Genomic DNA, 40,589 nt, shown 5'->3' on the forward strand with positions numbered 1-40,589 from the left:
GGGAGTGATCAGGGGGAAAATTCAGGTACTTTTTCCCTGAAAATTAGGTAGTTGACCACCTGAAAATCGGTAAAACCCATCCCCCATCCCCCATCCCCCAACCCCCAACCCCCACCGAAAAACTTTTTCAGCAGACCCTAAGTAGCTAGACACAATTAATTACATATATCTAGGGGTTGCTGAATAAATCTAAAAACCTTGTTGGATAATATTTTTAGGCTTTTTTGAAATCAAAAAGTACCAGGCATGGGAGTGATCAGGGGGAAAATTCAGGTACTTTTTCCCTGAAAATTAGGTAGTTGACCCCCGCAAAATCGGTAAAACCCTACACCCCACACCCCACACCCTGTCCCCACGAAAAACTTTTTGCCGCAAACCCTAATTATGACGATTGCCATCATAATGAATTCTCGCCCCGGCCCATTGCAATTTTTCCTGTAGAGTCTGATAAAAAGAATAGCTTTCCCGCAGGATAATAAATTGGGCGAATTTTTCAGCTTTGGTAACTCCCACCCATTGCCCAGGCCAAATGGAAGTGGCTAAAGCACCATCCATCCAGAGTTTAGTGTTTAATTCGTAGTCTCCCAGAGGCCAAATACTGACCAGAGATGCCGGGGGAATGACAATCGGCCGACTGGAAAGACTCAAGGGACAAATCGGGGTGACAGCGATCGCTTCCATGCCGGGGTGTATAATCGGGCCATTAGCGGAAGCGGTGTAACAGGTGGACCCCGTGGGAGTAGCCACTAATAAACCATCTCCTTGGTACTGATCTACTACTTCCCCGTCCACTTCGATTTCGAGGATCGAGGTGGGCATCCTATCGATACTAGCGGGTTTCACACACATCTCATTCAGGGCATAAAATGCCTCGCTCACTGCCTGCGGGTTTCTTTTATCCCCTTCATAGATTCTGGCAGTTAACATCATCCGTTGTTGTACCGCATAGTGATCGGATTGTAAACGCTCCCAGACCGTCTCCGTATCTTGGAAAATCTCAAAAGGTTCCGTTAAAAATCCCAGATGGCCGCCGACATTCACCGCTAAAATTGGAATGTCTTCCTGAGCTAAATAGCGAGCGGCGGCTAAAATGGTTCCATCTCCCCCCAAAACGATGGCGAGGTCGATTTTTTCCGATGCTGAGGCTAAAAATACTGGATAGGGATTATCTTTAAAGCCACTGGGTCCCATTAAAACTTTACACTGACGGGCTTCTAACTGTTTAGCGCATTTTTCTGCCCATGCTTTACTTTGGGGATGGTTGGCCTTATGGGCAATGATTACTTGTTTTAACTGCACGGAGTTGAGACCTTGTTCGGAGGTTCTATATTTTTAACAATACCAAGACCGGGCAGATCGGGTGAAAAGTAAAAAGTAAAAAGTGGGTTGGGAGATGGGGAAGTGGGGAAGTGGGGAAGCTGTCTCATCACCCTGTCACCCTATCTCCTCTTGCCTCATCTCAACTGGCAATTTAAATACTTAACAGCTTATAATTGTATTAAGATGTGTAACAATTCTCTGGCAAACTCTTGACAAAGGATAACAAATCTGCTCTCCCAAAAAACAGGAAAGGTTTTATTTCTATGACATTAATTCAAACCGCCCAATTATCGCTGGAAACCTCGGCTTTAGCCTTTTTTAAGCAGACAGAAGGACGCTGGCAATCCCAGAGACGTTATTACACCCTCACCCAAGAAACGGAACCCCAAGAAGTTATCAGCGCCATCGAGATTAAATATTTACCCCAAGGCAGCGAACCATTAATTCAACTTGCCCGTTTACATAATCTGGAAGATACAACTTTATTAGGTGGTACGGAAGTCACTTGGCAAAGTAATTATCTCCGTCCCCAGAGTAAAAAACCCTCCAACGGTTCGACTATATTCGGTATTTTAGATAATATTCTCTATCGCGATCGGGGATTTGCGACGGATAAACCCGTTAGCGCTATTTATACCTTTCCTAATCCCTCTACTCTCTGTCTGAGAACAGAATACGCCGGTTCTGTCTTTGAAGAAGAAATTAAACTCATCGGTCAACAATATCGTACTCGACAAACGATTATCTCTCGCGCCGGTCAAGAATTGATGATCGGTCAATATCTAGAAAAACGGGTCAATTAGTCAAAAAATCGGCGGCTATTCCCATAATTTTGACTTCTATCCTAGTAAGAGGGCTGAAATCAAGTCAGCCCTCTTACTAACTCCCCTTTAAACTGGGGTTAGATTTTCTTGATTCTGACTAGCGAGAAACTTCTCTAATTCCGTAATCGCATCGGCATCGACCTTAGTTTGCATAGGACAGAATTTCGGTCCACACATCGAACAAAACTCCGCAGTCTTATAGATATCTGCGGGTAAAGTCTCATCGTGGTATTCCTTAGCGCGATCGGGATCCAAGGATAACTGAAATTGACGATTCCAATCGAAATTATAACGAGCAATTGAGAGTTCATCGTCACGATCGCGCGCTCCGGGACGATGACGGGCGATATCTGCCGCATGAGCCGCTATTTTGTAGGCAATTAAGCCATTTCGCACATCTTCAGCGTTGGGTAAACCGAGATGTTCTTTCGGGGTGACATAACATAACATCGCCGTCCCGTACCAACCCGCCAGAGCCGCCCCGATCGCCGAAGTGATATGATCGTACCCTGGAGCAATATCGGTGACAAGAGGACCAAGAACATAGAAAGGTGCTTCGCTACACTCCTCCATTTGTTTTTTCACATTAAATTCAATTTGATCCATGGGAACATGGCCAGGTCCTTCCACCATCACCTGTACATCGTGTTCCCAAGCGCGGCGCGTCAGTTGGCCGAGGGTTTTCAATTCCGCTAATTGGGCTGCATCGGAAGCATCGTGGGTACAACCGGGACGCAGGGAGTCACCGAGACTAAAAGAAACGTCATAACGCTTGAAAATCTCGATAATTTCGTCGAAATGGGTGTAGAGAGGATTTTGCTTGTGGTGGTGTAGCATCCACTTAGCAATAATACCACCACCCCGGGAGACAATCCCGGTCAGACGAGTTTTGACTAAAGGCAGGTGTTCGATGAGGATTCCCGCATGAATCGTCATGTAATCCACCCCTTGCTCGGCGTGTTTTTCGATAATATGGAGGAAATCTTCGGGGGTGAGTTTTTCAATATTGCCGTGAACGCTTTCCACCGCTTGATAGATGGGTACAGTACCGATGGGGACAGGAGAAGCATTGATAATCGCAGTGCGAATTTCGTCCAAATTACCGCCACCGGTGGAAAGATCCATCACCGTATCCGCGCCGTATTTGACCGCTAGGTGTAATTTTTCCAGTTCTTCGTTAATATTCGAGGAGTTAGGGGAAGCTCCGATATTAGCATTAACTTTACACTTAGAAGCAATACCGATCGCCATAGGTTCCAGATTGAGGTGATTGATATTAGCCGGAATAATCAGTCTTCCTCGGGCGATTTCGCTGCGAATCAATTCGGGAGAGAGATTTTCCCGTTTTGCCACATAAGCCATCTCTTCGGTAATTATCCCCTGACGGGCGTAGTGCATTTGCGATACATTTGCTTGTCCGCGCCGGGGGGCAACCCATTCTTGTCTCATAATTTTATTTCCTCTGTAAACAGCTTCCCTACGCTGGAATTACCCAGTCTCAGGTTCTAAGGGTCTTTCTCAGCCTGATTGCCTCAGACACCCCTAGCTATGACGGCAATTGTATCACTGTTGAGGACTGAGGAGATAAAGCTTAAGATTGTTGTTTGATTAGGCAGTTAAGCTAAAACACACTTAGACCACCTAAAATAGAAATAGTAATTTTAGAAAAATCGGTGGTGATTTAGAAGTAGTTCCGGATAAGCAATAGCATATTGTCGAGCAAAGAATGGTAAACTTTTCCATAATTTTTTACCCGATTTATGGCTTCTATTTTTTAGATAAAAACCAATAACTTTTCTGGTAAGTAGGTGGGTGGAATTAAATATAAGATGAACGTAGAACGTAGGTTGGGTTGAAGCATGAAACCCAACACCCGCATGGGTTACGCTACCGCTAACCCATCCTACAAATAATTGTGCCTCCCTACTTACTTGTATCAATAGCCAACCAAATATATATAGCGGTTCTCACACCTGTGTGGCACACTTAAACCTTTGCTAATTAAGCTTTTCAACATCGATAATGTACCTAGTGCGAACAGGAAACGCTATAGCTTGATTTTTTGAGAAAATATCAAGAACCACATCTCATACTAAATCCGTTGAGTATAGGTAACATATAAGGATAGGCACTCAGGCAATAGGCAATAAGCAAAAGGGGGAATACATAGGGTTTGCAGCAAAAATTTTGTTGGTGGGGTTAGGAGTCAGTAGCCGGTCGTCAGTAGCCGGTCGTCGGGAGTTTCAGGCTTTGTTGCCCTCTCTTTTTTGTACCAACTTATGTACTATCATAAGGATAATGCCAGGTTTTTGATGGTCCCAATCCGATTTTCGCAGCATGAATATCGGATTTTAACAGGTCAAAAGCCTTATTTTAAAAGGGTTTTACCATTATTCAGCAAACCCTACATAATCAGTTTTTAATAACCGGATTTAGTATCACTACCCCTCTCCCAGGCCTTCCATAAGAAAAATCCAGCTAAATTATCTCTAGCCGGACAGGGTAGTAAATTTTCAGCAGTGGGAAAACACTTCTAGGCTATGTGAGCAACTCACCATTAGTTACCGATTAAAATCAGAGCAATCAGTGATTCAAATCACAACCAATTCTAGGCTTCCACTAAACGAAAAGCCGCACCCAAACCGACAGCGATCTCATCGGGAGAAATTTTACCATCATGGTTAATATCGATCGCATCGAATACCGCATCGGTTCCCGCCCATTCTTCCCGGGTGATGAAACCATCCCCATCATGATCATAAACTCGAAAAATATCTTCGGCGGCGTGTTCTAGGGTTGACTGACCTTCCAACTGGGTTAAACGTTGAATCAGCAGTTGTTCTAATAACTCTAAAGCTTTGGTAAAACCTTGAATACCTTCCGCTAGTTTTTCGGAAGCCATGGCATCTTCGGCGTGCATTTTCTCAAAATTCGCTTTATCCATGGGAATTTTGACAATATCAAGGGTTGTAGCCAGTGCTGGATCGAGCTTACGGGGTAAATCGGCTTCTGTCTCTTGCAATTGTTCGAGAAGTTTCGGGGAAATGGTTAAAAGATCACAGCCAGCTAACTCGCGAATTTCACTGATATTGCGGAAACTTGCCCCCATAACTTCGGTTTTATAACCGAACTTTTTATAGTAGTTATAGATCTGGGTGACGGATTGGACTCCGGGATCTTCAGCACCAACGTAGTCTTTACCAGTTTCTTTTTTATACCAATCGAGAATCCGACCGACAAAGGGAGAAATTAAGGTTACTCCCGCCTCCGCACAGGCGATCGCCTGATGAAAACCGAATAATAGGGTTAAATTACAGTGAATTCCCTCTTTTTCGAGGACTTCTGCGGCTTTAATCCCTTCCCAAGTCGAGGCAATTTTAATTAAGACTCTTTCTCTAGAGATACCCGCTTGTTCATACTGGGAAATGAGATAACGGGCCTTGTCGATGGTAGCTTGGGTATCGTAGGAAAGACGAGCATCCACTTCGGTGGAGACGCGGCCGGGGACGATTTGCAGGATTTGTAGGCCAAAACCGATGGCTAGGCGATCGAAAGCTAATTTGGCCACATCTTCCGGGGTGGCCTGCTCTCCTAATTCTTCTCTGGCCGCTTGCAGGGTTTGATCGACAATCGGCTGATATTGGGGCATTTGGGCCGCGGCCGTAATCAGGGAGGGGTTAGTGGTGGTATCTTGGGGGGTAAAAGCTTCGATCGCTTGGATATCGCCGGTATCGGCAACAACCACTGTAAATTGGCGTAATTGTTCTAGTAGGGTTTTAGCCATGACTTCTCCAGATGCGTGTTAACACGAGACTTCATCCACATCTTAGCGATTCGATCGAGAGGAAGGGGAAAATTCCCGATTGATTTAATTCCCAAGCACAGACCCGGCCAAAGTAAGGACGAGCCGGGGAATCTTTTGGCCACTCCTTGCCTAAAGTCCTCTATTTGTGATAGTATTAGTGATTGTGTCGATTTAATAAAACGGAGTTTATGCCCAAGCTAAAAACGCGAAAGGCGGCGGCCAAACGATTCGAGGCCACGGGAAGCGGCAAAAAAATCAAACGTCGCAAAGCCTTCAAAAATCACCTACTCGATCATAAAAGTGCCGAACGCAAGCGCCGTCGTTTGTCCCAGATTACCTTGGTACACGAGCGCGACGAGAAGGAAGTGCGCTTAATGTTGCCCTATTTGTAAGTTTTCCAGAAAAATCGTCTAAAGGATTATCATGTCTAGAGTAAAACGGGGGAATGTCGCCCGCAAGCGACGCAAAAAAGTTCTCAAATTAGCCAAAGGTTTTCGCGGTTCTCACTCGCGTTTATTCCGTACCGCTAACCAACAGGTAATGAAGGCCTTGCGGAATGCCTATAGAGACCGTCGCAAACGTAAACGCGATTTTCGTCGTCTTTGGATTACCCGCATTAACGCGGCTGCCCGTCAACAGGGCATCAGTTACAGCCAACTGACCGGACAATTAAAGAAAGCTAATATCCTCCTGAATCGGAAAATGTTGGCCCAATTAGCTGTCCTCGATCCCGTCGCTTTTGCTAAAGTGGTAGAACTAGCCAAAGGATAATTTAGCCCCAAGCATGACGGAAACTTGGCAAACGATTCAATTCCCCAGTTCAGAAAGTGCGATCGCTTTAGCTGGTCATCAAGAAGCTAACCTCAAATTGATAGCCAGGCAAACTGGGGCGAATTTAGTCCTCAGAGGGATGGAATTGCGGATTGCGGGGCAACCGACCCCCGTGGAGCGTGCCACAGCGATTGTACGCTCCTTAAGTATTTTATGGCAAGAGGCCAAGTTAATCGCCGAAGCCGATATTATGACCGCTATCCATGCCCTCGATACGGGGCGTTCTAGCGAGTATAAAGAACTACAGCAGGATATTCTCGCTCGTACCCGTCGCGGGGAGCTAATTCGGGCGAAAACCTTCCGTCAGCGTGAATATATCCAAGCGATTCAAAGTCACGATATCACCTTTTGTATTGGACCTGCCGGCACGGGTAAAACCTTTTTAGCCGCCGTTTTAGCCGTACAAGCTTTATTAGAAGATAAAGTAGAACGGATTATCCTCACCCGGCCGGCCGTGGAAGCAGGGGAAAAATTAGGCTTTCTCCCGGGGGATTTACAGCAAAAAGTCGATCCTTTTTTGCGTCCCCTCTACGATGCTTTATACGAATTTATCGAAGCGGCCAAAATTCCCGACCTGATGGAACGGGGTAAAATCGAAATCGCTCCCTTAGCTTATATGCGGGGACGAACCCTAGCTAATGCTTTTGTTATTGTTGATGAGGCCCAAAATACCACCCCAGCACAGTTAAAAATGGTCTTAACTCGCTTGGGATTCGGTTCGCGCATGGTAGTAACTGGAGATGTCACCCAGACCGATTTACCGCAACAACAAGAATCAGGGTTAATTGCCGCTCAAAAAATCCTAAAATCAGTAGAAGGGATCGCTTTTTGTTACCTATCCCGGGCCGATGTGGTGCGTCATCCTTTAGTACAAAAAATCGTCTCAGCCTACGAACAGCACGAAAAATAACAGATTGTTGAGATAGTCGCTCTTGTACTCTTGCGAGAGAGTATAGAATTAGGTTAATTTAACGCGATGTGCAACTAAAAAGGACAGAATCAGGGTTCTAGAGGATACTTTATCTCTGCTGATTTCTGAAAGCCTTGTTGTAAATCAAGACTAAAAATATAGTTGCACACCGAGTTTAATTTAGCTTTTTCCCCTTAAACTAAAACCGACAAAGACGTAGTTTAATGCGTTTCGGTATCCCCAAACCTCAAGGAATTGATAACGCTGCCATCCTTTCATTGAGCCAGTCTGAAAAGCTCTTAGGGTATATAGTTGGTTAGCCCAGTTGTGATCGTTTGGTGTAGCATGATGAACACAGTGCGCCCCTAGGCTAACTGGAAGGATGATTAGCCGAATAAAGACTGCTCCCACTAATTCCGTGGACCACTTTAACCACTCTAACCAGTGGTCTGAGCGCGGGGGGTAAGCACCCAGATATAGAGCAAAAGATTTACCAATTACCTGAGATTTAGCTGCCTCATTATCATCGGCTTCATAGGCCCAATTATGCTCCGGTAGCTGTTGCAAGAGTGCGGCTGCATAGGTTCCGAGTTGGGTAAATAGCGCCCAGAGTAAGCAGATTAAACAAGAATGGGTTAAACCCGCACAAACAGAGGCCAAGAAAAGCACAATCAGGGTAGCTATTTGATAGTTAATGGGAGCTTTAAGGAGATTAGTCAGACGAGAAAGGAAGGTTTCTCCGTAAAACTTGGGAGAGAGTAATAACTTGCCGAGATTTTGCCAATAGAAGGCCTCTTCTTCCCCAAATTCAAAACCTAACTCTTCTACTAGGTAGGGGGTATTCCCCTTGTCATTCATGGTAGCTAGGTTTTTCGGGGGGTGGTGAATTAGTAGGTGATCTTTTTTGAACAATGGAAAGGGCTTTTTCCCGGTAATTAAGGTGAGCAAACAACCTAAAAGATGGTTATAAGTGGGATATTGAGGGAAAAAAGCATTATGGGCGCAAAAGTGGGCTATTTCCTGCAATTGAGCCGCCCCAGCTACGGATAACACACATCCTAGTGGGATTAATTGCCAGTGGCTAAGAGCGATCGCTAATCCCCCTATATACTGGAGTATGCCATAGATTAGCTCTAAGGAGGGGGTGCTTTTCCAGAGAGGGGTAGCAAGGTAGTAGCCTGTTAGCCAGTCAAAGAAAGCTTGTACGAGACGATTATCGCTGATTTGGAGCATCCCTAGGCGTGGATTATCCCTTAAAGCCGATGCTTGTGTTGGGGTGGTTTTTTTGAGTATCATAGTCAGTAGAAAATAAGTTGTACTGTCCTGAAAATGGTTAAATAACCAAATTCAGGCGGTTTTATTAGCTGTGCAGCCGTTCAATTTTTCGATAGTGCTGGACTAATTGCCCATCACTAAAAAACGGCTTTGGAGAGATTTCTATCTCGAAGGCAAGATTAATTACCCAAGCTTCTTTGGGTAGATACCCCAAGAGATTTTTTAGCCTCTCGGTTAGTGATTTTATCTGGTAGTTTGAGATGTACATAAGCTCTGAATTAGACTACACTTTTAGCTTATTTCTAGCCCTTTTAATTGTCGAGGTGGTTTTTGTAGCATTTAGTAGTCAACTTGCCAAAGTATCATTAAGTAGCTAAAAGTAGCATTTTGTGAATTGTATTCTTAAAAGGAGAACCACAAGTACAAATGGGAGATAGAAAATCTAAGCCAGAAATTCCAAGTTCTTTAGGCAAAGAACTGTTTTTAAGCTGTGTGGAAAAAGTGATTCAATTGATAGAGCCTAATGGTATTACATCTATTCAAAAATGTTTAATCGAAGGGTTCGCACAGGGTTGGACTTATGAACACATAGAAAGAGAGTCTGGCTACGACGTGCAGTCGCTAAAAACGCACGCATATAAAATTTTTTTTCCATTACTTGCCCAGGCATTTAACAAGGGATTAGAAAGAGATATAGAAAAAGTTAACAAGGCCAATGTCATCTCATTGGTTGAAGAGTATAATAGAAAAATAAGTGATAATGGGACTTTTTTACAGGATAAACTTAAAGAAAATAAGACAAAAATTAATATATTTACAGAACTTAAAAATAAATTGTCTGGACAACAACAATCAGAACTGAATCGGATCATAAAGTCTTACTTGCCAGATAATGACAATGCTAATTTTGAAGAAATCATCGATAAAATCATAAATCTTCCAGATGATAAAGATTTATTAAGAATACTTTTTAGACTTACTCAAGATAGCAGAATTAATAGCTACAATCGCTCATACATTGAACAAACAATACAGGAGTTAAAGAAACCATTAAATATTACTGACACAGATTACAATGCTTGGATAGCAGAGATACCAGCAATTAATCCGGAACCTGACAATCGAGAAAATATTAACAACTATCTAATTATCAAAATAGAGGAGAGTAAAAGTCAAGCAAATACTTCCCATGAATATAAATTTGCTGCGTGTTTTCTACAGTTAAATACATCTCAAAGTCAAGGAAATAATTATATACCTCTTCCTGTAGATAGTAGCGTTAGCAAAGATGTTTATACTCAAAAAGATATAACGAACATTTTAACAAAAATTATTGAAGATTGTCATGAGCGAGGAGGTGCAAACTTAAATATTGAATTTTTCACCAATGGTAAGCTACTATATACTAACTTTGAATCTTGGGAATACAATTGCTTTGATAGCCTAACTCAACTTAAGAGAGTATATTTTGTTAATGTTCGCTCTCTTATGAGATTGGAGAATAGATATCGGAATCAACCAGTTTATAAAAATTGGAAAAGTAGATGGGAGAGATTAACAACAAATTCTATAGATACACAAACAGTTAATAACAGCGAGTCCTATTTGTGCCAAGAAACAACTCTATGGAGCAATCTTTGCGCTTCAACTCAAGAGGATTTAGAGCAATTCTTTAAAAGAAGCTTAAAATATGGCATACCTTTAGCCGTTGGGTCGCGCTGTCATGCTCAGGAAGCAATTCACAGAACAGAAATTAATACACTCTTACAGGGTATTCAAATCAATCAATTGTCCACAAAAGTTCAAGAGGTGAGGCGACAATCACCAGATAATTTAGAAGATAAACCCGAACATCTAGGACATCATCTATTATGCTTTTTAGAAGACCCTAATCGGATGCCCCCCTTCCACTACTTAACATCTCAGCACCTAGGTTAACTAACTATGAGTTCATGGAAAATCTTTCAAGGCAATCATCAAAAACGCTCAAGGGATGAGATTCCCTGGCCAGAAATCCCACCTTGGCGAAGCTTCGCCACCGACAAGTCCGAGGAGCGGGGAAAACAACTCATAGTTGACGATAAAACCAGGGAAACCGTAAACGCAGCCATTCACCTACGCCGGCCTATTTTAGTCACAGGGAAACCGGGTACAGGGAAAACCTCCCTAGCCTACGCAATCGCCTACGAATTAGACTTAGGAGAAGTATTAGTCTGGCCAATTAATACCCGCACCACCCTACAAGAGGGATTATACTACTACGATGCGATCGCACGTTTGCAAGATTACCAACTAGAAGAAAAAAAAGACATCGGGCAGTATATCCGCTTGGGTCCCTTGGGGACAGCCCTCTGTCCGAGAAATTATCCCCGGGTACTGCTTATCGATGAAATAGATAAAAGTGACATCGACCTACCCAACGACCTCTTAAACCTTTTTGAAGAGGGAAAATTTGAAATCACCGAACTTTCCCGACTCGCTAAAGATACCGAAAACCAACCAATACCAGTACAAACCCATGACGGTGAATGGGAACCCATCCCCCAAGGCAAGGTAAGCTGCCAACAGTTCCCCATAGTGATTATGACGAGCAACGGCGAGAGGGATTTTCCCCTACCCTTTAAACGTAGATGTCTGCTCTTAGAAATCCCCGAACCCACCCCAGAGGTACTAAAAGACATAGTAAAAAGCCATTTTAATTATAAAGAAGCCAGTAGCGAAAGTAAAAAAATAGAAGCAGCGATCGCAGAATATGTTAAAAAACGAGAAAAAGGGGAACTAGCAACAGACCAGCTTTTAAACGCCGTCTTTATGAGCATGGGCGAAAATAAACTCACAGATGCAGAATTAAAGTCCCTTACCAACCTACTATTTACCTACCTCACCGACACAGGCAATAAATGACCCAAACCCCTCCCACACCAGAACTGATTGATAAATTTATCACCTTTGTCAAGGGCAGGGGATGGGACCTAGACAGTTACCAGATAGCTGATAGTTTATGGTGGTATGTTCTCACCCAAGAAGAGGAAGGAAAACCCCAACCCCCTCCAGAGCCTAGGGAAGAAAAGAAAGAAACCCCGACCACTAACAACCCCCCCCAGGAGAGTAAAAACGAAACCCAAGAGCCAGCAGCCCCATCCGATGAAGTTCCCTTAATACGGGGGACAGAAGCACAAAAACAGCCTGAGAAGATAGGCGCAGACACCCTACCCATTAGCCTCCCCGGCGCCAAATTCTGGCGAGAAACCCTAAAATTAGGGCGGGCAGTGCGTCCCCTCATCCAAAAGATAGACTCAGCCACCCAAAGACAAATAAACCTAAACAGCACCGTACAGAAATCGGCCGAGTATAGCATCGGCAAGAGAGATGGCAGTTTAGCCCTAATACCCGTTTACCAAGCCAAAAAAGTCCGTTCCCTAGAGGTAGTTTTACTGATTGAAGAATGGGCCTCCATGGTCTTTTGGAAAGAAATGGCTGGGGAAATCCGCGATTGGCTAGAACAAATCGGCGCATTTCGGGATGTCAAACTCTACCGCATCGGATGGGACGAAGACAAGCAAAAATTAGCCATCCGTACCTACTCTAACGATACTTGCTCAATTCACCCAAAAGATCTCATCCATCCTCGCGGCGAAAGACTTATCCTCTTCTACAGTGATTGTACTTCCCCAGACTGGTATCAAGGACGCTATAACCAAGCTCTTCAGGACTGGGGAAAACACCAAATTGTCACCCTGCTTTCTCCCTTCCCGGAAGCAATGTGGGAAAGAACCGCCCTTAGTCGAGGTTGGTTCGTCTCCCTAGTCAACCAAACCCCCCGGAAACCTTCACAAAACTGGAGATTTACCTCTATCCCCCTGCTACTACAAATTGAGAAGGAAGAGGAAAATCAACATATTCTCAGAGAAACAATCCAAAAAACCTACTTTCCCCTACCCACCATCTCCCTAACCCCTTCATCTTTAAAAGCTTGGGCGCTCGTTCTCAGTGGTGACAGCAACGCCACCTGTGCGGGGGTACTACTAGAAAAATCTCCCCAAAACAGAGAAATACCCGCAACTATTTCTCCGGAGATGTCTGGGAAGCAAGCTCTAGAACTATTCGCTAGTACCGCCTCACCTCTAGCTTGGGAATTACTGAAAAAATTAGCCGCAGCCCCGGTAAATCTTCCCATCGTCCGTCTTATCCAAAGCAAACTTTTAAGCGCCTCTAACCCCCTAAACATAGCAGAAGTCATCCTCAGTGGTTTTCTCAAAGTCTATCTAGGAGGGGAACCGGTAAAGTGGGACAAAGGAGGTAAATTTAACTTTCATACTCCCCCCAACAGCCTAGATTTTGAATTTGATGATGAGGTGAGAGAGCTTCTGCTCACTGAACTAGGGAATAGCCGCGCCTTAGAGGTAATTTTTGTCCTCTCGGAATACATCGCCCAAAAACTCAACCTGAGTACCACCACCTTTTTTGGTCTTATTCTTACCAATCCCCAGGTTCTCCTCGGCAAAGAAGCTGCTAATCTAGTCCGCGCCTTTGCCAAGGTATCTGCTAAGGTTTTCCAAAAGCTAGGGGAAGCAAAGTACCAAGAAATTAGCCAAAAGCTGCAATCTATGGTTGACTCACCTTCACCCCCACCGGTTGAGGAAAAGTGGCTAAGGAAATATAAAACCGTAACCATAGCGAAGGTAAAAGAGCTTACGGGAGGAGAGGAAATATTGTTTCAACTGCTCAAGGATAGACTTAAGGATTTCAGCGTAGAAGATGGGGAACTGTATCAGCGCCTTCGTTTAACCCCTGAGCAGCTTAAAATTTTGGCAAGCGAAGAAATAACCGCCGAGACAATCCCAGTCAAGTTTAGGGAAGTCTTGGATAACACAGAAGAAGAAATCATCACCCAGAAATTTAACCTAACCCTGTTCAAATCTGAAACCGTTTTTGTGGATGAGAGGGGACAAATTACCGCCAAAGAACCCGTGAGAGCCTTCTACTTTGAAGAAAATCCCCCCAGCTTAAAAATGCTCTATATTCCTTCGGGGGAGTTTTGGATGGGAACCGAAGAGAGGGAAATAGCGCGGCTAGTGAAAAAATACGATAGGGATTGGTTCCAACGAGAATCCCCCAGACATTTAGTAAAAATCGCCCCGTTTTACCTAAGTCAAACTCCGATTACCCAAGCTCAATGGTTATATATTGCCCAAAGAAAAGATTTAAAAGTAGAGCGAGATTTAAAACCAGAGCCATCGCGGTTTAAAGGCAGCACAAACCCCGTTGAAAATGTATCTTGGTTAGATGCCGTAGAATTTTGCCAAAGGCTCTCTAAAATGACCAAGAAACAGTATCGGCTACCCAGTGAGGCGGAATGGGAGTATGCTTGTCGTGCTGGAACCACCACCCCCTTCCACTTCGGAGCAACCCTCACCTCAAATTTAGCTAACTACGATGCTACGAAACCCTTTGCTAAGGAACCAGCAGGAGAATATCGCAAGGAAACCACCCCCGTGGGGCAATTTCCCCCCAATGGTTTTGGTTTGTATGATATGCACGGAAATGTCTGGGAGTGGTGTCAGGATGACTTCCAAGAAAATTATCAAGGCGCATCTAGGGATGGTAGTCCTCGGCTAGAAAAGAGCAAAAAACAGCAAAATCAGGCAAATAAAGCTCTGCGGGGCGGTTCTTGGTGCTACTTTCCCTATTACTGCCGTTCCGCTTACCGCGGCAGCGACGACCGCCGCGACTACTTCCTCAACGGTTTTCGGGTGGTGTGCGGTGCCGGGAGGACTTTGTAACCCTTTTTCTCTTTTTTTCCTTTTTACCCTTTTTCGATTTTTTTGAACAAATGTACTATATATGAGTTGGCTGATAAGTAGCTGGTTATAATTAAATTGAAGACGGGTTTTGGGTTTCCCCCTTATCAAGGTAGGGTTGATTCATGAATCAACCCTACAATCAACCCTACAATCAACCCTACAATCAACCCTACAATCAATTAATACTAGGATTCATCATGTACCAAATCACTCTTTCCCTACCCGATGAAACCGCTCTCGCTTTACATCTCACCCCAGAACAACTAGCACAGGAAATCTCTCTTCTTGCTGCCATTAAACTTTATGAACTGGGAAAACTTTCCTCTGGCACTGCTGCCAACTTAGCAGGTATTCCGCGAGTTGTTTTTCTTTCTAAACTTGCAGACTATGGAGTTGATACCTTCCGACTCAAGGAAGCAGAATTAATCGAGAATCTGGCTAATGCCTAACGTCATTGCCGATACATCACCGATTCAATACCTCTATCAGACTAACTTACTTGACTGATTCCCTGTCACTGATTTAGGAAAAGGAGAAAAAGAAGTATTAGCTTTAGCAATAGAAATTCCCGATTTTCTCGCTTTACTTGATGATGGTTTGGCGAGACGATATGCAAATTTATTAGGAATAAAACTCACTAGAACAATGGGAATATTATTAAAGGCTAAACAAAATGGTTATCTACACCGTATTGAGCCAATTCTTAATCAACGTCTCGACTTCGCTCGATGTTGACCCTGAGCGAGGCCGAAGGGTCAACTAGAATTGCTGAAGTTTCGCTTAGATGCCACTACTCGTACTTCTGTGTTAAAATTAGCCGGTGAAGGATAGAGTATAAAATCAATTTTTAATTTAATCATAATCACTTACTTATGCCTACAATAATCATCCAAAAGACCCAAAAACGTCTTTTAATCTATAGAGAAAAACTCACCGATGACCTAGACATAGAATTAGTCAAAATACCATCGGGAACCTTTACAATGGGTTCTTCAGAACAAGAAAGTAGTAATAAAAGTGAAAAGCCTCAACACAACGTTACCCTGAAAAACTTCTTGATGGGTATTTATCCCATTACCCAAGCTCAATGGTTATATATTGCCCAAAGAGAAGATTTAAAAGTAGAGCAAGATTTAAAACCAGAGCCATCGGAGTTTAAAGGCAGCACAAACCCCGTTGAAATGGTAAGTTGGTTAGATGCTGTGGAATTTTGCCAAAGGCTCTCCAAATTAAGTAAAAGAAAATATAGGCTACCAACGGAAGCTGAGTGGGAGTACGCTTGTCGAGCGCAAACCAAACCCTTAAATCTCGACAAAGGAGAAACCTACCCCCCCTATCACTTTGGGGAAATTCTTACCCCAGATTTAGCCAACTATAATGGCAATCTCCAAAAAACCACCCCTCTTGGGCAATTCTACGCCAACGACTTTGGTTTATATGATATGCACGGAAATGTCTGGGAGTGGTGTCAAGATGATTGGTGCGAAAATTATGAGGAGATAAAAAAGAGCAAAAAACAGCAAAATCAGGCATATAAAGCTCTGCGGGGCGGTTCTTGGTACAGCAATCCGAATAACTGCCGTTCCGCTTACCGCTTCTACAACGTTAGGCGCGACTACTTCAGCTACTACTTCGGTTTTCGCGTGGTGTGCGGTGCTGGGAGGACTTTGTAACCCTTTTTCTCTTTTTTCTCTTTTTACCCTTTTTCGATTTTTTTGAGCAGATGTACTATATGCGTACTATAAAAGGATTGAGAGAATTATCATGAGTAGAAAACGGGTTACTCAACGGATTTAGGATAAATTGCTTGTTGAGACGAGACAAGAGGCAACATTAAAGGGATTGGGGGAAGTTCGGCTAATCTAAGAATAAGCGGTTTAAATGCGTCTTAGCTTACATCAACAGCTGCTCATGGCTCTCCTATTCTTTGTGTGATCAGCTTAACTTACATAGGACTGATCGATCTTTGTGTCCTCTGTGTCTCTGTGGTTCCTTCCACTCGCTCGCCAGCAGGACTGTATCAGCTAAAGTGGTAGAAATTGACCAACGATTCAATTCCCCAGTTGGGAAATTGCGATCGCATTGATGGTCTTAACTCGCTTGGGATTCGGTTCGCGCATGGTAGTAACCGGAGATGTCACCCAAACCGATTTACCGCAACCACAAGAATCGGGGTTAATTGCCGCTCAAAAAATCCTAAAATCAGTAGAAGGGATCGCTTTTTGTTACCTATCGCGGGCCGATGTGGTGCGTCATCCCTTAGTACAAAAAATCGTCTCAGCCTAGGAAAAGCACGAAAAATAACAGATTATGGATATTAAACATGGTTTCGTCGATGCGGTGGGTAATACTCCCCTAATTCGTCTCAATAGTTTTAGCGAGGAAACCGGCTGCGAGATTCTCGGTAAGGCCGAATTTCTTAACCCCGGTGGTTCGGTCAAGGATCGCGCCGCTTTATATATTATCCAAGAAGCGGAAAAAGCCGGTACTCTCCAACCGGGGGGAACCGTTGTCGAAGGAACTGCCGGCAATACTGGCATCGGTTTGGCCCATATCTGCAATGCTAAAGGTTATAAATGCCTGATTATCATTCCCGATACCCAATCCCAAGAGAAAATCGACCTCTTAAGAACCCTTGGCGCGGAAGTGCGTACTGTTCCCGCCGTTCCCTACCGAGATGCCAATAATTACGTTAAATTATCGGGGAGATTGGCCAGTGAGATGGAAAATGCTATCTGGGCCAATCAATTCGATAATCTGGCTAATCGTCGCGCTCACTACGAAACCACCGGCCGGGAAATCTGGGAACAAACCGACGGTAAAATTGATGCTTGGGTGGCTGCCACGGGAACTGGGGGAACCTACGCGGGGGTGGCGATGTTTTTAAAAGACCAAAATCCGCAGGTGCGTTGCCTGGTGGCGGATCCGATGGGTAGCGGTTTATATAGTTATGTGAAAACCGGGACAATTACCCTGGAAGGTAGTTCAATTACTGAAGGGATTGGTAATAGTCGTATTACGGCTAATATGGAAGGCGCACCTATAGATGATGCCATTCAAATTGATGATCCCACTGCCATCAAAGTTGTTTATCAACTATTACAAAAAGATGGTTTATTTATGGGGGGTTCTGTGGGTATTAATGTCGGTGCTGCCGTGGCTTTGGCTAAACAAATGGGGCCAGGCCACACCATCGTTACTGTTCTTTGTGATGGTGGGTCCCGTTATCAATCTCGTTTATATAATCCTCAATGGTTGGCTGAGAAAGGATTGGCTTAAATTCTTGTTAGGGTTAAGTCAGCTAGATTAAGGCGATGAAACCAGAATTTTACAGGAAAATCAGGAATTATCGGCTCGGAGATTAGTTGGGATAATGGTAGCGGTAGGGCAACAATTAGAGAAGGCAGCAGGGGAAAATGAGGCGCAATGTTTGGCAAACACTTGAGACAAGATAGACAATAATACTGATAACTATCATTATTAGGAGAATCATCAGATGTCAGTTACTATAGAACAGGACCTCAAAGAAATTTTAGGTTCAATTAATCAGAAGTTAGATAATCTGCAAAAAGATGTTATGGATATTAAAATAGTACAGGCGAGATTAGAGGAAAAAGTCGATAGTTTAGAAAAAGATATTGAAGGAGTAAAAGCAGATACAAAAGAATTAAAAGGCTCTCAGAAAGCCCAGATTTGGACGTTAATCGGCATCTTGGGAACAGCTTTACTAGGAACAGTCATTCGCTATATTATTCTCCCTTTTTCTCAATCATAATTAGGGTCTGCGGCAAAAAGTTTTTCGGTGGTGGCAGGGTGTGGGGTGTGAGGGGTGTGAGCTAAAATAGGTTAGTTGCGGTGCGTTACATTAACATTAACGCACCCTACGAGATCGGCAATCGCACTTGATTGGGTTTTAGTTGAATATTCATGATGACACTAAATTACATTTGTTCTTGAAAAAGATTTTGAAATGGCTCCGTATTTTTCCAACGATAGGTATTGAAATCTCGATAATCAACGGAAAGAATTTTACCTGAATCTAATTCTTCTGCCAAAATAACTAAGGATGCGTCGGCTAAATCCATTGGCAAATCTCTATATTTTTGCATCAGTTCTTCAAGGCGTTGGCAGTGTTTAGTTTTGAGGTTGAATACCTGTAGTTCTCCTGTGGATATTTTATGAATAAAGGTTTTTGGAACATTTATTCCTACTCGTTTTTGTAGTAAGTAGCAAGTTTCAGTGACAACGCACCAGGTTGTAATAAATTGTTGATTGATTAATTTTTGAAATTGTTTTTTTGCTAATGGGTGAAGTGAGTCGTTTTTATTGGCAAGGGCCAGCCAGAAACCAGTATCAACAATGATCATATTTTTGATTAAGTTCACTTGTTAAATAGGTTTTATAGTTTTGCGAAAGGTCTGGTTCAGCTTCTATACAACCGATAAAGTCAGACCAATCTTGTGTTCCCTGCTCTTTAATTTCCTGTTGGTTGGGAGAATATCGTTTTTTTAGAATATCTACAAGTTCAATAATAGTCTGTTGTGCGTCGAGGGGAAGGGACGCAATATCTTTTTGAATTGTTTCTAGGTTTACCATTGTCATTATCTTTTTATAGTTTATTCTATCAATTTTAAAATAAAATACGGGAGATTCACTATTGGTTTGCTTGTTATCTCGTTATCCCGTTCCCAGGTTCTACCTGGGAATGCTCCCTTCAGGTTCTACCTGAATATCGCTTTAAGGCAGAGCCTTATATATTGTATTCCAAGTTGGCGCTAAAGCGCAACTACGAACCTTAACTCAAACTACAGATTACTACCCCAATTTTCTCAAAAAAAAATCGACCCGCCTAGCGGCGGGAAAGAAAAAAAAAAGAAAAAAGTAAAAAAGAGGAAAAAGGGGAAAAAGAGAATAAGGGTTACAGAGTCCTCCCAGCACCGCACACCACCCGAAAACCGAAGTTGAAGTTGCTGTCGCGGCGGAAGTTGCTGCCGCGGTAAGCGGAACGGCAGTAATAAGGATTGCCGTACCAAGAACCGCCCCGCACTATTGGATAATCATTATCATTATCAAGCCACGCCGAGCCATCATCCGGCGCTCCAATATAGTTCCCGTGCCAATTGTCTTCGCACCACTCCCAAACATTGCCACTCATGTCATACAGTCCCCAACCATTGGGCTTTTTCTGTCCTACGGGATGAGTTGTGTCATTAGAATTTTCGTCATACCAAGCGTAATCTCCTAACTGATTATCATTATCACCAAAATAATAGCGAGTGGTTGTCCCGGCACGACAAGCATATTCCCATTCCGCTTCTGTGGGTAGGCGATAGGTTTTCCCTGTTATTTGACTCAATTTCTGACAAAAAGCTTGAGCATCGTCCCAACTAACCTGTTCTACCGGATTTTGGGGATTATTTTTAAAGTGAGAGGGATTGGTTCCCATCACCGCTTCATATTGTGCTTGAGTAATGGGATATTTGCCAATGGCAAAACTGTTGACTTGAACTTGGTGTGGAGGCTTTTCATTATCTCTTTCAGAAGAACCCATGAGAAATTTACCTGCTGGTAAGCCTACCATCTCTAGTGTTATTCCCTTGGGTAGGTTTTCGGTAAATAGAGTTAGCTTTGCTGGGGGAGGTGATGGCGAAGAGGGCGGTGGTGGCGCTACTTTAGGTAGGGGTGTAGGTGTCACAGTAGCGATACTTTTACCCGGAAAAATATCAAGATTTAAATTACTAGCTCGCTCACACCAATAACACTTTCCGTAACTTTTGCTGTAGTAATGACCATCAATTTTACCACAGCGTATAACCTCATTTAATGCAGCTTCCAAAGTACCACGCCATTCCTCAGCCGTCGGTCGTTTTTGGGGGAATTTATGTCCCTCATTGAAACAGCGCAAAAATAGGGCGTGTAAGTCGCGATGTAGGATATTTAATGGTATGGTAGTATTACTAGGTACAACCAATTTATCCCCAGAAAAAGGCCAGAGTCCCCGTCGAATTAGTTCCGACTGTTCCAGGGAATCTCCTGCTCCTTGCCACAATCCCCGAAACGGCGGCCCGCTAAATAGTAGATAATAAATAACAACTCCTAATCGAAAGCGATCATGCACTTCTGTTTGATCTACATCTGCTATATTCACTCCAATTAATTCCGCCGGTGTAAATCCTTCTGAGCCAACTAAACACCGATATATTTTACCGCTATAGGGATCTGATACTTGAAATGAATCTGTGTCAATAATTGTAGGCAACCCCCGATTATTCACTAAGATATTTTCTAGCTTGATGTCTCCCAAAACATAACCTTTAAGGTGAATTGCTTGGATAATAGCGGCTATATTCCGCGCTACTACATGAAGAAAATACCAATTAGTTTCTAACTTGTATTTTCTTCTCATTATGGGCGTACAAATCTTTAATAATGTTTCTGAACCCACCACTTTTGGCATTAAAAACCCGACAACTTCTCCCTGGTTATCTTCTAAGATAGAATAGGGCCAAGCGAAGGAAATATGGTTAAGATGAGCATTGGGATCACTAGGCCGATTTTTCACCATTAACTGTAATTTATCAACCCTTTCATTATGGGTTTTTTTGTAGATTTTCGCTAAGTAGCTATTAAAGTTAGTGTGCCATACTTTCGCCTCGCCACTGTCGGCAAGTTCTCGCGTTAGGGTAATCAGGCGATTCTGTAGTTGACAGCGATAAGTTAAAGACATCAAAAAATCTCCGAGTATTTGTGCTGTTAAGTCCCATCGTAGGTTGGGTTTCACTATCGTTCAACCCAACTTTTTTTAATAATTAAGTTGGGTTTCGTCAAATCAATTTCTGTAAAATAGCTTCGATTTGTCCTTTTAGAGGGGGAATGTCATTTTCAACAATATCCCAAATAATCTCTAGATTGATACGAAAATATTCATGAATAGTTAAGTTTCTTAGATCGCTGGCATCTCGCCAAGGAACTTCGGGATATCTTGCTTTAAATTCTTGAGAAGTTGCTCTAGCTGCTTCACCAATAATTTGTAAATGATAGACAATCCAAGTTTGAATTAATTCTTGTTGTTCAAACAGGGTTTTTCCCTGTCGAGCATACTTTTCTAAACGCTCAATTGCTTCTAAAATATCCCGCAAGCGTTCGCTATCATCTCTCATAGTGGTATTGCTTCTTTAAGTACCCGCTCTCTGATTCTATCTTTAAGTCCCTGTTCGGTAACAATATCAACTTTGCAGCCTAACAAGGCTTCAAGTTCTCGAATTAACGGCAAGGGAAACCAGGGACTCCGACGTTCGCTACAATAATCAATTAATAAATCAATATCGCTTTTTTCGTCAGCTTCTCCCCGTGCAATAGAACCAAAAATTCGCACGTTATTTGCGCCGTGTTTAGCCGCAATAGCAATAATTTTTTCTCGTTTGTTTTTGAGTAATTCGTCAATTTTCATGATTTACCACAGTCTTATCATAGGTTGGGTTGAACCAGATCCAGAAACCGGGTTTGTTTGACAAACCCGGTTTCTTAAACCCCTCAGTTTCTTAAACAAAAAGCTAGGAGTAGCGTTTTATCATCGGTTGTTAACTTATTTAAATCCTCCCGCTCTAAAAATTCTTTGAGGTCTTCCTTCGACGGAGTTTCTGTCTGTTGCAAATAATCTTCTAATGGCTGAAAAAAAGGCGGAAAAGGCTGCCAATTTTTATAATCGATCGATACCTTTTCCACTCCATCCGTCGCCACACAAATAAACGCAACTGGCTCAGTTAAAACTCCTATTTGCATATCCTCCAAAGCATTGCTAGAAGTAACAAAAGTGGTTTCATTGATGTATTCTCCCTTGTCAGGCCGGAACAATAACTGATAATTTCCTCCCACAGGTTTGAACACAATAAAACCGTCTCCTATCTGCATCGCCGCTAATCGTTTTGAAGTAACCAAAACCACCAGTAAAGTTGTCGCTAGATCATTAATGTCTAACTGTTCTTTTTCGGCTTCTTCTTGGAGAATTTGCTGAATATGAGCCAACAGTCGCCGGAATATTTCCTTTAATTCGGCTTCAGTTCCAGTTGCCGCAAATGCTGTTTTTTTGAGATTTTCCTCTAAAAATTGCAGCGCTGCTTCAACTGTTTTTTTCGCACCCAAATCCGAATGTTTGGCACTACCGGCCCCATCGGCCACGGCTCCAATCAAAACATCCTGACCCAATAATTTATAAGCACCGTAATCTTGACAGGGTAATCCCGTTTGCACATGAAAACTACCGACCACCGACTGACATAATGTTCTCCACATAATTAACTGTCCTCTAGGTGGTAATTTGTCCCCAATTCACTGGTGGTAACTCGATCGCCGCTCCAATTTTACCACTAGAAACTCGTTTCATTGAGTTACTTAACCACTGAAATAAGTCCCGAAAATCTAAACCATTGAGTAACACGGGGGGTTTATTAGAAATCTGTTTGAGCTTCTCCATATCAGCACCCTGAACACCTACAGAAATAAATAAAACCCGATTTTCTGCTTCGGCTTGTTTTACCCGTTGCGCCGCCAGATTCCATTGATCCGTAGGCGCACCATCAGTAATTAAAAATACCCAGGGGCGATAATATTGGATACCATGAGTTTTATAAATCGCTTTACGATCTTCGATTAAATCTAAGGCCAATTCAATCGCTTTTCCCATGGGGGTTAAGTCTCCTGCGGTTAAAGTAGGTGGCGTAAATTGATCAATTCCGACAAAATCTTGCACGGTTTTAACCCCTCCATTGCCAAAGGTGACAATGGCGGTTTGTACGCTCAACGTCGCTTGGATATCTCGCATCACATCCTGTTGAAAGGTTTTGATCCCATCATTGAGAGCCTTAATCGGTTCCCCTTGCATTGAACCAGAGGTATCTAGTAGTAGCACCACAGGACAGCGAGTTTCCTGGTTTTCGACAAATTCAGCCACACCAATCGGCATTTTTTTCAAGCCTCCTAAATTTTTGAACTGGGGGAACTATGGTAGTTTTAGGAATTGGGATTATCTACTTTTTGCCCTATTATATTATCTCTGCCAGTCCCATCAGAAAAGGTATGTTTCCCTTAAGCTGAACGCAGGATTTGATTTTTGGCCATTAGTCGCAGGGTTTGATGCAATTCCTCGCGACTGTGAATTTCCTCCAGACGATGAACGGGAACACCTTGATCGAAGAGAATTAACGTAGGTAAACTACGCAGACGAAAACTATTAGCTAATTGAAAATTCTCATCGGCATTGACACTGACTAATTGAATTGCGCCTTGACACTCATTTTGCCAAGAACAGAGGGTGGGTTGGATTAAACGACATAAACCACACCAAGGAGCCCAAAAATGCACGATAACCGGACGGGAAGACTCTAAAACTAGCTTATGGAAGCTCTTTTCGTTTACAGATAGTATCATGTCTAAACAGATTTTATGAAAACTTGATTTTGATATGGCAACCATTCTACACCAATCGGGATCAATAAGAAAGGGGTTGGGAGCAAAATCACCAATAAATTTTACTTGTTGCCTGCATTAGCCAAGGATGCGCCCACCAGAGGAGTAAAATAAACCCTGTTACTCCTAGATAGGCAGGACGAAGGAATTCTTGCCATTTTAGGCTTTGCCGACCATCGATAATCGCTAAAAAGGGAATCACCGAGGTGCGTTCTTTGACCTTTAAAAATGCCTCTCCGTAACGGTTCTCTAACCGGCGATCGCCATGCCAGACAGCAAAAAGATGATGGGCAATTAAACCTAGGGAAGTCAATAGGGTAAAGCTTGTCCCTAACCAGAGGGTGTGAGCAATACACCAGATCACCTGTCCTACCATCTGGGGGTGACGGGTAACGCGCAGGATGCCGGTTTCGTAGAGATGAACCTGCGGTTTTTGGATAGCGGCGATCTCCAGCAGGTTAAAGGTGGCAGGATAGAGAAAGAAAAAAGAAATGGCCGAAAGTATCCAAACTAGGGTTTTTACTCCGGTTACTCCCTGTACTTGCCAGAGAAGCAAACCATCATAACGATGATTGAAGAAATAAACTACTAAAATTACCGCTAGAGGGATACTAACAAGGGCAAATAATACCCGATACAGTCGCGCACCGATGATAGCTTCTCCCCCCATTCGTAAACTGGCTAATCCGCTATGCGCGACGGCAAAACCCAGTAATAAACCTAACATAATCCAATGACTAGCGAATGCCACTTTTGCCCTCTTGATTGACTAAATTTTTCTCCGAATTCTATTTTAAAGATTGATGGTTAATTTTTCGCCCCCTTTTTTTGTATTGCCAGTATCGGGGATTCGGGGCAAAATAAAACTATGCTTCCTCAAAGCCATTCCCAAGAATATACCCGGGGAACTATCTAATTTTGCAACTTTTTAGGTAGTATGCTAAGACGCATTTAAACCGCCTATACTTAGATTAGCCCCCCTTGCCCCTTGCAAGAGTGCCTCAACCCTCATCTCAACAAGAAATTTAAATACGCGAGCAGCTTATGTCTTATCCGCAAAAGCGATTTGTGATGGTCTGTCAGCATTCTTCCTGTTTGGTGCAGGGTGCGTCCGAGCTTCTTTTAGCATGGCAAACGGCAGCTCTCCCAGAAGATGTCATCGTTATGACCAGTGGTTGTCAAGGACAGTGTAGCACTAGCCCCACGGTGAGAATTATTCCCGAGGAAACTTGGTACTGTCGTGTTAAACCAGAGGATGTCAATCAGATTGTCGAAGAACATTTAAAAAACGGTCAACCGGTTGAGCGTTTACTCCATCCACGCATTCACGCTCAATGGCAGTAAACTTGATCATCAATTTTTAAGTGATGCTTCACAAGAGTCTTTTGCTCCTAGATTAAACCCTTTGAGTGCCTGTGATTTCAGCTTAGTCTATTGTCTATGAGCGACTTAAAAATTCCCACATCCAAGAGAGAAATAATTGCAGCGAGAATTGTCCCCAAAAGTAGCTGTTATGTCATTGAAATCGTCTATGAAAGACGGTCGGAAACCACAGATAAACAACAGATAGCTGTGGTAGATTTAGGAGTTAATAACTTAATGGCTGTAACTACGAATCAAACAGGTGTAGCACCTCTTTTGGTAAATGGCAGATACTTAAAAGCAATTAACACCTTCTACAATAAACAACGTTCCCGCTTACAATCTCAACTGAAAACCCAAAATAATCAACCCTCATCTAAGAGATTGATATTCCTAACCCATAAACGAAACTGTCGAGGAGAAAATTATCTCCACACAGCCAGCAAAAAAGTAATAGATTGGTGTATTCGACCTCAAATAGGGACATTAATAATTGGGCATAATGAGTGGATGAAACAATCTCTTAATCTAGGAAAAAGGAATCATCAACAATTGGTCAATATTCCTCATCATAGATTAATAGAAATGTTAACCTATAAAGCTCAATTAAAAGGAATAAAAGTCATAATAACTGAAGAATCCTATACGTCACAATCCAGTGCCTTACATAGGGATGAGTTACCTAAATATGGTGAAGAAAAACCATTATTTAAGGGAAAAAGATTAACTAGGGGGCTTTATAGAATGGGAACAAATCATTTGTTAAATGCCGATGTCAATGGGGCATTTAACATCATTAGAAAAGTAATTACTGATGTCATTGACCAGGGAATAAAGGGTTTGCCGTTTAATCCGCTCCGTGCTTGACCCACTACGAATGACTAAGCTTTCAGACTTTTAAGTAAGTTTGAGTAGGTTTAGTTGAGCGGTGAATCAAGTCCTTGTTTAGAGGGAAACCCCTGATAAATTTCAGATTGCGTTGGAGGCAAAAATGAGAGAAATTTCGGAGCATCCGGTCAACGGGGACTATTATCGGGCATCTTTTGCCATTGTTGTTCTTGGCAGCCTAGCTAGGTAGGGAGTTATGAGCGAAATATTGCTGGTAGAAGACAGCCAAGCGCAACGGGAACTGATCTGTGATTTACTCCGCAATAGCGGCATTAAGGTCACGATCGCCACGGATGGGGTGGAAGCCCTCGAACATATTCAGAGAGCCAATCCGGATCTCGTCGTCCTCGATATCGTCATGCCCCGCATGAATGGTTATGAGGTGTGTCGTCGTCTCAAGTCGGATCCAAAAACCAAAAATGTCCCGGTGGTCATTTGTTCCTTGAAAGGGGAAGTCTTTGATCGCTATTGGGGCATGAAAATCGGAGCCGATGCCTACATTGTCAAGCCCTTTGAACCGATTGAGTTCATTTATACCATTAAACAACTGTTGCGCCGATAAAATCGCCCTCACTGGGGACAGTCTAGCTATGGCATAGGTCAAGACAGCTAAAAACGCCGCCCGAATTATTAGTTGCAAGAGAACTAAACTCATGCTTAACAACGCCGATTTTTTTACTGGTAACGCTCAAAATATCGCCCCCGATAATCAGGAATTAAAAACTCCCGTTGGTGAACTGTACTTGCGATTTTATCTACCCTCTCAGGACGAGTTTGCCCTTAGTGCCGTGGGAATTTGCGAGGTAATACAGCAACCACTCGATCGCATTACCCCCATTCCCAATGCTTCACCCTTGCTCCTCGGCACGATCAATCTCCGGGGTCAAGTGATCTGGGTGGCGGATCTCGGGCAATTTTTGGGGGATAGCAGCCGCTTAAACACCGATCGAGCCGAAATTCCGATAATTGCGCTTGAAGAAGAGGAAACGATCCTCGGTTTAGCGGTGGAACGTTTGGGAGATATGGAATGGCTCGACCCAGACCAACTAGGTAGTGCCGCCAGTATTCCCGATCAGATCGCCCCCTATGTGCAGGGAGAGTGGATTCTGGGCCAAGAATCAAAAAAAACCTTAAGACTACTCGATCATCTGGCCATACTCCGTTCTGCCCGTTGGGCGGCTTAAAACCTCAAAAAAATAGCAGAATAGGATTTATAGCAATTCTTTCTTAAAACTACTAACTACTTGATTTAACTTTACTAGGGGAGGGGCAAATGCCGTCAGGGACAGAATACGCAAAACTCTATAGAAAGGCTAACACCGCCTATTGCCAGGGCAACCTTGAGGATGCCGCCGTCATTGTCGAAGAGATGACCAGCAAGTATCCCGAGGATGTCAATGTCATACTTTTACAGGGTCACATTTATCTAGGACTACAACAATACAGATTGGCTGAGGAACGTTACGAAACAGTGCTGCAATTGGCTAAAACTTCTCCCAATGGCTCCGATCTAGTCGATTATGCCCAGCGTGGTCTCGATCAGATTCGGCAATTGGGTTTTGAAACCGAGGAGGGAGATTTTACGATCGCTGCTACGGAAAGCATTGTCTACAGCGAGGCAGCTTTCGATCTAGGTCAAGGTTTTAACCATTCTCGCTCCAGGAAGTCGCAAGGGGCTGACCCCGATGGACAAAATAAAGAGCTGGATTGGAATAGCAGTCTTTTCAATGAGGAGGATCCCGGCGAGCCTACGGTAAGTAAAGTCCATTCCTATGACGATGATTTTGAGGAATCGGAGGAAACCGCCTTTAGTTCCCCTAACCTGGCGGGCACTGGCTCTCACGGTTCCCAGTGGTCTAGCGATTCGGCGGAGGGGGAAGCCCCTTTCCCCTTTTTAGAAGCAGCGGAGATTGACTCGCTGGAGGAAGGGTGGGACGGTGAGCTAGGGTCAACGGGAGAAGCCACTTTTATGGTTTCCTCTGATCTGGGAGGAAATCCCCTCACCGGCAGAGATCAGGAGTTATCCTATAGGGATACCCTAGAAGAAAGCGCTTTTGCCATTGACCCGGAATCGACCCGCCCACAAGGGGCAAAAACTGGCCGAGTCACTCAAAAAAGATACGAGGAGGAAGACACCGGAGATTTTGGGGAATCAGAACTCAATGATGAGGATTTAGACGGTTTTTCCCCACTGGCTCTGACGGATACGGTTGAAGGACTGGGGGACTGGGAGCTATTTACCCTTTCGGGGGGGGAAGCTTTAAGTGGTGGTTTTCTCCCCGAACCCAGTGCGGGCCTTAATGCCAGTTCTGGTGTGGGAGAGCCTAGTTTTAATCCTTCTCGTCTAAAAACCCCCAATGACAAAAGAGATAGTCATCTTACCCATGCTTCCGATCTCTTGCTCAAGCCAGTGGTGGAAGTCGCTCCGGACAAATTAGGCTTTTTTGTCAACGCTTCTTTAGGCAAAAAACAACTAATCCTAGCGGCTTTAGCGGGTATTACCCCTGTGATCATAATTTTTGCCGTTAGTACCACCTCTTGGCTTTCTACGCTCTTGGCTGCCAAACCAGCCCCGAATAGCCGGGCAAAAACCGAAAAGGTTGCCCCCAAACCGGCCCCAAAACCGCCAGCACCAGCCAGCCTTTCTCCTTGGAGTCAACCGAAACCAGCAATGATGTTATTAACTGGATTGGGAACCTTTGCCCTGACTTGGCTAGGCCTACAGTTGCTAATTAGTCAGATTAAGCGCAGTCTCAACGATCTGCAAAGCCAATTCGATCATCTCTCAGAAGGTAATTTTAACGCTAAAGCGACGATCTACTCGGAAGATGAATTCGGTCAACTGGCCAATCGTTTCAATCAGATGGCTCGGGTGGTGGTAGTTACCACCACGGAAGCCCAAAGCCGCGCCGCCGAAACGGAACGGGAACGGGAAGACTTACAACGGCAAGTAATTCGACTTCTCGATGATGTGGAAGGAGCAGCTCGGGGAGATCTGACCGTGGAAGCGGAGGTAAGCGCCGATGTTTTAGGGGCGGTGGCCGATGCTTTTAATTTGACTATCCAAAACCTGCGCGAAATTGTCCGACAGGTGAAAAAAGCGGCAAAACAGGTGAATCAAGGCAGTACCAATAGTGAATCTTTCGCCCGCAATCAGTCTAGCGATGCCCTGCGGATGGCGGAGGAATTGGCCGTCACCCTTAATTCGGTACAGATGATGACCGACTCAATTCAACGGGTGGCAGAAAACGCCAGAGAAGCCGAAGAAGTCGCCCGCACTTCCTCGATTACCGCCCTGAAGGGGGGCGATTCCGTGGAAAGAACCGTGGCGGGAATTCTGCAAATCCGCGAGACCGTATCAGAAACGGCGCGAAAAGTCAAGCGTTTGGCGGAAGCTTCCCAGGAAATCTCGAAAATTGTCGCGGTAGTCTCTCAGATTGCCTCGCGGACCAATTTATTGGCTCTTAATGCCTCGATTCAAGCGGCGCGAGCAGGAGAGGCGGGCCGCGGTTTTGCGGTTGTGGCCGATGAGGTGCGTCAGTTGGCCGATAGAGCCGCTAAATCTCTTAAGGAAATTGAACAGATCGTTTTACAGATTCAATCGGAAACGGGTTCGGTAATGACGGCGATGGAGGAAGGGATTCAACAGGTGATCGATGTCACCGAGCGCTCGGAACAGGCGAAGAAGTCCCTAGAAGATATTATCCAAGTTTCTAACCGCATCGATACGCTGGTGCGATCGATTACCGCCGATACGGTTAAACAACGGGAAAATTCCCTCAATGTCGCCCAAGTTATGCAGTCGGTGGAGTTAACCGCTCAGGAAACTTCCCAAGAATCCCAACGGGTGGCCGGTTCTCTGCAAAAACTGGTGAGTATCTCCCGGGAGCTGCTGTCTTCGGTAGAACGGTTTAAGGTAGACTCAGAGGATGATCGATAATCGGTGAGCGGTAATCGGTGGGTTATTGATTAGCCGCTATCGCTCAAGATTGACCGCTAGAGTGAGTAAAGTTATGCCTAAACTTAGTCTCTGCATGATTGTCAAAAATGAAGCCGAAAATCTCCGGCGCTGTTTGGATAGCGTTAAAGGGGTGGTGGATGAGATGATCGTTATGGATACGGGTTCGACCGATGATACGATTGCTATTGCTCAAAGTTACGGTGCCATAGTTCCTAGCTACGATTGGCGGGGTAATTTTTCCGATGCCAGAAATGAGGCTTTAAAATATGTTACTGGCGATTGGATTTTAGTCCTTGATGCTGATGAGGAATTAAATCCCGCTATCGTAGCGAAAATGCGTCGGGCAATGGAAAAAGAGGAAAATTTAGTGATTAATTTAATCCGCCATGAAATCGGAGCCGTACAATCACCTTATTCTCTAATTTCGCGGCTATTTCGCCGACATCCTCAGGTCACTTTTACCCGTCCCTATCACTCAATTATTGATGATAATGTGGCTATTTTATTAAAAAAAGAACCTGGTTGGAAAATAGTTGAACTGCCAGAAATTGCTATCTTTCACTACGGTTACACCGTCGATAAAATAGCCAGCTTAGATAAGTTTGAACGGGCAAGAAAAGCGATGGAGGGTTTTTATCAGCAACATCCCCACGATCCCTATGTGTGTAGTAAATTGGGAGGGTTATATCTGAAGATTGGCAGGGATAAAGAGGGTTTTAAGCTGCTCAAACATGGTTTAAAATGCCATGGCTCTAATCCTCATATTTTATACGAGTTATATTATCATCTCGCTAATTATTATTATTCAGTGGAGGAATTTAAGCAATCAGGCGATCATTTTGTTAAAGCGATTAAGCAGCCAATTTTAGATAAGTTAAAACTGGGTGCCTATAATAATTTTGGTGGGTTATTATACGAAGCAGAAAAATACGAAGCGGCCTTATCTATCTTTGAGAAAACCGTAGAAATTGATCCTAGCTATGCCGATGGTTACTATAATTTAGGACTGGTTCTCAAACAACTGCACCGGCTACCAGAATCGATTAAAGCTTATAAAAAAGCTCTCAAGTTAAACCCCGATAATCCCACTATTTACCAAAATCTAGGGGTTGCTTATATAGTTTTCGGTAGTTATAATGAGGCGATCGAGATTTGGCAAAAAGGCCTACAATTATTGAAAGATCAGGGTAATTTCTCTCGCGCTGAAATGCTGCAAGAAACCCTAGAAGCTCTGGGAGCAAGTGTATTGAATGATGAACAGTAACTGTTCACTGTTGTTGCGAAGATTGGGAGCAGCCACTGTACTAAAATTCTCAATAGGCAGTTTAAATGCAGTACATCTGATTGCTAAAACCCTGTCTAGTCAACTCCTGTGAGGATTTTTCCGAATTAATTCTTAATAGGATTATCGAGGAGTTAGACGCTGAAGACTTAGGGGTTTTGATAGAAATTATCAAGAGATAATTGCTGCCGTGTAATTGACCTTGACAAGAAATGCTATAATTTCCTAGCAAGAGGGGAATTTAATCCCTCTCAGGGTTGCCATCGCACAATTTTGTCGGTTGCTGGTTCTCGTCAGCTTGTTTGTCAAATATACCAATTCTAGTTTGAATCGGTGCTGTTATGTCAAGATTCAATATTTCTGGCTGCAACGGAACTGGAAAATCAAATAATCTATTCCCTAAAATCTTCTTACCTTAGACAAAAATAATGAAATTCGAGGAAATCCAAGAGATTCTTAATCGGCAACTGCTCAAGCTTGAGAATCGCTGTCTCAATGACACAGAACAATTATTATTGCGAGGACTTTTGCAGAAAAAGAACTATCAAGAAATTGCCCAAGAAAACGGTTATAGTAGCAGCTATCTTGCCAATGTAGTTGCCCCAGAACTCTATCATAGAGTCTCGCAACTGATCGGTTCTCCGATCAATAAGAAAAATTTTTTATCCAGACTACAATCTCATTGTACCAACTCCACATCGCTTCAGTATTGCGGTAATGAATATCCCCAGAATGAGCGTCCAGAATACCCCGATGCTCCTGTTCCCTATAATTCTTATTATTATCTAAAACGAACAAAACTTGAAGCAAAAATTATCCAGGAAATCGGTCAATCTGGGTCGTTAGTACGCATTAAAGCGCCCAAAAAATGGGGAAAAACGTCTTTATTATTAACAATTTTAGAGGCTTGTCAACAACAATTCGGTTATCAAATTGTTAGTTTAGATTTACAAAAAGCAGACCAAGACATCATCGCAGATTTTAACAAGTTCTTACGCTGGATCTGCCGTAATTGCGCTCGGCAGTTGAATTTAGAAGCCAAATTAGATGATTATTGGGATGAAGATATAGGAATTAAAATGAGTTGGACAATTTATTTTGAAGAGTATATTTTACAAGAGATAAAACAGCCACTGGTATTGGCTTTAGACGAAGTGCATCGAGTCTTTGAACATCCGAAAGTAGCGGAAGATTTTTTACCTTTAATCAGAGCTTGTTATGAAGAATCTAAGCGATCTCCCCTGTGGCAGAAATTACGTTTAATTATTGTTCAATCCACAGAATCTTATGTTTCTCTGCGATTAGAACAGTCTCCTTTCAATGTGGGATTACCCATAGAGTTACAGGGTTTTGGTCAAGAACAAGTGGCAGAATTGGCAAAAAAATATCAATTAAATGAATTAGCAACCAACGAAATTCAACAATTGATCGACTTAGTAGGAGGACATCCTGCCTTGATTCATTTAGCGATTTATCATCTTAGCCAAGAGCAAATCACGATTGAAGATTTAATCAAATCAGCAACTACATCAACGGGGATTTATTCCTCTCATTTACAGCTGCACTGGGTCACTTTACAAAAACAACCCGAACTTGCCGATGTTTTTCAACAGATTTGTCAAGGGAATCAACCAATTATACTCGATCCAATTATTGCTTATAAACTTAATAGTATGGGTTTAATTAAACTCAGGGAAAATCAAGCAATTGTCAGTTGTCAGTTGTATCAAAAGTACTTTATAAGTCAATATACTGGTTCAGTTTAAGACAGCGATCGCTCAAGCCAATCAGTATTAAATATCGTCTGATAAATGCGATTATGAACGTCCATTTTACCATGGCGTTTTACCACTAATCCAGATAAAAATAACTCAGGTAAATAGGGATTGTTATCAATATGTATTGCTTCTTGATGCAGGATTTGTCCATACAAGGTTAATAATTGGGGTCGGTTTGGACTTTGAAGAAGGCGATCTTGAATGGTTTTTAAATGTTCAGGTTGATCCTGCATCTCCCAATCTTGAATAATTTTTTCTGCTACTAACTGAGCTAACCATTGTTCTTCTTGATTAGAGGGGATTGGCTGCTCACTATCCCGCATCAGTTGACAGAGTTTTTGAGTTAAGAAAGGTTGCCCTCCCGTCCAGCTTAAGACTTGTTTGAGCATTGTCTGAAGATTACTAACTTTTTCTGTTAACCCATATAATAAAGGTTGGGCTTCGTGTTCTTTAAAACTTGCTAATTCAATAGCGTTACCAATATTAAAAGGTGTTTTCTGGGGGTCAGTAATTAAAGCTGAAGGTGTGGTAGCACCAAAAAAGGCAAAAGTTAGCTCTTGAAATTGAGGTCGAATCGCTCTCTGGTTATAAAAAGAACGAATTAAAGCAAAAAAGTCAGAGACATCAAATTTTAACCCTAAAATGCTATCAATTTCATCAATAAATATAACAGTCGATTGTCTAGATTGCCGCTGATTAAAATCGTCATTAATTAGAAGAAAATTTTCTATAAATTGTCCTAATCGTTGTACAGGAGGCAGGTCTAATTGTTCACTCCACCAAGCTTTAAAAGTTTTCAATTGTTTGATTAATCCAAAACTGCGGAGCAGATCAACGGCTAATCCTTTATACCATTGTTCGGGGGTAATATTGTCTGTTCCTAGGCGAGTTAAGTCAATGACTGCACATTTAATTCCCTCCTTTTGTAATTGGCTCATCATCCGTACCATTAAGCTAGATTTTCCCATTTGACGTGCATTTAAAACATAGCAAAATAGACCTTGTTTGAGAGCTTTATAAAGATTGCGATCGGCTTGTCGAACCACATAATTCGGTGCATCCATCGGTAAACTTCCCCCCACTTGATAGACAAATTTGGGGGGTTGTTCAGCACTTTTAAGCAGGTCATTTTCAAAGATAAGTTCTGCTTGAGTTGCTTTCAGTACCTCTAAAGTATTTGTGAGTTCTTTAGTGCGTTCTTGCACTCTTTGTTCTAAGGTTTGATAGAGTCTTGAGTTATCAATAGAGATAGCAGCTTGAGCCGCTAAAATATTTAATAGTTCTACTCTTTCATCAGTAAATGCACCTGTGGTTAGATTATTTTCTAAATAAACAATTCCTTTTATTTGACCTTGATTGAGTAAAGGGGTACAAAGAATGGATTTAGTTTGTTTTGCAACAATGTAAGGATCAGTTGTAAATTGACCTGATGAAGTGGCATCGTTTACAACGATAGTTTCTTTTGTGCGAGCCACATAATAAATAATTTTAGTGGGTAAAAGAGGAATTGAGTTATCATGGTCGATAGATTCTATGGGAATTGACTGTAAGATATTAATAGTTTCTTGATCAATTGTGCCTTGAGCTTCAATAACCCAATTTTCTTCCTTTTCTAAAATAAGATAACCTTTTTGCGCTCCTGCATTTTCAATGACAATTTTCATTAAATTTTGCAGAAGATTTTCTAGCTTAATTTCTCCAGAAATCGCTTGAGATGCTTTAAGAATAGTGTTTAAATCAAGAACTGCTCCATCATTTCCAGTAGCTGAAATAGTGGTACTCATTCCTTTAGATTTGTTTTGATTACTTATACCTAATAAATATTGAGGGTATTCTTCTTCTAATTGTTTAACTTTGGCCTTTGCACCCCAACGAATATAACAATGATAGGCATTTCTGAGGTATAATTTCCCGATTTCTTCTCTACCTAAAGTAAAATAAAATTCAGAGGCACGTTCGTAAGCTAAAGCCTCTTCATGGATAAATTCATATTTTTTTGCTCCTTGAATTGCTTTTTCATAAAATTCTTGAGCTTTCCAGTTTTGACCCAAGACTCTGGCCTTTTCTGCCTCGACTAGATCATATTTGTGTTGGAAGTTTTCAGGACAGTGACTAGCATAATTCTTCAGGTGGTTTAAATTTCTATTAATTTGTTTAAATAATTCTTTTTGTTGCTCTCTATTACAACTAGGATAATAGGCAAGATGAGAAAGGGAGAAGAAAAAAATATGGTGTGGTTTGCCGATAAAGCCGACAATCGCTATCAGATATTTATCGGCATACTGACTATTATTAAAAGCCTCGACATAATCTTTTAAAAAATAATTAATAAACATTTTGCCAAAATAGTAAATAAACAACAACCATTGATGATTATTTTTGGTAAAATCTTCTATATACTGTGCTTCTTGATCTTGGGATTGACCAATTAAAATAAAATATTTAGGTCGATCAATACCGATCAAATTAACAACCATATTGCTGCATATTTCTGTATAGTTACGAGAATAATCAAGGTTGAGAGATTGAATTAATTGGCTACATTTGTAATAATCTTGCTCTAATTCTTCTAAATTACATCCTCCGAAAAATTTGATTAAGCAATAATCTAAAGCCAGATAAGAAACATATTCATTATTACCCACATTGACAAGTTTTTGTAAACTATTCAGTAAGTCTTCTAAGATTATTTTTTGATTAATATGCTCTTTCCAATACATAATAAAACCATAATACTCATGAATAATAAAAGCCTCTATTTGCGTTATATTATCCTTTTCTAAGAAGGCCATAGATAGTTTTCCAAACTGATAACCAAAATCAAAGTCTTCTATAATTCCACATAAAAGCACTCCATAGAGACTATAAGTAGCGGCGGCCTGAGAAGGATTGTTATAATTAAGGCAAAAATTAAGCTGAATTAATACAACTTCAACAAATAATGCAAAATTTGTTGTCGCTAAAGCAGTTGTAACCTTTTGCATTACTGAAATAGCGGCAAGTTTATAAGGATCGGTCATTTTCGGTAAGTCAACTAAGTCTTCAACTTTTTTATCTTGTAATAGTAATTTCAAGGATTTGGTTTGTTGCTTAATTTTATTTTTGATTTTTCTCTCAGTGACACCTTTTTGATTTTGGTCAAGCTTGATTCCCAATTGTTCTAAAGCAATAAGTGCGACATTAATAGCTATATCTGGCCGAAATTGAGCGTAATAGGACAAGATTTCTAGTTCATAAATTTTGACTCTATCAAAAATGTTAGTCACTTTTTCTAAAACATCTGTAGATAGCTCTTTCATTCGCTCCCACTGTGTATTCTGGTAGAGAGTTTCTAACAATTCTATCTGAATTTCTAACGTTAACTGATAGTGATTTTTCCAGCTATTATTCCCTAACAACGCTAAACTTTCTTCTAAAAAACTTAAGGCAGCTCCATAAGCGGTTGAAGCTTTTGCTTTTTTCGCTGCTTGAAGATTTAATTTAGCTAACTCATTTTTTTCTGATTGTTTAGTGATTAAAGTAGCTCCCTTATTAAAGTGATTAACAATATCAAAAAGGTGATTGTGTAAATCATCTTCTTGAATATTTTTGAGGAGGAGACGGCCAATCTCTAGATGAACTTCTCTTTTTTCTTCCTCTGATATAAGAGAATAAGAAGCTTGTTGTACTCGATCATGTAAAAATTTATAACAGACAGATAAAGAATTTTCAGCCCGGTTGTTTGATAATTCTTCTAAATCTAACAGCAAAGGAACTTTATAGTTATTGTCTAGGGGAATAATCAAGCCCATATCAAGGGCAGACTGTAATTCTCTAGCCGTGAGAATTTGAGATTTCTGGTTGAGCAGAGCCAGAATTTTTAAGTTAAATTCATAGCCAATACAAGCAGCTAATTTGAGAACCTGTTGAGTTTGATAATCTATTTCTTTGATTTTATTGACCATCAATTCAATGACATTATCGGTGAGGGATACCTTTTCAATTTGTTTTATATCCCATTGCCAATAACCTTGGGGATTATCTTCTGAGTTTAAAAAAGATTGACCGATGTTAAGTCTTAATAACTTTTCTTGGTATAAGGAATAGAGAAGTTGACTGAGGAAAAAAGGATTTCCATTTGTTTTTTTGAAAATTAATTTAGCTAAAGGTTTTGTCAATTCTGTTGAACAAATCAGGGTATCAGCAATTAATTGATTAACATGATTTATTTTGAGGGGTTTAAGGATAATTTGGTTAATTGTGACTTTTGCTTGCTGAATTTTTTCTAAAGTCCGTCTTAATGGATGAGTTGAACTGACTTCATTATCTCGATAAGCCCCTATCAAGAGACAATATTGAATATCTGAATCTGAAATTAATTGTTCAATTAAATTCAATGAAGGTAAATCTGCCCATTGTAAATCATCAATAAAAATAACTAATGGATGCTCTTTTGTTAAAAAGACATTTATAAATCTTTTAAATACTCTATGAAATCGATTTTGATTTTCAGTTTTACTAAGTGTTTCAACGGGATGCTGTTGTCCAATGATTTTGGCAACTTCGGGGATTATCTCAATAATAATTTGTCCATTACCATCTAAAGCTTCTAACAATTTTGTTTTCCAGTTTTGTAGAATAACTTCCGGTTCACTCAAAACTGTATATATTAAGTCTTGAAAAGCTTTAGCAATCGCTGAATAAGGTATGTCTCCCTGTAATTGCTCAAATTTACCCCGAATAAACTGGCCTTTTTGTTCTGTAATCGGTTTGTGAATTTCATTGACTAAAGCAGTCTTGCCAATACCTGAATAACCAGAAATGAGAATTATTTCTTTTGTTCCCTGAATAACTCGCTCAAATGTTGTCAACAGTTGAGTAATTTCTTGTTCTCGACCATAAAGTTTTTGGGGAATCTGAAACTTTTCAAAAATCTCCAGTTTCCCGAGAGAAAAGGGCAATATTTGTCCTTGAGACTGTAACTGGTTCAAGCAGGTTTCTAAATCTGCTTTGATTCCACAAGCACTTTGATATCTTTCTTCTGGCGTTTTCGCTAATAATTTGATAACTATATTAGAAATTGCTAAGGAAATATCTGAAGTGATTTCATGAGGGGGTAAGGGATGTTGTGCGATATGGCAATGAACTAACTCCATTGGGTCAGTTGTTTCAAATGGACGTTTATTAGTTAAAAGTTCATAAAAAGTTACCCCCAGACTATAAAAATCACTCCGATAATCGAGTTTTCTATTCATTCTTCCGGTTTGTTCTGGGGCAATATAAGCTAATGTTCCTTCTAATTGATAGGGAGAACAAAAGGTTTGAATTTCTTGAGATAAATGAGTAGCAATTCCAAAATCAATAATTTTAATTTTTTGAGTTTGCCGATTATAAACAATGTTAGATGGATTAATATCTTTGTGAATAATATTAGCGTTATGAATGGCCGCTAATCCCTCTGTTATCTGAATGGCAATGGTTAAAAATTCTTCTGGACTTAATTGACATTGAGATAATAATAAATCTAAAGATTGCCCACCAAAATCTTCCAAAAACATGATGAAACTATTCTCATGTCTTTGTAAATCATAGGACTTAATGGTATTATCTACCTTTAAAGAGGAAGTAATTTCATATTCCTGTTTGTAGCGTGTAAGGTCTGAAAAACTTGGATAATTTTCTTTAAGAATTTTCAGAATAGTAGGTTGATTATCTGGCTGTGTAGTTCCTCGATAAACTAACGTTTTGCTACTTTCATATATTTTTTCAAGGATCTGGTAGTTAGTCACCATAATATTTTAACCCAGTAAGCCATAGTATAAGCCCATGGTAAAAGTTTAACACTTATTCTATGGCTAGGCTAGGTCTTGTGATCGGTATTTAATCAGGTACAAGTTGTGGGAAGATAAGGAACTGGTGGAAAGGGATCGCTAACTGTTTCCTGTGGGTTGTTCACATCTACCTTGCTTGTTAACCATGCACGTGGGACACGATTTAAATTAATATTCTCGGCACTGGGTTTAGGAGGATAGGGCAATGTCATAATAAAGTAAGGCCCTTCTTGTTTAACAGAAGGTTGAGGAATTTCTTGGAGACTTCCTTCAAAGGTATCCCATTTGACTTGGATGAGAAAATACTTGATTTCTTCCTGATCAAAAATTGCTCCAAAACCATCACCGGGAAACCAAGGTTCTAACAAATCTTTTCTTTGTCCTGTTAGTAACTCTACCATATTTATATAAGTCTGACTTTGGCCTTCAAAATCATTGTTCTTAAAGTCGAGAAATATCCGCCGTATTTGTTTGGCCTCTTTATTTTCATGTTCTAGCCAAGAAATAGCTACGAGTTGAGCCAATTTTTTGCACTGTTTTAGAAGTCGATTATAATAGTTATGTGTAGTCTTTCCCCCATCTGAATCTGACGCAAGGGAAGCTTTATTGGTATGGGTACTAACAACAAAGCTGTGTAATTGCTTGAGACTTTGAGATGTAATCATGAGCAGAAACTCCTTTGATTTGAAGATTTGTTGAAACAATAGAGACGCTAAATGAGGGCTAAACTCCGTAAAAAAAGTTCTTTAAGATGCTAAACCATAAAATCGCTGAGGATTTTCCCAAACGATTTTTCTGACTATCTCCTGAGATAAGTTGTCTTCAAGTCCTATAACTTTTTTTACCCCATCAGCCTGATGATCCATGTGAGGATAATCAGACCCGAAGATTAAGTTATCAGAACCGATAAAATCAATGATCTGAGGCAAATAGGGTTCAGAAGGTTCCACCGCAATGTAACATTGACGGCGAAAATATTCCGATGGTAGTAATTTTACCCGATCTTGGACTTCCCAATGTAAATTTTTGTATTCTTCGTCAAGCTTCCATAACCAATAGGGAAGCCAACCACACCCAGACTCTAGAAACGCCACCCTCAGCCTCGGATGACGTTCTAACACCCCCCCTTCAATTCTATCCATTAGTCAGATCTTTCTTAACAAAAAGAGAAGAAACTTAAAAAAAGGGGAAACGATTGATAGGTATAGTTTTGAAAGAAGGAATTAAGGTGGAGGTAAGCAAAAAAATGGAGAAATGGGCAGCCCAAGAATTAC

Annotated in this window: 33 protein-coding genes, 2 pseudogenes and 1 riboswitch; of the genes and pseudogenes, 19 read left to right on the forward strand and 16 right to left on the reverse strand. The window is 41.7% G+C overall.

The annotated features are described in order from the left end of the window. Nucleotides 1-378: 378 nt before the first annotated feature. Complete coding sequence (locus IM319_RS12640; protein WP_286825099.1) at nt 379-1,299, reverse strand: NAD(+) kinase; 921 nt, start codon at nt 1,297-1,299, stop codon at nt 379-381. A gap of 284 nt (nt 1,300-1,583) precedes the next feature. Here IM319_RS12640 and IM319_RS12645 point away from each other — a divergent pair, with 284 nt between their 5' ends. Beyond that, nucleotides 1,584-2,123, forward strand: a complete 540-nt coding sequence (locus IM319_RS12645; RefSeq protein WP_046660836.1) for a phycobiliprotein lyase — start codon at nt 1,584-1,586, stop codon at nt 2,121-2,123. A gap of 87 nt (nt 2,124-2,210) precedes the next feature. On the opposite strand, the gene thiC is transcribed toward IM319_RS12645, so the two are convergent. Together thiC and IM319_RS12655 are read right to left on the reverse strand one after the other, a co-directional pair. After that, entirely contained in the window at nt 2,211-3,593 is a 1,383-nt protein-coding gene (gene thiC / locus IM319_RS12650) for a phosphomethylpyrimidine synthase (RefSeq protein WP_287735833.1), read from the reverse strand. A gap of 8 nt (nt 3,594-3,601) precedes the next feature. Then, nucleotides 3,602-3,698, reverse strand: a riboswitch (TPP riboswitch). Nucleotides 3,699-4,752: 1,054 nt separating this feature from the next. Next, the gene (locus IM319_RS12655; protein WP_287735834.1) at nt 4,753-5,928 is read right to left on the reverse strand and encodes a transaldolase; all 1,176 of its coding nucleotides are present in this window, start codon (nt 5,926-5,928) and stop codon (nt 4,753-4,755) included. 209 nt (nt 5,929-6,137) lie between these two features. On the opposite strand from IM319_RS12655, the gene rpmI reads away from it, so the two are divergent. The 3 genes from rpmI to IM319_RS12670 are packed head-to-tail and all read left to right on the forward strand — an operon-like array spanning nt 6,138 to nt 7,690. Continuing rightward, nucleotides 6,138-6,341 carry a 50S ribosomal protein L35 gene (gene rpmI, locus IM319_RS12660; RefSeq protein ID WP_002781071.1) on the forward strand — a complete coding sequence of 68 codons (204 nt, stop codon included), beginning with the start codon at nt 6,138-6,140 and terminating at the stop codon, nt 6,339-6,341. 31 nt (nt 6,342-6,372) lie between these two features. Then, nucleotides 6,373-6,720 carry a 50S ribosomal protein L20 gene (gene rplT / locus IM319_RS12665; RefSeq protein ID WP_002791991.1) on the forward strand — a complete coding sequence of 116 codons (348 nt, stop codon included), beginning with the start codon at nt 6,373-6,375 and terminating at the stop codon, nt 6,718-6,720. Between the two features lie 13 nt (nt 6,721-6,733). Next, nucleotides 6,734-7,690 carry a PhoH family protein gene (locus IM319_RS12670; protein WP_287735835.1) on the forward strand — a complete coding sequence of 319 codons (957 nt, stop codon included), beginning with the start codon at nt 6,734-6,736 and terminating at the stop codon, nt 7,688-7,690. Nucleotides 7,691-7,870: 180 nt separating this feature from the next. Here IM319_RS12670 and IM319_RS12675 read toward each other — a convergent pair whose 3' ends face one another. After that, a complete protein-coding gene (locus IM319_RS12675) occupies nt 7,871-8,986 on the reverse strand; it encodes a fatty acid desaturase (protein WP_287735836.1) in 1,116 nt (371 codons plus the stop codon). Nucleotides 8,987-9,391: 405 nt separating this feature from the next. Here IM319_RS12675 and IM319_RS12680 point away from each other — a divergent pair, with 405 nt between their 5' ends. The 8 genes and pseudogenes from IM319_RS12680 (at nt 9,392) to IM319_RS12715 (ending at nt 18,544) form a co-directional block, all read left to right on the forward strand. Then, on the forward strand, nt 9,392-10,903 hold the full coding sequence (locus IM319_RS12680; protein WP_287735837.1) for a hypothetical protein: 1,512 nt from the start codon (nt 9,392-9,394) through the stop codon (nt 10,901-10,903). A gap of 6 nt (nt 10,904-10,909) precedes the next feature. Continuing rightward, on the forward strand, nt 10,910-11,869 hold the full coding sequence (locus IM319_RS12685; protein ID WP_287735838.1) for an AAA family ATPase: 960 nt from the start codon (nt 10,910-10,912) through the stop codon (nt 11,867-11,869). Further along, nucleotides 11,866-14,748: a formylglycine-generating enzyme family protein gene (locus IM319_RS12690; RefSeq protein ID WP_287735839.1), complete on the forward strand. Its 2,883-nt coding sequence runs from the start codon at nt 11,866-11,868 to the stop codon at nt 14,746-14,748. Before IM319_RS12685 ends, IM319_RS12690 begins: the two co-directional genes overlap by 4 nt. 143 nt (nt 14,749-14,891) lie before the next feature. Next, complete coding sequence (locus IM319_RS12695) at nt 14,892-15,218, forward strand: UPF0175 family protein (protein ID WP_287735840.1); 327 nt, start codon at nt 14,892-14,894, stop codon at nt 15,216-15,218. Between the two features lie 423 nt (nt 15,219-15,641). Then, nucleotides 15,642-16,442 carry a formylglycine-generating enzyme family protein gene (locus IM319_RS12700; RefSeq protein WP_287735841.1) on the forward strand — a complete coding sequence of 267 codons (801 nt, stop codon included), beginning with the start codon at nt 15,642-15,644 and terminating at the stop codon, nt 16,440-16,442. 412 nt (nt 16,443-16,854) lie between these two features. Continuing rightward, nucleotides 16,855-17,055: pseudogene (locus IM319_RS12705) on the forward strand (PhoH family protein); the annotation flags it as partial. A gap of 24 nt (nt 17,056-17,079) precedes the next feature. After that, nucleotides 17,080-18,048: a cysteine synthase A gene (locus IM319_RS12710; protein WP_004162818.1), complete on the forward strand. Its 969-nt coding sequence runs from the start codon at nt 17,080-17,082 to the stop codon at nt 18,046-18,048. Between the two features lie 217 nt (nt 18,049-18,265). Beyond that, nucleotides 18,266-18,544, forward strand: coding sequence for a hemolysin XhlA family protein (locus tag IM319_RS12715; protein ID WP_286825088.1), 279 nt, complete (start codon nt 18,266-18,268; stop codon nt 18,542-18,544). A 166-nt stretch (nt 18,545-18,710) separates the two neighbouring features. Here the strand turns inward: IM319_RS12715 and IM319_RS12720 are convergent, their stop codons facing one another. From IM319_RS12720 to IM319_RS12760, 9 genes are all read right to left on the reverse strand, one after another. Continuing rightward, nucleotides 18,711-19,136 (reverse strand): type II toxin-antitoxin system VapC family toxin, encoded by a 426-nt coding sequence (locus tag IM319_RS12720; protein WP_287673128.1) that lies wholly within the window; start codon nt 19,134-19,136, stop codon nt 18,711-18,713. Continuing rightward, entirely contained in the window at nt 19,123-19,371 is a 249-nt protein-coding gene (locus tag IM319_RS12725) for a hypothetical protein (RefSeq protein ID WP_287673129.1), read from the reverse strand. Before IM319_RS12725 ends, IM319_RS12720 begins: the two co-directional genes overlap by 14 nt. A gap of 316 nt (nt 19,372-19,687) precedes the next feature. Continuing rightward, a complete protein-coding gene (locus IM319_RS12730) occupies nt 19,688-21,496 on the reverse strand; it encodes an SUMF1/EgtB/PvdO family nonheme iron enzyme (RefSeq protein WP_287735842.1) in 1,809 nt (602 codons plus the stop codon). 97 nt (nt 21,497-21,593) lie between these two features. Next, nucleotides 21,594-21,929 carry a HepT-like ribonuclease domain-containing protein gene (locus IM319_RS12735; protein WP_286827149.1) on the reverse strand — a complete coding sequence of 112 codons (336 nt, stop codon included), beginning with the start codon at nt 21,927-21,929 and terminating at the stop codon, nt 21,594-21,596. Continuing rightward, a complete protein-coding gene (locus IM319_RS12740) occupies nt 21,926-22,219 on the reverse strand; it encodes a nucleotidyltransferase family protein (protein WP_286827148.1) in 294 nt (97 codons plus the stop codon). The genes IM319_RS12735 and IM319_RS12740 overlap by 4 nt, the downstream gene beginning before the upstream one ends. A gap of 83 nt (nt 22,220-22,302) precedes the next feature. Then, a complete protein-coding gene (locus IM319_RS12745) occupies nt 22,303-23,061 on the reverse strand; it encodes a PP2C family serine/threonine-protein phosphatase (protein WP_287735843.1) in 759 nt (252 codons plus the stop codon). Nucleotides 23,062-23,074: 13 nt separating this feature from the next. Then, on the reverse strand, nt 23,075-23,731 hold the full coding sequence (locus IM319_RS12750; protein ID WP_287735844.1) for a vWA domain-containing protein: 657 nt from the start codon (nt 23,729-23,731) through the stop codon (nt 23,075-23,077). A gap of 122 nt (nt 23,732-23,853) precedes the next feature. Then, nucleotides 23,854-24,195, reverse strand: a complete 342-nt coding sequence (locus IM319_RS12755; protein WP_287735845.1) for a thioredoxin family protein — start codon at nt 24,193-24,195, stop codon at nt 23,854-23,856. An 88-nt stretch (nt 24,196-24,283) separates the two neighbouring features. Further along, complete coding sequence (locus tag IM319_RS12760; protein WP_286827144.1) at nt 24,284-24,985, reverse strand: NnrU family protein; 702 nt, start codon at nt 24,983-24,985, stop codon at nt 24,284-24,286. A gap of 293 nt (nt 24,986-25,278) precedes the next feature. Here IM319_RS12760 and IM319_RS12765 point away from each other — a divergent pair, with 293 nt between their 5' ends. The 7 genes from IM319_RS12765 to IM319_RS12795 all read left to right on the forward strand — a co-directional run bounded on the left by IM319_RS12765 (nt 25,279) and on the right by IM319_RS12795 (nt 33,493). Next, a complete protein-coding gene (locus tag IM319_RS12765) occupies nt 25,279-25,578 on the forward strand; it encodes a (2Fe-2S) ferredoxin domain-containing protein (protein ID WP_002786792.1) in 300 nt (99 codons plus the stop codon). A 96-nt stretch (nt 25,579-25,674) separates the two neighbouring features. Next, nucleotides 25,675-26,463, forward strand: coding sequence for an RNA-guided endonuclease InsQ/TnpB family protein (locus IM319_RS12770; protein ID WP_287735846.1), 789 nt, complete (start codon nt 25,675-25,677; stop codon nt 26,461-26,463). A gap of 217 nt (nt 26,464-26,680) precedes the next feature. Then, nucleotides 26,681-27,046 carry a response regulator transcription factor gene (locus IM319_RS12775; protein ID WP_287735847.1) on the forward strand — a complete coding sequence of 122 codons (366 nt, stop codon included), beginning with the start codon at nt 26,681-26,683 and terminating at the stop codon, nt 27,044-27,046. 91 nt (nt 27,047-27,137) lie between these two features. Then, nucleotides 27,138-27,668 carry a chemotaxis protein CheW gene (locus IM319_RS12780; protein WP_287686257.1) on the forward strand — a complete coding sequence of 177 codons (531 nt, stop codon included), beginning with the start codon at nt 27,138-27,140 and terminating at the stop codon, nt 27,666-27,668. A gap of 89 nt (nt 27,669-27,757) precedes the next feature. Next, a complete protein-coding gene (locus IM319_RS12785; protein WP_287735848.1) occupies nt 27,758-30,424 on the forward strand; it encodes a methyl-accepting chemotaxis protein in 2,667 nt (888 codons plus the stop codon). Between the two features lie 73 nt (nt 30,425-30,497). Further along, nucleotides 30,498-31,709: a glycosyltransferase gene (locus IM319_RS12790; RefSeq protein WP_287735849.1), complete on the forward strand. Its 1,212-nt coding sequence runs from the start codon at nt 30,498-30,500 to the stop codon at nt 31,707-31,709. 446 nt (nt 31,710-32,155) lie between these two features. Next, complete coding sequence (locus tag IM319_RS12795) at nt 32,156-33,493, forward strand: AAA-like domain-containing protein (RefSeq protein WP_287735850.1); 1,338 nt, start codon at nt 32,156-32,158, stop codon at nt 33,491-33,493. Here IM319_RS12795 and IM319_RS12800 read toward each other — a convergent pair. The 3 genes and pseudogenes from IM319_RS12800 to IM319_RS12810 form a co-directional block, all read right to left on the reverse strand. Beyond that, the gene (locus IM319_RS12800; RefSeq protein WP_287735851.1) at nt 33,490-39,276 is read right to left on the reverse strand and encodes an AAA family ATPase; all 5,787 of its coding nucleotides are present in this window, start codon (nt 39,274-39,276) and stop codon (nt 33,490-33,492) included. The two genes, IM319_RS12795 and IM319_RS12800, sit on opposite strands and share 4 nt — an antisense overlap. A gap of 92 nt (nt 39,277-39,368) precedes the next feature. Further along, the gene (locus IM319_RS12805; RefSeq protein WP_287735852.1) at nt 39,369-39,980 is read right to left on the reverse strand and encodes a hypothetical protein; all 612 of its coding nucleotides are present in this window, start codon (nt 39,978-39,980) and stop codon (nt 39,369-39,371) included. Between the two features lie 81 nt (nt 39,981-40,061). Further along, a pseudogene (locus tag IM319_RS12810) lies at nt 40,062-40,460 on the reverse strand (amidohydrolase family protein); the annotation flags it as partial. Nucleotides 40,461-40,589 lie beyond the last annotated feature (129 nt).

Origin of the sequence: Microcystis sp. M113S1 (genome assembly GCF_020246945.1) — a bacterium.
Taxonomy (GTDB): Bacteria; Cyanobacteriota; Cyanobacteriia; order Cyanobacteriales; family Microcystaceae; genus Microcystis.

Bases quoted from the DNA above. Each gene is read 5' to 3' on its own strand.
- IM319_RS12645 (WP_046660836.1), top strand. From the start codon at position 1,584: ATGACATTAATTCAAACCGCCCAATTATCGCTGGAAACCTCGGCTTTA.
- thiC (WP_287735833.1), bottom strand. From the start codon at position 3,593: ATGAGACAAGAATGGGTTGCCCCCCGGCGCGGACAAGCAAATGTATCG.
- IM319_RS12655 (WP_287735834.1), bottom strand. From the start codon at position 5,928: ATGGCTAAAACCCTACTAGAACAATTACGCCAATTTACAGTGGTTGTT.
- rpmI (WP_002781071.1), top strand. From the start codon at position 6,138: ATGCCCAAGCTAAAAACGCGAAAGGCGGCGGCCAAACGATTCGAGGCC.
- rplT (WP_002791991.1), top strand. From the start codon at position 6,373: ATGTCTAGAGTAAAACGGGGGAATGTCGCCCGCAAGCGACGCAAAAAA.
- IM319_RS12670 (WP_287735835.1), top strand. From the start codon at position 6,734: ATGACGGAAACTTGGCAAACGATTCAATTCCCCAGTTCAGAAAGTGCG.
- IM319_RS12675 (WP_287735836.1), bottom strand. From the start codon at position 8,986: ATGATACTCAAAAAAACCACCCCAACACAAGCATCGGCTTTAAGGGAT.
- IM319_RS12680 (WP_287735837.1), top strand. From the start codon at position 9,392: ATGGGAGATAGAAAATCTAAGCCAGAAATTCCAAGTTCTTTAGGCAAA.
- IM319_RS12685 (WP_287735838.1), top strand. From the start codon at position 10,910: ATGAGTTCATGGAAAATCTTTCAAGGCAATCATCAAAAACGCTCAAGG.
- IM319_RS12690 (WP_287735839.1), top strand. From the start codon at position 11,866: ATGACCCAAACCCCTCCCACACCAGAACTGATTGATAAATTTATCACC.
- IM319_RS12695 (WP_287735840.1), top strand. From the start codon at position 14,892: ATGAATCAACCCTACAATCAACCCTACAATCAACCCTACAATCAACCC.
- IM319_RS12700 (WP_287735841.1), top strand. From the start codon at position 15,642: ATGCCTACAATAATCATCCAAAAGACCCAAAAACGTCTTTTAATCTAT.
- IM319_RS12710 (WP_004162818.1), top strand. From the start codon at position 17,080: ATGGATATTAAACATGGTTTCGTCGATGCGGTGGGTAATACTCCCCTA.
- IM319_RS12715 (WP_286825088.1), top strand. From the start codon at position 18,266: ATGTCAGTTACTATAGAACAGGACCTCAAAGAAATTTTAGGTTCAATT.
- IM319_RS12720 (WP_287673128.1), bottom strand. From the start codon at position 19,136: ATGATCATTGTTGATACTGGTTTCTGGCTGGCCCTTGCCAATAAAAAC.
- IM319_RS12725 (WP_287673129.1), bottom strand. From the start codon at position 19,371: ATGACAATGGTAAACCTAGAAACAATTCAAAAAGATATTGCGTCCCTT.
- IM319_RS12730 (WP_287735842.1), bottom strand. From the start codon at position 21,496: ATGTCTTTAACTTATCGCTGTCAACTACAGAATCGCCTGATTACCCTA.
- IM319_RS12735 (WP_286827149.1), bottom strand. From the start codon at position 21,929: ATGAGAGATGATAGCGAACGCTTGCGGGATATTTTAGAAGCAATTGAG.
- IM319_RS12740 (WP_286827148.1), bottom strand. From the start codon at position 22,219: ATGAAAATTGACGAATTACTCAAAAACAAACGAGAAAAAATTATTGCT.
- IM319_RS12745 (WP_287735843.1), bottom strand. From the start codon at position 23,061: ATGTGGAGAACATTATGTCAGTCGGTGGTCGGTAGTTTTCATGTGCAA.
- IM319_RS12750 (WP_287735844.1), bottom strand. From the start codon at position 23,731: ATGCCGATTGGTGTGGCTGAATTTGTCGAAAACCAGGAAACTCGCTGT.
- IM319_RS12755 (WP_287735845.1), bottom strand. From the start codon at position 24,195: ATGATACTATCTGTAAACGAAAAGAGCTTCCATAAGCTAGTTTTAGAG.
- IM319_RS12765 (WP_002786792.1), top strand. From the start codon at position 25,279: ATGTCTTATCCGCAAAAGCGATTTGTGATGGTCTGTCAGCATTCTTCC.
- IM319_RS12770 (WP_287735846.1), top strand. From the start codon at position 25,675: ATGAGCGACTTAAAAATTCCCACATCCAAGAGAGAAATAATTGCAGCG.
- IM319_RS12775 (WP_287735847.1), top strand. From the start codon at position 26,681: ATGAGCGAAATATTGCTGGTAGAAGACAGCCAAGCGCAACGGGAACTG.
- IM319_RS12780 (WP_287686257.1), top strand. From the start codon at position 27,138: ATGCTTAACAACGCCGATTTTTTTACTGGTAACGCTCAAAATATCGCC.
- IM319_RS12785 (WP_287735848.1), top strand. From the start codon at position 27,758: ATGCCGTCAGGGACAGAATACGCAAAACTCTATAGAAAGGCTAACACC.
- IM319_RS12790 (WP_287735849.1), top strand. From the start codon at position 30,498: ATGCCTAAACTTAGTCTCTGCATGATTGTCAAAAATGAAGCCGAAAAT.
- IM319_RS12795 (WP_287735850.1), top strand. From the start codon at position 32,156: ATGAAATTCGAGGAAATCCAAGAGATTCTTAATCGGCAACTGCTCAAG.
- IM319_RS12800 (WP_287735851.1), bottom strand. From the start codon at position 39,276: ATGGTGACTAACTACCAGATCCTTGAAAAAATATATGAAAGTAGCAAA.
- IM319_RS12805 (WP_287735852.1), bottom strand. From the start codon at position 39,980: ATGATTACATCTCAAAGTCTCAAGCAATTACACAGCTTTGTTGTTAGT.